This window comes from Candidatus Rokuibacteriota bacterium (genome assembly GCA_030647435.1).
In the GTDB taxonomy this organism is placed as follows: Bacteria; Methylomirabilota; Methylomirabilia; order Rokubacteriales; family CSP1-6; genus AR37.
The window spans coordinates 1-53,256 of record JAUSJX010000007.1 but is presented as its reverse complement, the minus strand read 5'-3'; the positions used below and the strand labels follow the sequence as shown (position 1 = coordinate 53,256).

Annotated in this window: 48 protein-coding genes, 4 tRNA genes and 1 pseudogene; all 53 read right to left on the bottom strand. The window is 69.6% G+C overall.

The genetic code is table 11. The features are described 5' to 3' along the window. On the bottom strand, positions 1–141 hold a 141-nt coding region (locus Q7W02_01240; GenBank protein MDO8474811.1), incomplete at its 3' end, for a GTP-binding protein. Positions 142–185: 44 nt separating this feature from the next. Then, positions 186–261, bottom strand: a tRNA-Thr gene (locus Q7W02_01235). Between the two features lie 43 nt (positions 262–304). After that, positions 305–379: transfer RNA gene (locus tag Q7W02_01230), tRNA-Gly, on the bottom strand. A gap of 36 nt (positions 380–415) precedes the next feature. Continuing rightward, positions 416–501: transfer RNA gene (locus Q7W02_01225), tRNA-Tyr, on the bottom strand. A gap of 34 nt (positions 502–535) precedes the next feature. Next, positions 536–610, bottom strand: a tRNA-Thr gene (locus Q7W02_01220). A 39-nt stretch (positions 611–649) separates the two neighbouring features. Next, on the bottom strand, positions 650–1,423 hold the full coding sequence (gene rlmB / locus Q7W02_01215; GenBank protein ID MDO8474810.1) for a 23S rRNA (guanosine(2251)-2'-O)-methyltransferase RlmB: 774 nt from the start codon (positions 1,421–1,423) through the stop codon (positions 650–652). Continuing rightward, a complete protein-coding gene (gene cysS / locus Q7W02_01210) occupies positions 1,420–2,856 on the bottom strand; it encodes a cysteine--tRNA ligase (protein MDO8474809.1) in 1,437 nt (478 codons plus the stop codon). The genes rlmB and cysS overlap by 4 nt, the downstream gene beginning before the upstream one ends. Next, positions 2,856–3,338: a 2-C-methyl-D-erythritol 2,4-cyclodiphosphate synthase gene (gene ispF / locus Q7W02_01205; protein ID MDO8474808.1), complete on the bottom strand. Its 483-nt coding sequence runs from the start codon at positions 3,336–3,338 to the stop codon at positions 2,856–2,858. The genes cysS and ispF overlap by 1 nt, the downstream gene beginning before the upstream one ends. Then, positions 3,335–4,027, bottom strand: a complete 693-nt coding sequence (ispD, locus tag Q7W02_01200) for a 2-C-methyl-D-erythritol 4-phosphate cytidylyltransferase (protein MDO8474807.1) — start codon at positions 4,025–4,027, stop codon at positions 3,335–3,337. The genes ispF and ispD overlap by 4 nt, the downstream gene beginning before the upstream one ends. After that, on the bottom strand, positions 4,024–5,025 hold the full coding sequence (locus tag Q7W02_01195) for a TRAM domain-containing protein (GenBank protein MDO8474806.1): 1,002 nt from the start codon (positions 5,023–5,025) through the stop codon (positions 4,024–4,026). Before Q7W02_01195 ends, ispD begins: the two co-directional genes overlap by 4 nt. A gap of 9 nt (positions 5,026–5,034) precedes the next feature. Beyond that, positions 5,035–6,399, bottom strand: a complete 1,365-nt coding sequence (gene radA / locus Q7W02_01190) for a DNA repair protein RadA (GenBank protein MDO8474805.1) — start codon at positions 6,397–6,399, stop codon at positions 5,035–5,037. Further along, positions 6,399–7,583 (bottom strand): MlaD family protein, encoded by a 1,185-nt coding sequence (locus Q7W02_01185; protein MDO8474804.1) that lies wholly within the window; start codon positions 7,581–7,583, stop codon positions 6,399–6,401. The genes radA and Q7W02_01185 overlap by 1 nt, the downstream gene beginning before the upstream one ends. 3 nt (positions 7,584–7,586) lie before the next feature. Further along, a complete protein-coding gene (locus Q7W02_01180; protein MDO8474803.1) occupies positions 7,587–8,333 on the bottom strand; it encodes an ATP-binding cassette domain-containing protein in 747 nt (248 codons plus the stop codon). Between the two features lie 8 nt (positions 8,334–8,341). Further along, complete coding sequence (locus Q7W02_01175; GenBank protein ID MDO8474802.1) at positions 8,342–9,121, bottom strand: ABC transporter permease; 780 nt, start codon at positions 9,119–9,121, stop codon at positions 8,342–8,344. After that, entirely contained in the window at positions 9,118–9,615 is a 498-nt protein-coding gene (locus Q7W02_01170; GenBank protein MDO8474801.1) for a hypothetical protein, read from the bottom strand. The genes Q7W02_01175 and Q7W02_01170 overlap by 4 nt, the downstream gene beginning before the upstream one ends. Further along, entirely contained in the window at positions 9,612–10,271 is a 660-nt protein-coding gene (hisIE, locus tag Q7W02_01165; protein ID MDO8474800.1) for a bifunctional phosphoribosyl-AMP cyclohydrolase/phosphoribosyl-ATP diphosphatase HisIE, read from the bottom strand. Before hisIE ends, Q7W02_01170 begins: the two co-directional genes overlap by 4 nt. Further along, positions 10,268–11,038 (bottom strand): imidazole glycerol phosphate synthase subunit HisF, encoded by a 771-nt coding sequence (gene hisF / locus Q7W02_01160; protein MDO8474799.1) that lies wholly within the window; start codon positions 11,036–11,038, stop codon positions 10,268–10,270. Before hisF ends, hisIE begins: the two co-directional genes overlap by 4 nt. A 4-nt stretch (positions 11,039–11,042) precedes the next feature. Further along, entirely contained in the window at positions 11,043–11,765 is a 723-nt protein-coding gene (gene hisA, locus Q7W02_01155; protein MDO8474798.1) for a 1-(5-phosphoribosyl)-5-[(5-phosphoribosylamino)methylideneamino]imidazole-4-carboxamide isomerase, read from the bottom strand. A 108-nt stretch (positions 11,766–11,873) separates the two neighbouring features. After that, positions 11,874–12,494: an imidazole glycerol phosphate synthase subunit HisH gene (hisH, locus tag Q7W02_01150; GenBank protein ID MDO8474797.1), complete on the bottom strand. Its 621-nt coding sequence runs from the start codon at positions 12,492–12,494 to the stop codon at positions 11,874–11,876. 1 nt (position 12,495) lies between these two features. Next, positions 12,496–13,116, bottom strand: a complete 621-nt coding sequence (gene hisB, locus Q7W02_01145) for an imidazoleglycerol-phosphate dehydratase HisB (protein ID MDO8474796.1) — start codon at positions 13,114–13,116, stop codon at positions 12,496–12,498. Next, positions 13,113–14,423 carry a histidinol dehydrogenase gene (gene hisD / locus Q7W02_01140; protein ID MDO8474795.1) on the bottom strand — a complete coding sequence of 437 codons (1,311 nt, stop codon included), beginning with the start codon at positions 14,421–14,423 and terminating at the stop codon, positions 13,113–13,115. Before hisD ends, hisB begins: the two co-directional genes overlap by 4 nt. Next, positions 14,420–15,055, bottom strand: a complete 636-nt coding sequence (hisG, locus tag Q7W02_01135; protein MDO8474794.1) for an ATP phosphoribosyltransferase — start codon at positions 15,053–15,055, stop codon at positions 14,420–14,422. Before hisG ends, hisD begins: the two co-directional genes overlap by 4 nt. Before the next feature lies 1 nt (position 15,056). After that, positions 15,057–16,313: a UDP-N-acetylglucosamine 1-carboxyvinyltransferase gene (gene murA / locus Q7W02_01130; GenBank protein ID MDO8474793.1), complete on the bottom strand. Its 1,257-nt coding sequence runs from the start codon at positions 16,311–16,313 to the stop codon at positions 15,057–15,059. Further along, on the bottom strand, positions 16,313–17,224 hold the full coding sequence (gene prmC / locus Q7W02_01125; GenBank protein ID MDO8474792.1) for a peptide chain release factor N(5)-glutamine methyltransferase: 912 nt from the start codon (positions 17,222–17,224) through the stop codon (positions 16,313–16,315). Before prmC ends, murA begins: the two co-directional genes overlap by 1 nt. Next, on the bottom strand, positions 17,221–18,288 hold the full coding sequence (gene prfA, locus Q7W02_01120; protein ID MDO8474791.1) for a peptide chain release factor 1: 1,068 nt from the start codon (positions 18,286–18,288) through the stop codon (positions 17,221–17,223). Before prfA ends, prmC begins: the two co-directional genes overlap by 4 nt. Before the next feature lie 113 nt (positions 18,289–18,401). Continuing rightward, complete coding sequence (rpmE, locus tag Q7W02_01115) at positions 18,402–18,617, bottom strand: 50S ribosomal protein L31 (protein MDO8474790.1); 216 nt, start codon at positions 18,615–18,617, stop codon at positions 18,402–18,404. 109 nt (positions 18,618–18,726) lie between these two features. Beyond that, on the bottom strand, positions 18,727–20,037 hold the full coding sequence (gene rho / locus Q7W02_01110; protein MDO8474789.1) for a transcription termination factor Rho: 1,311 nt from the start codon (positions 20,035–20,037) through the stop codon (positions 18,727–18,729). A gap of 146 nt (positions 20,038–20,183) precedes the next feature. Next, on the bottom strand, positions 20,184–21,266 hold the full coding sequence (locus Q7W02_01105; GenBank protein ID MDO8474788.1) for a peptidylprolyl isomerase: 1,083 nt from the start codon (positions 21,264–21,266) through the stop codon (positions 20,184–20,186). Further along, positions 21,263–24,508 (bottom strand): transcription-repair coupling factor, encoded by a 3,246-nt coding sequence (mfd, locus tag Q7W02_01100; protein MDO8474787.1) that lies wholly within the window; start codon positions 24,506–24,508, stop codon positions 21,263–21,265. Before mfd ends, Q7W02_01105 begins: the two co-directional genes overlap by 4 nt. 67 nt (positions 24,509–24,575) lie before the next feature. After that, positions 24,576–25,229, bottom strand: a complete 654-nt coding sequence (locus Q7W02_01095) for a redox-sensing transcriptional repressor Rex (GenBank protein MDO8474786.1) — start codon at positions 25,227–25,229, stop codon at positions 24,576–24,578. Positions 25,230–25,290: 61 nt separating this feature from the next. Continuing rightward, a complete protein-coding gene (locus tag Q7W02_01090; protein ID MDO8474785.1) occupies positions 25,291–25,578 on the bottom strand; it encodes an ATP synthase F0 subunit C in 288 nt (95 codons plus the stop codon). Between the two features lie 57 nt (positions 25,579–25,635). Continuing rightward, positions 25,636–26,391, bottom strand: a complete 756-nt coding sequence (gene atpB / locus Q7W02_01085) for a F0F1 ATP synthase subunit A (protein ID MDO8474784.1) — start codon at positions 26,389–26,391, stop codon at positions 25,636–25,638. 4 nt (positions 26,392–26,395) lie between these two features. After that, positions 26,396–26,791: an ATP synthase subunit I gene (locus Q7W02_01080; GenBank protein MDO8474783.1), complete on the bottom strand. Its 396-nt coding sequence runs from the start codon at positions 26,789–26,791 to the stop codon at positions 26,396–26,398. Next, the gene (locus Q7W02_01075) at positions 26,778–27,020 is read right to left on the bottom strand and encodes an AtpZ/AtpI family protein (protein ID MDO8474782.1); all 243 of its coding nucleotides are present in this window, start codon (positions 27,018–27,020) and stop codon (positions 26,778–26,780) included. Before Q7W02_01075 ends, Q7W02_01080 begins: the two co-directional genes overlap by 14 nt. 129 nt (positions 27,021–27,149) lie before the next feature. After that, on the bottom strand, positions 27,150–28,820 hold the full coding sequence (locus Q7W02_01070) for an iron ABC transporter permease (protein ID MDO8474781.1): 1,671 nt from the start codon (positions 28,818–28,820) through the stop codon (positions 27,150–27,152). Continuing rightward, entirely contained in the window at positions 28,813–29,880 is a 1,068-nt protein-coding gene (locus Q7W02_01065) for an ABC transporter ATP-binding protein (protein ID MDO8474780.1), read from the bottom strand. Before Q7W02_01065 ends, Q7W02_01070 begins: the two co-directional genes overlap by 8 nt. Positions 29,881–29,883: 3 nt before the next feature. After that, on the bottom strand, positions 29,884–31,014 hold the full coding sequence (locus Q7W02_01060) for an extracellular solute-binding protein (protein ID MDO8474779.1): 1,131 nt from the start codon (positions 31,012–31,014) through the stop codon (positions 29,884–29,886). 34 nt (positions 31,015–31,048) lie between these two features. Beyond that, complete coding sequence (locus tag Q7W02_01055; protein MDO8474778.1) at positions 31,049–34,309, bottom strand: adenylate/guanylate cyclase domain-containing protein; 3,261 nt, start codon at positions 34,307–34,309, stop codon at positions 31,049–31,051. A gap of 43 nt (positions 34,310–34,352) precedes the next feature. Continuing rightward, positions 34,353–34,835 (bottom strand): annotated as a pseudogene (locus Q7W02_01050) (alkyl hydroperoxide reductase). Positions 34,836–35,116: 281 nt separating this feature from the next. Continuing rightward, positions 35,117–36,613 carry a glycerol kinase GlpK gene (gene glpK / locus Q7W02_01045; protein MDO8474777.1) on the bottom strand — a complete coding sequence of 499 codons (1,497 nt, stop codon included), beginning with the start codon at positions 36,611–36,613 and terminating at the stop codon, positions 35,117–35,119. Next, positions 36,610–37,434: a glycerophosphodiester phosphodiesterase family protein gene (locus Q7W02_01040; protein ID MDO8474776.1), complete on the bottom strand. Its 825-nt coding sequence runs from the start codon at positions 37,432–37,434 to the stop codon at positions 36,610–36,612. Before Q7W02_01040 ends, glpK begins: the two co-directional genes overlap by 4 nt. A gap of 1 nt (position 37,435) precedes the next feature. Further along, on the bottom strand, positions 37,436–38,236 hold the full coding sequence (gene ugpE, locus Q7W02_01035; GenBank protein MDO8474775.1) for a sn-glycerol-3-phosphate ABC transporter permease UgpE: 801 nt from the start codon (positions 38,234–38,236) through the stop codon (positions 37,436–37,438). A gap of 92 nt (positions 38,237–38,328) precedes the next feature. Next, complete coding sequence (locus Q7W02_01030; GenBank protein MDO8474774.1) at positions 38,329–39,213, bottom strand: ABC transporter permease subunit; 885 nt, start codon at positions 39,211–39,213, stop codon at positions 38,329–38,331. Between the two features lie 17 nt (positions 39,214–39,230). After that, a complete protein-coding gene (gene ugpB, locus Q7W02_01025) occupies positions 39,231–40,562 on the bottom strand; it encodes a sn-glycerol-3-phosphate ABC transporter substrate-binding protein UgpB (protein ID MDO8474773.1) in 1,332 nt (443 codons plus the stop codon). A gap of 135 nt (positions 40,563–40,697) precedes the next feature. Next, positions 40,698–42,323 carry a glycerol-3-phosphate dehydrogenase/oxidase gene (locus Q7W02_01020; protein MDO8474772.1) on the bottom strand — a complete coding sequence of 542 codons (1,626 nt, stop codon included), beginning with the start codon at positions 42,321–42,323 and terminating at the stop codon, positions 40,698–40,700. Continuing rightward, positions 42,320–43,099 carry an HAD-IIA family hydrolase gene (locus Q7W02_01015; protein ID MDO8474771.1) on the bottom strand — a complete coding sequence of 260 codons (780 nt, stop codon included), beginning with the start codon at positions 43,097–43,099 and terminating at the stop codon, positions 42,320–42,322. Before Q7W02_01015 ends, Q7W02_01020 begins: the two co-directional genes overlap by 4 nt. A 419-nt stretch (positions 43,100–43,518) precedes the next feature. Further along, entirely contained in the window at positions 43,519–44,979 is a 1,461-nt protein-coding gene (locus Q7W02_01010; protein MDO8474770.1) for an NADH-quinone oxidoreductase subunit N, read from the bottom strand. Then, complete coding sequence (locus Q7W02_01005; GenBank protein MDO8474769.1) at positions 44,976–46,490, bottom strand: NADH-quinone oxidoreductase subunit M; 1,515 nt, start codon at positions 46,488–46,490, stop codon at positions 44,976–44,978. Before Q7W02_01005 ends, Q7W02_01010 begins: the two co-directional genes overlap by 4 nt. Beyond that, positions 46,487–48,367, bottom strand: coding sequence for an NADH-quinone oxidoreductase subunit L (nuoL, locus tag Q7W02_01000; GenBank protein ID MDO8474768.1), 1,881 nt, complete (start codon positions 48,365–48,367; stop codon positions 46,487–46,489). Before nuoL ends, Q7W02_01005 begins: the two co-directional genes overlap by 4 nt. Before the next feature lie 77 nt (positions 48,368–48,444). Next, positions 48,445–49,338 (bottom strand): ABC transporter permease, encoded by an 894-nt coding sequence (locus Q7W02_00995; GenBank protein ID MDO8474767.1) that lies wholly within the window; start codon positions 49,336–49,338, stop codon positions 48,445–48,447. Then, positions 49,338–50,294: an ABC transporter permease gene (locus Q7W02_00990; GenBank protein ID MDO8474766.1), complete on the bottom strand. Its 957-nt coding sequence runs from the start codon at positions 50,292–50,294 to the stop codon at positions 49,338–49,340. The genes Q7W02_00995 and Q7W02_00990 overlap by 1 nt, the downstream gene beginning before the upstream one ends. A 43-nt stretch (positions 50,295–50,337) precedes the next feature. Beyond that, positions 50,338–52,002 carry an ABC transporter substrate-binding protein gene (locus tag Q7W02_00985; GenBank protein MDO8474765.1) on the bottom strand — a complete coding sequence of 555 codons (1,665 nt, stop codon included), beginning with the start codon at positions 52,000–52,002 and terminating at the stop codon, positions 50,338–50,340. 494 nt (positions 52,003–52,496) lie between these two features. Further along, positions 52,497–53,123 carry a transposase gene (locus Q7W02_00980; protein ID MDO8474764.1) on the bottom strand — a complete coding sequence of 209 codons (627 nt, stop codon included), beginning with the start codon at positions 53,121–53,123 and terminating at the stop codon, positions 52,497–52,499. Positions 53,124–53,256 lie beyond the last annotated feature (133 nt).

The following is a 53,256-nucleotide window of genomic DNA, read 5'->3' as shown; positions in this document are numbered from 1 at the left end:
GTCCCGCACCGCCACCCCCGTGAACTTCGTGTGCAGCACCTTCGTGATCGCGGACGTCAGCGTCGTCTTGCCGTGATCGATGTGCCCAATCGTCCCAATGTTCACGTGCGGCTTCGACCGATCGAATTTCGCCTTGGCCATTCCTCGCTCGCCTCCTCAGTCCGCCTGCCGGTCTGTCAGATTGATGGAGCCCATGTCCGGGCTTGAACCGGAGACCTCGCCCTTACCAAGGGCGTGCTCTGCCAACTGAGCTACATGGGCCTGGATCATGTTCCTCGTCCGTCTCGCCGATGCCGGAGCCAAGTGGAGCGGGAAACGGGATTCGAACCCGCGACCCCCAGCTTGGAAGGCTGGCGCTCTACCGCTGAGCTATTCCCGCGCTCCCTCTCGGCGCGCCGCTCGCCGCCCGCTAAGATGGTGGGGAGAGGAGGGTTTGAACCTCCGAAGGCGTTCGCCAGCAGATTTACAGTCTGCCCCCTTTGACCACTTGGGTATCTCCCCGCTGGTTCCTCAGGCTGTAACCCCTTGAAATGTCTGGCGCTGGCGGGAGGATTTGAACCCCCGACCCACTGCTTACAAGGCAGTTGCTCTACCCCTGAGCTACGCCAGCAGTCACAAAACTTCACTTTAGTTTCGAGGTCCCCGTAAGTCAAGACAATTTTGCCTGTTTCGCTAGCCTCTGGCGCTCCACCTCGTAGCAGAGAACCGCCGCCGCCGCGGACACGTTGAGCGATCCGATCTTTCCCCGCATGGGAATGCTCGTGAGAAAGTCGCAGCTCTTGGCCACCAGAGGCCTCACGCCGGGCCCCTCGCCTCCCAGGACCAGGCAGATTGGACCGGAGAGATCAACCTCCCATGGGGCTTGACCTCCCTTGACCACGGCACCGACGATCCAGACACCGTCCTTCTTCAGTATCTCAATAGTCTGGACGAGATTCGTCTCGCGGGCGACTGGCAGATACTCGACGGCCCCCATGGCAGACTTCGCGGCCGCGGCGGTAACCCCGGCGGCGTGGTGCTTGGGCACGATGGCTCCGTGCGCTCCGGTCGCCTCGGCGGAGCGCAGAATGGCTCCCAGGTTGCGTGGATCCTGGATCTGGTCCAGGGCCAGGAAGAAGGCCGGCTCGCCCCGCTGCCCGGGTATGGCCAGCAGCTCATCGAGAGAAGCGTAATTCGCGCCCGCGACCCGCGCAACCACGCCTTGATGGTGTGGGGTGCCCGCGATGGCCGTCAGCTGGTCGCGGGTCCGGTAGGAGACCTTGACGCCAAGGCGCCTGGCCAAGCCCAGGAGGTCCTGGAGCGCGGGGCCGCGGCCCTCGGAAAGGATGGCGACCTCCTCCACCCGGCGGCTCTGGGCCCGCAGGAGCTCGAGCACGGGGTTGCGCCCGGAGAGAGGGGTATCCTCGGCGTCGGCCGCGCTCATGACCCGAGCGTCCACCTGGTGCCGCCGCCGTCGCGCGAGTCCTTGAGCGTGACGCCGAGCTCTGTCAGCTCGTCGCGCAGCCGGTCGGCCTCGGCGAAATCGCGCTGCTTGCGGGCCTGCTCGCGGAGGTACAGGAGGGATTCGATCCGGGCCTTGAGCTGCGGATCCACGGGCCGCTCCGGCCGCCCGCCCGGCTCGAGCAAACCGAGCGCTCGCGCGAGCGTCACCAGCTCGCCCACGCCCATGAGGAGGCCGCCCGCCGCGAGCCGGCCGTCGTCGGCCTGCGCGCGCGCGCCCTGGAGCAGCCGCGCAAGGTCGAACAGGACACCAAGCGCCTGCGGCGTGTTGAAGTCGTCGTCCATCGCCGCCTCGAAGCGCGCGCGGTGGGCGGCGATCTCGTCGAAGAGCCCGCCGTCGGGTCCGGGCGCGGGCGTGCCCTTGGCCGCGATGCGGTCCGCCTCCTCCACCAGCGCGCGGAGCCGGCCGAGGGCCTTCAACGACTCCCCGATGCGCTCGTCCCCGAACTCGAGCGGGTGCCGGTAGTGCGTCCCGAGGAAATAGAGCCTGAGCGCCTCGGGATCGTGCCGGCGCACCATGTCCCTGATCCAAAGCGTATTGCCCAGCGACTTCGACATTTTCTCCGAGTTCAGGTTGACGAAGCCGTTGTGGGCCCAGCAGCGCACGAAGGGCCGCCCGGTTGCTCCCTCGGACTGGGCGATCTCGTTTTCGTGATGCGGGAAAATGAGGTCTTCGCCGCCGCCGTGCAGGTCGAACGTCTCGCCGAGGTACTGCATCGACATGGCGGAGCACTCGCTGTGCCACCCGGGGCGACCGGGCCCCCACGGAGAGGGCCATGACGGCTCGCCGGGCTTGGACGCCTTCCACAGCGCGAAGTCGAGCGGGTCGCGCTTGCGCTCGTCCACGTCCACGCGGGCGCCTGATTCGAGCTCGTCGAGGTTCTTGCCCGAAAGCTTGCCGTAGGGCGGGAACCGGCGGACCTCGAAGTAGACGTCACCCTCCAGCACGTAGGCGACTCCGCGCGCCAGCAGTCGCCCGATCAGCGCGACCATCTGGGGAATGTGCTCCGTTGCCTTGGGCTCCACGTCGGCCGGCGCAACACCGATCGAGGCCATGTCCGACTGGTATGCCGCGATGTAGCGCTCCGAGATCACGGAGGCGGCCACGCCCTCCTCGTTGGCCTTGCGGATGATCCTGTCGTCCACGTCGGTGTAGTTCTTGATGAACGTGATGCGGTAGCCCCTGAAGCGCAGGTAGCGCCGGATCACGTCGAAGACGATGGCGCTCCGGGCGTGGCCGATGTGGCACAGGTCGTACACGGTCACGCCGCAGACGTACATCCGCACCTCGCCGGCGACGAGCGGGACGAAGTCTTCTTTGCGTCGCGTGAGGGTATTGAAGATACGCAGCGGCATCACGGAACCTCTACGCTGACGACCGCCATGGCCGCGATGCCCTCGCCGCGACCGAGATGCCCCAGGTGCTCGGGGCTCTTCGCCTTGACGCTTACGCGATCGGTCTCGACGCCCATGGTCTTCGCCAGGCGCGCGGCCATGGCAGGCAGGTGCGGGCCAAGCCGCGGCGCCTGGCAGATCACCGTGGCGTCCACGTTGACAAGCGTCGCGCGGCGCGCGCGCAGGGCGTCCAGGACGCCTTCGAGCAGGACCAGGCTCGAGACGCCCTTCCAGCGCGGGTCCGTGTCCGGGAACATTCGGCCGAGGTCGCCCAGGGCCAGCGCCCCGAGCAGCGCCTCGCAGACGGCATGGGTCAGGACGTCGGCGTCGGAATGGCCGCCGAGTCCCCGCTCGTGCGGCACGGCGATCCCGCCCAGCACGAGCGGGCGCCCGTCCACCAGCGGGTGGAGATCGAAGCCGAGGCCGCTCCGCGTGGAGCTCATGCCCTGCGCCCGCCCCCGACCCACGCCCGCGCCGCCTTGAGGTCGTCCGGCGTCGTGATCTTGAGGTTCTGCGGCAGCCCCTCGACCATGGAGACGCGCCCGCCCAGCCGCTCGATCAGCATGGCGTCGTCGGTGGCGCGGTAGCCGTCGCGGGCGGCCTTGTCGTGCGCCTCCGCGAGGAGCGCCCGCCGAAAAGCCTGCGGCGTCTGGGTCAGCCACAGTCCCTCGCGGGGGAGCGTCGTCTCGACGACGCGGTCCCGCACCCGCTTGACGGTCTCACGGACCGGCCAACCGCAGGTGGCGGCGCCGGGAACGCGCGCTGCGGCCAGTACCCGCTCGACGATCTCGGGAGTGATGAACGGCCTCACCGCATCATGGACCACCACCCAGGCCGCCTCCGGGGGAACGGCCTCGAGTCCCAGCCTCACCGAGTCCTGCCGCTCTTCCCCTCCCGCGACCACGGCCAGCACCCGCGGCACCCTGAAGCGGGCGAGGAGCGCGCGGGTCGCCTCGACACGGTCGGTCGGCGCGGCAACGACGAGCCCGTCGAGCGACCGGCAGCGGGCGAGCGCGCGCAAGGTGTGGACGAGGATGGGCGCGCCCCCGAGGGTCAGGTACTGCTTGGGCCGGGGGCCGCCCATGCGCGCGCCCGCGCCTCCCGCCGGCACTATCGCGACGGCGGTCTTCACTTGGACGCGCCCTCCTCTTCCCTCAGGCGGGCGAAGATCATGCGCCCGGCCGTGGTCTGGAGCACCGAGGTGACCGTGGCGCTGACCTGCTGGCCGATGAACCGCTTCCCGTGGTCCACCACCACCATCGTCCCGTCGTCGAGGTAGGCGACGCCCTGGCCGACCTCCTTGCCCTCCTTGACGACGTGGACGTGCACCACCTCGCCGGGCAGCACGACCGGCTTGAGCGCGTTCGCCAGCTCGTTGACGTTGAGCACCGACACGCCCGACAGCTCCGCGACCTTGTTGAGGTTGTAGTCGTTGGTGACGACCTTGCCACCCATCGCCTTGCCCAGCTCGATCAGCTTCCGGTCCACCTCGCGGATATGAGGGAAGTCCTGGTCCTCGACGCGGACGGTCGTCCCCGGGATGCGCTGCAGGCGCTGCAGCACGTCGAAACCGCGCTTGCCCCTGTTGCGCTTGAGCGGGTCGGGCGAGTCGGCGATCTGCTGCAGCTCGCGAAGGACGAACTGGGGGACGACCAGCGTGCCGTCGAGGAAGCCCACCTCGCAGAGATCCACGACGCGGCCGTCGATGATCACGGAGGTGTCGAGGATCTTGAATCGCTCGCGGCGCGCGGCGGTCTTGGGGAAGAGCTTGGCCGACATGTCCTCGAGCTCGTCCCGCTTGGCGAGCGCGACCGAGGCGCCCAGGTAGGAGAAGAGCAGGCCGAAGAGCCCGCGCCCGAGCGGCCCCGCGTCGGGGGAGACGGCGCCCATGGCCGTCCCCAGCCCGAGCCCGAGCCCGAGCCCCACGATGCCGCCCATGGCACCCCAGAAGATCCGGTCCACCGGGATGCGCCGCGCCTGCCACTCGAGCAGGACCGCCAGCACCCCGAAGAGGAAGCCGGCGCCGCCGAGCCACCAGTTGGTCGCGTGAATGCCGAGCGGCGGGCCGAAGGCCATTCCCGCTCCGGTGGCCGCCGCCAGCATGAATACCCGCACGATGACGATACCCATGGTCGCCTCTCAGTGTCCCAACAGCGCCTTGACCGCTTCGTCCACCGTTGCCACCCCCTGGACTTCCAGGGGCTGCGCGCCGCCCGCCGCGAGATTGTTCTGCGGCACCACCGCCGCCGTGAAGCCCAGGGCCGCCGCCTCCTTGAGCCGCACCGCGAACCCCGCCACCGCGCGCACCTCGCCGGCGAGGCCGACTTCGCCCATGATCACCGTGTCGCCCCGCACGGGGCGGTCGAGATAGCTTGAGGCCGCCGCCACGACCACGCCCAGATCCGCGGCGGGCTCGGTGACGCGGCCGCCGCCCGCCACGTTGACGAAGACGTCCTGGCTCTGCAGAGGAAACCCGACCCGCTTCTCGAGCACCGCCAGCAGCAGGCAGACCCGGTTGTAGTCGGCGCCGAGCACGGTGCGGCGCGGCGTCCCGAAGCTGGCCGGCGTCACCAGCGCCTGGAGCTCGAGGAGCAGCGGCCGGCTGCCCTCGAGGCTCGACACGATGACCGACCCGGCGGCGCCGCGGAGCCGTTCGGCGAGGAAGAATCCCGATGGGTTCGTGACCTCGGCGAGGCCCTGCTCTCCCATCTCGAAAACGCCGATCTCGTTGGTCGAGCCGAAGCGGTTCTTGACGGCGCGCAGGACGCGGTACGCGTGGTGCTGCTCTCCCTCGAAGTAGAGCACCGTATCGACCAGGTGCTCGAGGACGCGGGGCCCGGCGATCGCGCCGTCCTTGGTGACGTGCCCCACGAGGAACGTCGCCGTGCCGCGCCCCTTGGACCAGAGCATGAGGCGCGCCGCGCATTCCCGGACCTGGCTCACGCTGCCGGGCGCCGACTCGAGCCCGGGCAGGAAAACGGTCTGGATCGAGTCGACCACGATCGCGCGGGGCTTGAGCTCGGCCGCGTGCGCCTCGATCACCTGGAGATCCGTCTCGGCCAGGAAGTAGAGGCCGCGCGGCGAGATGCCGAGCCGGTCCGCGCGCAGCTTGACCTGGGGCGCCGACTCCTCTCCGGAGACGTAGAGCACGGGTCCGGCGCGCTCCGACAGCGAGCGGCTCGCCTGCAGCAGGAGCGTGGACTTGCCGATGCCGGGGTCGCCGCCGATCAGCACCAGCGAGCCGGGGACGACACCGCCGCCCAGCACGCGGTCGAGCTCGCCGATGCCGGTGGTGATGCGCTCGCCTGACGTCACCGCGATGTCGCCGATGAGCACGGGTCGGGCGCCGGCGGCGAGCTTGGGCCGCTCCGAGCGCGACGGCGCCGGCCGCTCCTCGACGAGCGCCACGTACGTGCCGGCCCGCGCGCAGTCCGGGCACGTGCCGGCCTTCGGCGCGGCGAAGCCGCAGGTCTGGCAGCGATAGACCGGGCGTTCCCTCGCCACTACTTTTCCTTCCCCGTCTGGCCCGTCTGGCCCGTTTGAATGGTCGAGCGCACGAGCGAGCGCAGCAGGAAGCTCCGCTGGGCGCCCTCGAGGAACGTGACGAGGTTCTCGTAGACCGTCGGGTCCTCGATCAGGGCGCCCACCGTACCCTCGCCCGACTTGAGCTTCTCGCTCACCGCGCGCAGGTTGGCGAGCGCCGCGCGGAAATCGGCCCCGGCCTCGCCCATGCTACCGTCGCCGCTGCCCTGGAGCAGCCCGCCGAGCAAGCCCTCGCCGCGCGCGAGCTTTTCGGAGACGTCGCGGAAGTTTTTGGCGAGGGCCTGGAGGTCGCGCGCGACCGGCCGGTATTCCGGGTCGAACAGCAGGGCGGGCAGAAGACCGTCCCCCGGGCCCGGGCTCGAAGCGGCGCGGCCGAGCGCGTCGAGCGCGGCCAGGAGGGCGCGGGCCGACTTGCCCGAGTCCTTGGAGAGCAGCACGCCCACGGCGCTCTCGCCGCTTTCGGCGCGGGCGATCAGCTGCTGGGTCGAGCCCAGGAGACCGTTGAGGCGCCGCAGCGCTTCGGGCTCCTCATAGACGAGGACGTGGAGCCACCCCTTGCCCTTCTCCACCTCGTCGGTGATGCGCCGAGCCGACTTGGCCGCCGCCCCGATATCGTCGAAGGCGCCGCCCTTGTCGAGCCTGTCCGCGGCGGCGTGAAGGGTCGACACCAGCTCGTTGATGGACTTGAGGGTGCCCGCGCCCTCGGCGAACATCCGGCTCATCTCCTGGGGATCTTGCGAGGCCAGCGCCTGGCCGGGCCCGAGCGGCGGGGCTTCGGGCAAGCCCATCGTGATCTCGACGATCTTGTCGCCCAGCAGCCCCTGGGTCGAGATGCGCGCTTGGGAGTTTCGGCGGATGCGGTCTTGGAAGCGGCGCGCGACGGTCATCGTCACCCGCACTTTGCCGCCGGGCTGCGGCGGCAGGATCACGCTCGTGACCCGGCCGATCTGCACGCCTGCCAGGCGCACCGTGGCGCCCTCGATCAAGCCGCCCACTTCGGTGAACTCCGCCACCAGGTCGTATTTGCTCTCGAAGTACCGCGCGCGCGCGCCGAGCAGGTAGACGATGGCCAGGAACACGCCGAGCGCCACCAGGATGAAGGCGCCGATGCGGAGTTGGAGCCCATAGCGCCGCTCGTCCGGCATCGGCTACTCCTCCCGGAGCTCGCCGGCGAGGAAACGCCGGACGTCGGGGTTGGACGAGGCGCGGATCTCGTCCGGCGTGCCGAGATCGGCGAAGCGCCCCTGGTAGAGGATCGCCATTTGGTCGGCAACCATGTCGGCGAAGCCGACATCGTGGGTCACCACGATGGCCGTGTCGCAGACGCCGGCCCTGAGCGTCGCGATCAGCTCGGCGACCAGCCGGGCGTTGGTCGGATCGAGACCGGCCGTCGGCTCGTCGAAGAAGACAACCTCCGGCTCCATCACGAGCGCGCGCGCGATCCCGACGCGCTTGCGCATGCCGCCCGACAGCCCGGCGGGCAGGAGCTCGTCCGTGCCCGGCATGCCCACCAGCGACAGGAAGCGGTGCACGCGGTCCGTGATCTCCCCCAGCGGCATCCGCGTGTGCTCGCGCAGCGGGTACGCGACGTTCTCGAACACGGACAGCGAGTCGAAGAGCGCCGCGCCCTGGAAGACGAAGCCGGTGCGCTTGCGGACGGCCAGCATGGCCTCCTCCCTCATGCGCTCGATCCGCGTGCCGAAGAGCGAGACCTGCCCGGCATCGGGCCGGACCAGCCCCGCCGAGATCCTCAGCAGCACGGTCTTGCCGGCGCCGCTGCCTCCCATGACGGCCAGCGTCGTGCCCTTCCGCAGGGAGAGGCTCACGCCGCAGAGGACCTCCTTCTGCTCGAAGGACTTTCGAACGTCACGCAGCTCGACGAGGGCCGGGGCCACGGTGTCCATCACCAGAAGAGCAGCAGCATGAGCTTGGTCAGGAAGAAGTCGGACACGATGACGGCCATGGCCACCTGGACTACGGTGTCGGTAGTTGAGCGGCCGAGCCCTTCCGTCCCGCCGCTCGTCTCGAGCCCGTTGTAGCAGCCGATGAGGGTGATGAGCCCGCCGAAGACCACGCTCTTGCCGATACCGGTCAGGAAATCCTTCATCACGACCCAGTAGGAGATCGTGTTCCAGTAGAGGTACGGGTCGACGTCGCGGTCGAAGACCACGATGAGCATACCGCCCAGGAGCCCGATGGCGTCGGCCATGATGGTCACGAGCGGGAACACGACGAGCGCCGCCAGGATGCGCGGGACGATCAGCTTCTTGATGTAGTTGACCCCGATGGCCCGCAGCGCGTCGATCTGCTCCGTCACCTTCATCGAGCCGAGCTCGGCCGTGATGCCGGAGGCGACCTTGCCGCCGACCAGGATGGCCGTCAGCACGGGCCCGAGCTCGCGGAGGATCGACAGCGCGACGACGGGCCCGACGTAGTTCTCGGCCCCGAAGCGCGCCATGTTCACGGCGGACTGGAGCGCCAGCACCATGCCCGTGAAGAGCGCGGCCGTGAGGGCGACCACGAGCGAGCGGACGCCGATGATGTCGATCTCCCGCGCCACGATGACGAGGTACGACGGGGGGAGCCGGAGGTTGCGCATCACCCGGAGCGTCAGCAGCCCTAAGCCCCCGTACCAGGCGACGGACTCACGCCCATGCCGACGCGCGTACGCGAGCACGCTCACCTGGCGCCCCCGCTGAAGCTCTCGACGAAGGCCCGGAAGTCGCCGCGCCCCGTCTCGAACGCCGCCGCCGGCGCGACGTAGAGAAAGTCGTAGACGCAGCGCTCGCCCTTGATCACCACCGCCTCGACCCCGACGGGCGCGCCGTCGATGCTGCCCCGCACCACGGCGCGCTGCGCCGGGCGCCCGGCCAGCGTGAGCGGCCCGCCGTCCTCGAGGACGCGGTCCTTGAGGCCGAAGGTCAGGTGACGCGTCAGCACGGTCAGCGGTCGGCCGGCCGTCTTGTCGTCGCAGGTCGCGTCGGCCAGCATGCCGCCCGCGGGGTCCTGCCGCTGGAGCTCGAGCTCGGCCGCGCCGCCCGGCTTGACCGCCCACCCCTGGCGCGGAAGGCTGACCTGGTAGCCCTTGGGCGAGTAGAAGATACCGTTCTCGATGCGGCTCGCGCTGCAGCCGGTGAGAAGGACCACGCCGAGAAGAACCCACGCCGGCTTTATCACTTACCCTTCTCCTCGTGGCGGCGGGCCAGCTCCTCGAAGACCCGGCGAAGCGGGATGCCCCGCGAGGCGAGCAGCACCATGGTGTGAAACCACAGGTCCGCCACCTCCGAGACGAGGCGCGCGTCGCCCTCGCCGCCGAGCGCCGCCGTCACCACCTCGGTCGCCTCCTCGCCGATTTTCCGGCAGATCTGCGCTTCCCCGCGCTCTAAGAGCCCCGCGACGTACGACCCCGACGGCCGCTCGACCTTGCGCGACTGGAGAACCCGCTCCAGCACCTCGAGCATGGCGGGGCCGGCGCCCGAGGCCCGCGGCCCAGCGGCCTGCTCCAATATCCCGCCTTCGAGACGCGTGAAGAAGCACGACCGCGCTCCCGTGTGGCAGGCGACGCCGTCCTGGTGCGCCTGGACCAGGAGCGTGTCGCGGTCGCAGTCGGCATAGAGCCCGTCCACGTGCTGCGTGTGGCCGGACGTCTCGCCCTTGCGCCAGAGTGCGCGGCGCGAGCGGGACCAGTAGTGAGCGAGCCCGGACTCGAGCGTCTTCGCCAGCGCCTCGCGGTCCATCCACGCCACCATGAGCACCTCGCCGGTCTCGGTCTCCTGGACCACGGCGGGGATGAGCCCGTCGCCGTCCCACGTGAGCTCGTCGAGCACGCTCACGCCTCTATCCTCACGGCCACGCCGCGCTCGCGCAGGTAGGCCTTGGCCTCGCTGATCGTGTGGCGGCCGAAGTGGAACATGGAGGCCACCAGCACGGCGTCGGCCTTGCCGTCGACAACGCCCTGGCGCAGGTGCTCGAGCGTGCCCGCCCCACCCGAGGCGATGACCGGCACGGAGGTTGCCTCGGAGACGGCGCGCGTCAGCTCGAGGTCGTAGCCGTCGCCCGTGCCGTCGCGGTCCATGCTGGTCAGGAGGATCTCGCCCGCGCCCAAGGCCTCGACCTCGCGCGCCCACTGGACGGCGTCCCGCCCGGTCGGCCGGCGGCCGCCGTGAGTGTAGACGCCCCAGCTTCGCTCCTCGCCGGGCTCGCGCTTGGCGTCGATCGCCACCACGATGCACTGGCTGCCGAAGCGCTGCGCGGCGTCCCGGATGAGCTCCGGCCGCTCGAGCGCGGCCGTGTTGAGCGAGACCTTGTCGGCGCCCGCGCGAAGCAGCGTGCGGATGTCCTCGATGCTGCGGATGCCGCCGCCGACCGTGAGCGGCATGTAGATGCCCTCGGCGGTCCGGCGCACGACGTCGAGCATGATGGCCCGCTCCTCGTGGGACGCGGTGATGTCGAGGAAGACCAGTTCGTCCGCGCCCTGGGCGTCGTAGGCCAGCGCCGCCTCGACCGGGTCACCCGCGTCGCGGAGGTCGACGAAACGGACGCCCTTGACCACGCGGCCGCCGTGGACGTCGAGGCACGGGATCATGCGCTTGCAGAGCATGGGGTTATCGGGCCTCCGCGAGCGCCGCGCGGAGGCTGACCGCGCCCGTGTACAGCGCCCGGCCCACGATCACGCCGTCGACTCCCGGGATGGCGGCCAGCTGCCGGATGTCCTCCAACGAGCCCACGCCGCCCGAGGCGAAGACGGGGATCCCGGCGGCCCGGGCAACGGCCTCGGTGCTCCAGACGTTGGGCCCGCCCTGGGTGCCGTCCCGCGCGATATCCGTGTAGATGATGGTGCCGGCGCCTGCCGCCGCCGCGTCGCGCGCGAGCGTCACCGCCTCCAGCTCCAGCACGCGGGTCCAGCCGTCCACCGCCACGCGGCCGTCGGCGGCGTCCAGGCCGACGATGATGCGGTCCTCGAAGCGCCGGCACACCTCGCCGAGAAAAGCGGGGTCGAGCGCCGCGCGGGTGCCGACGATGGCCCAGCGCGCGCCGGATTCGAGCACGGCCTGGACATGCTCAAGTGTCCGCAGGCCGCCCCCGACTTCGAGGGGGATCGAGACGGCGCGCGCGAGCGTGCGGATGATCGCCGTCTGGACGGGACCGCCGGCGAACGCGCCGTCGAGGTCCACGACGTGGAGGCGCGGCGCGCCCTCGGCCTCCCAGCGCTCCGCCATGGCGACGGGATCGTCCGAGAACACGGTCTCGGCTGAGGCTTTGCCCTGGAGCAGGCGGACGCACCGGCCGCCCTTGAGGTCCACGGCGGGGATGACCTGAAAGCTCATAATTCAACCCTCGCCTCGCCGCGCATCAATTGAGCCCTCGCCTCGCCGCTTCGCGACTCAGCTCGAACGGCCACGCCTGCGGGATCATCTCAGCCTCCAGCTCGAAATTCATCCGCCGCGCCGGTCCCGCACGAAGGCGGCGAAGTTCTCGAGGAGGCGCAGACCCCAGCGCTGGCTCTTCTCCGGATGGAACTGCGTCGCGAAAAGCGGGCCCTTGCCCACGGCGGCCGGGAAGGTGACGCCGTAGGTGCAGGTCGCCACCTGCAGCGACGCATCGGCCGTCGTCGGATAGTACGAGTGCACGAAGTAGAAGTGGGCGCCGCTCGGGATGCCGTCGAAGATCGGGAGGTCGCCGCCGTGCCGGACCGTATTCCATCCCATGTGCGGCACTTTGAGCCCGGAGGGAAAGCGGCGGACCACGCCGGGGATGACGTCGAGTCCCTTGCCCTGCCCGAATTCCTCGCTCTCGGTGAAGAGGAGCTGATACCCGAGGCAGATCCCGAGGAACGGCCGCCCGTCGTCGAGCGCGGCCCGGAGAGGGTCGAGGAGTCCCAACGACTGGAGGTTGCCCATGGCGTCGTGGAAGGCGCCGTCTCCGGGCAGCACGAGGGCGCGGGCGTCCCCGATCACGCGCGGGTCCTGGGTGACCACGGCGCGCATACCGAGGCGTCCCAGCGCCTTCTCGACGCTGCCCAGGTTGCCCCTGCCGTAGTCGATAACGGCGATCACGCTACAGCGTCCCCTTCGTCGAGAGGACTCCGGCAATGCGCGGGTTGAGCCTCGTCGCCTCAGCCAGCGCCCGGCCGACCGTCTTGAACACGGCCTCGGCGATGTGGTGGAGGTTCTGGCCGTAGTGCATGTTGACGTGCAGCGTGATCTCGGCGTTGAAAGCGAAGGCGCGGAAAAAGTCCTCGAGCAGGTCGAGGTCGAAGTTCGAGATCCGCGTCCGCCTCACGGGCACGTTGAACACGAGGAAAGGCCGGCCGGAGATGTCCACCGCCGCGTGCAGGAGCGCCTCGTCCATGGGCAGGAAGGACGCACCGTAGCGCACGATGCCCACCCGGTCGCCCAGCGCCTCCCGGAACGCCTTGCCGAGGCAGATGCCGATGTCCTCGACCGTGTGGTGGAGATCCACCTCGAGGTCGCCGCGCGCGTCCACCGTCAGGTCCATGAGCCCGTGCTTGGCCCAGGCTTCGAGCATGTGATTGAAGAACGGGATGCCGGTTTCGACCTTGGAAGCGCCCGTGCCGTCCAACCCGACCTGCAGCACGATCTGCGTCTCCTTGGTCTTCCGCTCGACCCGTCCCTGGCGGAGGCCCAGGGGCGCCCCGCTCGCCATCGCTGCCGTCATGTCGTGCCTCCCGTTCGCTCGATGCGCACCGCCGCCGCGGCCCCGTGACCGTCGAGCCCTTCCACCCGCGCGAGCTCCGCCAGGTGCGGCGCCGCGTCCTGGAGCCCCGCCTCCCCGTACTGGATGACGCTCATTCGCTTCACGAAATCGTCCGTGCCGAGCGCCGACGCGAAGCGCGCCGTGCCCCCCGTCGGCAGCACGTGGTTCGGCCCGGCGACGTAGTCGCCAACGACCTCGGGGGTCAAGCGGCCGAGGAAGACGGCGCCCGCGTTCCGCACAAGCAAGAGCAGTGCCTCGGGATCTTCGACCTGGAGCTCGAGGTGCTCGGGCGCGAGCAGATTCGCGACCTCCACCGCCTCCTCCAGGCTCCGCGTCAGCACGAGGGCGCCGTGGGCCTCTAGCGCCGCGCCCGCGATTAGGCGCCTCGGCAGCGCGCCGAGCTGCCGTTCCGCCTCGCGCGCGACGCGATCGATCAGCGCCCGCGAGGGAGTCAGGAGAACGGCGCGGGCCATCGGGTCGTGCTCGGCCTGGGCGAGGAGGTCCGCCGCCACGAAGACCGCATCGGCGCTCTCGTCGGCCACGACCACGATCTCGCTCGGTCCCGCCACCATGTCAATGCCCACGTCGCCGAAGACCCGGCTCTTGGCGAGCGCGACGTAGAGGTTGCCCGGCCCGACGATCTTGTCGACGCGACGGATCGTCTCGGTCCCGTAGGCCAGCGCGGCCACGGCCTGCGCGCCGCCGACCCGGTACGCCTCTGTCACGCCCGCCACCCGAGCGGCGGCGAGCACGGCGGCGTTCAGCGACTTGTCGGCAGACGGCGGGGAAACCAGCACGATCTCCCTCACGCCGGCGACCCGCGCGGGGATGACGGTCATCAGCACCGTGGACGGATACGGCGCTCGCCCGCCGGGGACATACACCGCCACGCGGTCGATCGGCCGCACTTCCTGGCCCAGCCGCGAGCCCAGGGCATCGGTCATCCGCCAGGAGCGCGGCGCGGACTCGCGATGGAAGCGCTCGATCCGCCCCGCGGCGTAGCGAAGCGCCCGCATGGTCGTGTCGCCCACGGTCCGTTCCGCCGCATCCAGCTCCGACGGCGTCACCGCCAGCTCCCTCGCCGTGAGGGCGACGTGGTCGAAGCGCTCCGTGAACTCCAGCAGCGCCGCGTCGCCCTTGTCGCGCACAGCGGCCACGATCTCCTCGACGCGCCGGTGGATCTCGGGATCGACGGCCGCCGGCGACCGGTCGAGGGCCTTGGCCACTCCCGCGGCGCCCAGCGTGGCGGTCTCCATCCGCCTGATCATTTGGCGGCTTCCTGGCGCATGGCGGCGATCAGGGCGTTGACGCGGGCGTGGGCCGTCTTGAGCGACGCGCGGTTCACGATGAGCCGCGCCGTCGAGGACATGATCTCCGCGACCTCGACCAGGCCGTTGGCCCGGAGCGTCTCGCCCGACTGGACCAGGTCCACGATGCGCTCGGCGAGACCCACGAGCGGCGCCAGCTCGATCGAGCCGTCGAGCCGGATCATCTCGACCTGGATGCCGCGCTCGGAAAAGTACCGCTCGGTCAGCGCCGGGTACTTGGTCGCCACGCGGACCCAGGACCACTTGGTCGGGTCATCGCGCTCCCAGAGCTCCCGCGGCTCCGCCACGACCAGCCGGCAGAAGCCGAACCCGAGATCGACCGGCTCGTACACGTCGGGCTGCTGCTCGGCGAGGATATCCTTGCCCACGATGCCGAGATCGGCGGCGCCGTACTCGACGTAGGTCGGGATGTCCGCGGGCTTCAGGAAGATGAAGCGCAGGTCGCGGTCCGCGTCGGTGAGCAGGAGGCGGCGCGTGTCGGCCTCGAGCCCCCGGATGCCCATGGCGGAGAGCAGCTGGAGCGCGGGATCGAGCAGCCGGCCCTTGGGCAGCGCCACAGTCAGCGGGGGCATGTTACCCGACCCTCAGGATGCGGGCGCCGAGCGACTGGAGCTTCTTCTCGAGGGCCTCGTAGCCGCGATCCAGGTGGTAGACGCGCGAGACCTCGGTGGTGCCGCGCGCCACGAGCCCGGCCAGCACGAGCGAGGCCGAGGCGCGCAGATCGGTCGCCATGACGGGCGCGCCTTGGTACGCGGCGACGCCGCGCACGACCGCGATGGACCCCTCCGTCTCGATCAGCGCGCCCATGCGGCAGAGCTCGGCCACGTGCATGAACCGGTTCTCGAAGATGGTCTCCGTGATCTTGCTGAGCCCGTCGGCCAGCCCAAGGAGCGTCATCATCTGGGCCTGCATGTCGGTCGGAAAGCCCGGGAACGGGCTCGTGATGATGTCGGCCGCCCTTGGGCGCGCCGACCCGACACAACGGATCCTGTCGCCGTCGACGGTCAAGGCCGCGCCGCACTCTTCGAGCTTCGCCAGGGTCGCCGTCATGTGGCGCGGCGCCACCCCGGTGACCGTCACGTCTCCGCCGCTGATCGCCCCGGCGACGAGCAGGGTGCCCGCCTCGATCCTGTCGGGAATGATTCGGTGCCGGGCTCCGCCGAGCTCGGCCACGCCCTCGATCTCGATGCGCTCGGTGCCCGCGCCCTCGATGCGCGCGCCCATGGCGATGAGCAGCCGGGCCAGGTCGGCCACCTCGGGCTCGCGCGCGGCGTTCTCCAGCACGGTCACGCCCTCGGCGAGCGCGGCGGCCATCATGAGGTTCTCGGTGCCGGTGACCGTGACGAGGTCGGTCGTGATCCGCGCGCCCTTGAGCCGGCTCGCCCGGGCTTCGATGTACCCGCTCTCGATGACGATGTCGGCGCCGAGCCGGGCCAGGCCCTTCAGGTGCTGGTCGATGGGGCGCACGCCGATGGCGCAGCCGCCGGGCAACGCGACGCGCGCCACCCCGGTGCGCGCCAGGAGCGGCCCCAGCACGACCACCGAAGCGCGCATGGTGGACACGAGCTCGTACGGCGCCTCGTGGCTCGCCACGCGCTTGACCTGGAGCCGCGTGGCGCCGCCGGGCCCCACGGACGTCTCGGCGCCCAGCTTCTCGAGGAGCTTGCGCATGGTCACCACGTCGGCCAAGGCCGGGACGTTCTCGAGCATCACCGGCTGGGCCGTCAGCACGCTCGCGGCCATGGCGGGCAGGGCCGCATTCTTGGCGGCGCTGACCTGGACCTCGCCCCGCAGCGGGGTGCCGCCTTCGATAACCAGACGGGCCGGCATCAGCAGCCCATCCTCTGGGCCGCCGCAGCCGGGGGCGGCGCCGACGCCGCGCCTTCGGCCCACCGGCCCTCGATGTAACGCTCGACGTCGCGCAGGTCGCGATGCGCGCCGATACGCGAGAAGCCCTCGGCGGCCATCAGCGAGGCCAGCGGCCCGGCCTGCTCCTCGCCGATCTCCATCAGGAGCCACGCGTCCGGGCGGAGGAAGCGCGGCGCCTCGGTGATGATCCGCCGCAGCACGCGCATGCCGTCGGGCCCGCCGTCGAGCGCCAGCCGCGGCTCGAAGCGCTCGACCTCCGCCGGAAGACCCGCGATGATCCCGCTGGGAAGATAGGGCGGGTTGGCGACGACCATGTCGAGGCTCCCGCCCAGCGAGGCCAGCGGGCCGAAGAGATCCCCGGCCAGGAGCCTCACGCGCGACGCGAGCCCGAGCGTGCGCACGTTGTCCGAGGCCACGGCCAGCGCGCCTAAAGATTGGTCCACGGCCAGCACCTCGAGATCGGGGCGGGCGGCCGCGAGCCCGCAGGCGATGGCCCCGCTGCCCGTGCCGATGTCGGCCACGACCGCCCCAGGGCGGTCGGCGAGAAGCTCGAGCGCGCGCTCCACAAGGCCTTCGGTTTCGGGACGCGGGATCAGGACGTCGGGCGTCACCGCGATCCTGAGACCGCGGAACTCCTCGTAGCCCAGGATGTGCTGGACGGGCTCGTGCGCCGCGCGCCGGTCCACGAGGGCTCTGAAGCTGGCGGCCGCGCGCGGGTCGACCGAACGGCGCGGCTCGACGTAGACGGTGAGCCGGTCGGTCCCGAGCGCTTGGGCCATGAGGCGAAGGGCGTCCTGGCGGGCGCATTCGAGCCCGGCGAGCGCCAGGCGCCGGGTGCCCTCTGCGAGGAGCGATGCGGCGGTGATCGTCACGACGCGGCTCCGAGCTTCCGCCGCTGATCCTCGGCGCTCAGCGCGTCCAGGATCTCGTCGAGGTCGCCCTCGAGGACGGCCGGCAAACGATGGATCGTGAGGTTGATGCGGTGGTCCGAGATGCGGCCCTGGGGGAAGTTGTAGGTGCGGATCCGCTCGCTGCGCTCGCCCGTGCCGACCTGGCTGCGGCGGTCGGCGGCGATGGCGGCGGCCTGCTCCTCCTGCGCGCGCTCGAGCAGCCGCGCCTTGAGCACCCGGAGCGCCTTCGCGCGGTTCTTGATCTGGGAGCGCTCGTCCTGGCAGGTGACGACGAGCCCCGTCGGGATGTGGGTCAGCCGCACGGCGGAGTCGGTCGTGTTGACGCCCTGCCCGCCGGGTCCCGACGACCGATACACGTCCACCCGGATGTCCTTCTCCTCGACCTTGATGTCAACGTCCTCGGCCTCGGGAAGGACGGCGACCGTCACCGTGGAGGTGTGGATGCGGCCGCTCGACTCGGTCTGCGGCACCCGCTGGACGCGGTGCACGCCGCGCTCGAACTTGAGCCGGCTCCAGGCGCCGCGGCCCTGGATGGACAGCACGATCTCCTTGAAGCCGCCCACGCCGGTCGCGTGGCTGTCGATCACCTCGACCTTCCACCTCTGGCGCTCCGAGTACTTCGTGTACATCCGCGCGAGGTCGGCGGCGAAGAGCCCCGCCTCGTCCCCGCCGGCGCCGGCGCGGATCTCCACGAAGACGTTCTTGTCGTCGTTGGGATCCTTCGGAAGGATCAGCGCGCGCAGCTCGTCCTCGAGCTTGCCCTGGCGGGCGGCGAGCTCGTCCACCTCGGCCTGCGCCATCTCGCGCATCTCGCGGTCGGCGTCCGCGGCGGCCATGTGACGGGCCTCCTCGAGACGTCCCAGGAGCTGCTTGTACTCCTCGAACTTCTGGACGACCTCGGAAAGCTCCGAGGCGGCCTTGGCAGTCTTGGCGTAGGCGGCCGGCTGGCCGATGACGGCGGGGTCGGCCATCGAGCGGGTCAGCTCGCGGTACCGCTCCTCGATCTGGCGGAGCTTGTCAAACATGGCGCGCCCTCATCGGGAGCTGGGCAGACAATGACGCCGCCGCGCACGGGGACGGGAACAGGAAGCCCTTCGGGACGCTGACTGCGTGGCGCGGCGCGCGGCCGGCCTGTGCCCTACCCCTCCGCGATCGGCTTCCTCTTGTACTTCCGCTGGAAGCGCTCGACGCGGCCGGCCGTGTCCAGGAACTTCTGCTTGCCGGTAAAGAACGGGTGGCACTTGGAGCACACCTCCACCCGGATCTGCGGCTGGGTGGAGCGGGTGTGGATGACCTCCCCGCAGTTACAGGTAATCGTGGTGTCGACGTATTCGGGATGAATGCCAGCCTTCACGGTTCACCTCCTGTATAAATGCGAATGAAACTCAGAGGATACCAGCGAAGGCGACAAAACGCAAGAAATCCGATACTTCCACCTGATAGACCCCCCAGGGGCGGGGGACCTACCCCATCTGGCTCATCGCGCTCAGGAAGTCCTTGTTGGTCTTGGTCAGCTTGACTTTGTCGAGGAGCAGCTCCATGGCCTCGACCGGGTTCAGCTGAGTCAACGCCTTGCGGAGCAGCCAGACCTTCTGGAGCTCGTCCTTCTCGAGGAGGAGCTCCTCCTTGCGGGTGCCGGTCTGCTCGATGTTGATGGTCGGGAAGACCCGCTTGTCCATGAGGCGCCGGTCCAAGTGCACCTCCATGTTGCCGGTGCCCTTGAACTCCTCGAAGATCACGTCGTCCATCCGCGAGCCCGTGTCGACGAGGGCCGTCGCCATGATGGTGAGCGAGCCACCCTCCTCGATGTTCCGCGCGGCGGCGAAGAAGCGCCGCGGCCGCTGCAGCGCGTTGGCGTCGAGGCCGCCCGAGAGCACCTTGCCCGACGACGGGATGACCGCGTTGTGGGCGCGGGCGAAGCGGGTGATGGAGTCCAGGAGGATGACGACATCTCTCTTGTGTTCGACCAGGCGTTTGGCCTTCTCGATGACCATGTCGGCCACCTGCACGTGCCGCTGCGGCGGCTCGTCGAAGGTCGAGGAGATGACCTCGCCCTTGACCGAACGCTGCATGTCGGTGACCTCCTCGGGCCGCTCGTCGATCAGCAGCACGATCAGGTACACCTCGGGGTGGTTCTTGGCGATGGCGTTGGCGAGATTCTGCAGGAGCATCGTCTTGCCCGTGCGCGGTGCCGCGACAATGAGACCGCGCTGCCCCTTGCCGATGGGGCAGAGCAGATCCATGACCCGCGTCGTCAGGTTCTCCGATTCGTGCTCGAGCCTCAGCCGCTCCATCGGGTAGAGCGGCGTGAGATTGTCGAAGATGGTCTTGTCGCGCGACTGCTCGGGCGTCTCGAAGTTGATCGCCTCGACCTTCAGCAGCGCGAAGTAGCGCTCGGTGTCCTTCGGCGGCCGCACCTGGCCCGAGATCGTGTCACCCGTGCGCAGGTCGAAGCGGCGGATCTGCGACGGCGAGACGTAGATGTCGTCGGGCCCCGGCAGGTAGTTGTAGTCCGGCGCGCGGAGGAAGCCGAAGCCGTCGGGCAGGACCTCGAGGACGCCCTCGGCGAAGATGAGCCCGTCCCGCTCCGCCTGGCCCTGCAGGATCTTGAAGATCAGCTCCTGCTTCCGGAGGCCGCTGAAGCCCTGGACACCTAGGTCTTTGGCGACCGTGTTCAGCTCGGTGATGGTTTTATCCTTCAGCTCGGACAGGTTCATCCTGTTGCCTCCTACCCCACCGGGCTCGGACGAAGCCTCATCGGTGGCGTCGGACATCTTCGGCGAGGGCCGTTTGGGACTACGCTGCGAGATGGCGATCTCCGGGGGGTTGAATGTGTACGGGGTGCTGGACTCGACTACTTGAATCAATCTCCCACAGCCCCGCGGGAGATGTCAAACGAATTCTCGGGGGCTTCAGGCTGTCAGAGGCGCATCTCGATAATGGCCTTGCCTCGGATCTCGACCAGCCACTCGTTCAGCCGAACGTCGTACTTCTGCTTGTACAAGATGTCGCGGATCTGGTTGCGCGCCTGGGTCAGCTGCTCGCCCGCCAGCGTCTCCTTGGACTCGAGCTCGAACAGGTGGTAGCCGACCTCGGAGCGGAACGGTGACGAGTGCTCCCCGGGTGAGAGCCGCAGGATGGCCTTCTCGATGTCGGGCGCCAGCTCGGCCCGCTTGAGCACACCGAGCCGGCCGCCATTTTTGGCGGTCGCGGTATCGTCGGAGAACTCCCGCGCCAGCTCGCCGAACTCCTCCCCGCCCATGACACGCGTGTAGACGTCCTCCGTGCGCCGCCTCGCCGCCTGCCAGCCGTCCTCCCCCGCCCCCGCAGGCGGCACGAAGAGGATGTGCCGCGCCTCGAAAGACAGGCCCGTCTCGAGCTTCTCGCGGTTGGCGTTGAGGTACTGGTCGATGTCCTCCTCGGTCACCGAGATGCGGAGGTTGACCTTGCGGCGCTTGATGCGCTCCACCAGCAGCTGCTCCCGGAGCCGCTTCTTGACTCCGTCCAGGGTCAGCCCCTGGGCCTTGACCAACTGTTCGAATTCGACCTCGTTCTTGGCGCCCAGCCGCTTCTGGATCTCGTCGAGCTGCTCCTTCATCTCCGCGTCGTCGACCACGATCTTCTCGCGCTCGGCCTGCTGGAGCTGGAGGCGCTTCTCGATGATGCCGGCCAGCGTCTTCTCGCGAAGCGCCGCGCGCTCCTCGGGCGTCGACGGCGCCTGCTTGGTCTCGTAGACGGAATAGGCCTCTGCCTCCTCCAGCTCGTACAGCGTGACGGCGTCGCTGTTGACGACGCAGATGACGCGGTCCACGACCAAGTCGTCGTCCGTGGGCGGCGCGGGCCGCGAGAGGATCGGGGCGCGGACCTCGTGGGGAGGCGGCGGGGGCGGCGGGGGCTCGGGCGCCTTGGCCTTGCCCACGAGCGGCACCCACGAGGGGGCGGAGCAGCCGGACAGCGCGAAAACGACCGCGGCCGCCAGGACGAGGCGCGCCGCACCGCTCACGCGAGAGACTCCAGGAGGGCCCGGAGCGCGTCGCGCACCGCCGGCCAGGGACCCGCAGGGATCGCTGCCTCCAACATGAACTCCTTCCGCATGCGCACTCCGCCGGCGGTCCGGCCGATGACGGCCAGGATCCGCTCGGGCGTTACGGGCGTCGACGGGGCGAAGGTCACGAGCGCTCGGCCCCCGCCGGCCTCGACGCGCTCGGCGTGAAGTCGTCGGGCCAGCGCCCGAAGCCCGACCACGTCGAGCAGCGCCTCCACCGGCGGCGGCGGCGGGCCGAAGCGGTCCGCGAGCTCGGCCCGCATCTCCACGATCGCCCCGTCCCCGTCCCCGCCTCCGCCCAGGTCCGTCAACCGCTGGTAGATCGCGAGCCGCTGATTGACCTCGGGAACGTAGGCGTCAGGCAGGAGCGCCTCGACGCCCACCGTGATGACCGGATCCACCGTGGTCCCGGCCGGTTCGCCCTTCAATTCTCTCACGGCCTCGGCCAGGAGCTTGGTGTAAAGATCGAACCCCACGGCCGCGATGTGGCCGTGCTGCTCGGCACCGAGTAGGTTGCCGGAGCCGCGGATCTCCAGGTCGCGCATGGCGAGCCGGAAGCCGGCGCCGAGCTCCGTCATGTCCTCGATGACGCGCAGGCGCCGCTGCGCCGTCTCGTCGAGACGGCCGTCGGCGGGCACCAAGAGGTACGCGTAGGCCTGCTGGCGCTCCCGTCCAACGCGTCCGCGCAGCTGGTAGAGCTGGGCCAGGCCGAAGCGGTCGGCGCGGTTGATGATGATGGTGTTCGACGCCGGGATGTCGAGCCCCGACTCGACGATGGCCGTCGAGACCAGCACGTCGGCCTGCCCGTCGACGAACTTGATCATCACCGACTCGAGCTCCCGCTCGCGCATCTGCCCGTGCCCCATGACCACACGCGCCTCGGGGCAGAGCGCCTGGATGAAGGCGGTCATGGACGGCAGCGACTGGACGCGGTTGTGGACGAAGAAGACCTGTCCGCCGCGGCCAAGCTCCCGCTCGATCGCCTCCTTGATCACGGCACGGCTGAAGCCGGTGACCACGGTCTCCACCGGCAGTCGGTCGAGCGGCGGCGTCTCGATCACCGAGAGGTCCCGCACGCCCGCCAGCGACATGTACAGCGTGCGCGGGATCGGCGTGGCCGTGAGCGTCAGCGCGTCCACCGACGCGCGCAGCTGCTTGACACGCTCCTTGTGGGTGACGCCGAAGCGGTGCTCCTCGTCCACCACGAGGAGACCCAAGTTGCGAAATTGCACGTCCTTAGAGAGCAGCCGGTGGGTGCCGATGACAACGTCCACGGCGCCGGTCCGCAGGCCCTCGACGACCGCCTTCTGCTCTTTCGGGCTGCGGAAGCGCGAGAGAACCTCCACGCGCGCCGGGAACGCGCTGAAGCGGTCGCTGAAGGTATGGAAGTGCTGCTGGGCGAGCACGGTGGTCGGCACGAGGACAGCCACCTGACGGCCGTCGGCCACCGCCTTGAAGGCCGCGCGCAGCGCGACTTCGGTCTTGCCGTAGCCCACGTCACCCGCCACGAGCCGGTCCATGGGGCGCTGGCGCTCGAGGTCGGCCTTGACGTCCTCGATGGCGCGCAGCTGGTCGGGCGTCTCCTCGAAGCGGAAGGCGGCCTCGAACTCGCGCTGCCAGGGCGTGTCGGGGGAAAAGGGCGCCCGCTCGGCGACGGAGCGGGCAGCGTAGAGCCGGAGGAGCTGCTCGGCCATCTGGCGAACGGCCGCGCGCACCGACTCCTTGATGCGCTGCCAGGCGCCGCCGCCCATGCGGTCGAGCCGAGCCGCGCCCGAGGGCGCACCCATGTACTTGGAGATGAGGTCGAGCCGCTCGACGGGCAGGTAGAGCCGGCCGCCCTCGGCGTACTCGAGGAGGAGGAAGTCGGCTTCGCGGCCGTCCACGGCCATGGTCTGAAGCCCGTGGTAGCGGCCGACGCCGTGGGACTCGTGGACCACGAGGTCGTTGGGGTTGAGGTCGGTGAAGGCCGCGATGGCCTGGCCCCGCTGGAAGACCGGGCGGCGAAGCCGGCGGCGCCGCGCGCCGAAGATGTCTTCCTCGGCGAGAAGGACGAGACCCAGCGCCGGCAGCTGGAAGCCGGCGGCGCAATCACCCGCGATGACACCGAGCCCCTCGCCGCTCCAGAGGGACGCCCCGGGCCAGGGCTCGAGGTCGTGCTCGGCCAGGATGCCCCGGAGACGGACGGCCTGCTGCTCGTCGTCCACGACGAGGCGCACGGCAAAGCCCTCGGCCCGCCAGCCTCGGATCTCGCCGGCCAGCTCCTTGAAGCGGCCCTGGAAGCCGCCCACCGAGCGCGCGCCCATGGCCACGCGCGGCGCGCTCCCGGCTCCGCGCTGGAGCAGCGGCAGCTCGAGCCGCTGGAAGCCGGACAGCGCCTCCGCGAGCGGCACGGCCGAGGGCGCGTCCTCAGGGGGCGCTTCGAGGAGCGCCGGGTCGTCGAGAATCACCAGCGCGTCGCGCGGAAGCCAGGCCGAGAGCAGGACGGCCGAGCCCGGATCGGCCCCGAGCGGCAGGACAACGATCTCGCGGAGCGACTCGACCGAGCGCTGGGTCGTGGGGTCGAAGAGACGCAGCGACTCGACCTCGTCGCCCAGGAACTCGGCCCGCACCGGCCGCTCGCGCGCGGGCGAGAACACGTCCACGATCCCGCCCCTGAGACTCCACTGCCCGACCTCGACCACGGTGTCCACGCGCTCGTAGCCCGCGGCCTCGAGCCGGCCGAGGAGCGTTCCGCGCTCGATCGTGCCGCCGACCTCCAGGGAGAAGGTGCGCGCGCGGAACTCACCGGGCGGGAGCAGCGGGGCGGCGAGCGCGGAGGGCGTCGCGACCACGACGACGGGGCGCCCGCTCGCCATATAGTGGCAGGCCCGCGCGCGCTCGGCCGCGTGGTCCCGATGCCGGCCGCGCCACGAGGCGCGCTCGGCGGGCGGGAACTCCAGCACGGGCGCGGTGCCCGCGCCCTCGAGGCTCTCCAGGAAGAATCGCGCGTCCTCGGCCATCCGGTGCCGCTCCGGCATTCCGGGTGCCAGCAGCAGCGCGGGCCGTCCCGTCTCGCTCACGAGAGCGGCGGCCACGAGGGCGCGGGCGGAGCCCCAGAGCCCATCGGCCTGGAGACAAGGAACTCCCCGGGCGAGGGCCGCCCCGAGCTCTCCAAGCGCGGCCCACCGGGACAGGAGCGACTCCGAAGCCGTGACGTTCATGAACGCTTGCTGCGTGACACCGGGATCTACGCTACCACGATGCAGCGGGAGCGGCTTGGGTTGGACGTCAGGCCCTCGGGCCCTGCGCCAGATAGAAGCTCAGGGTTTCGAGCTCGATGGAGAGGTCCACGCTCTTGAAGCGGACGTCCTTCGGCGCGCGGATCCGGCCGGGGGCGAAATTGAGGATCGCCTTGATGCCTGCCTCGACGAGGGTCTCCGTCACGGGCTGCGCCGACTCGGCGGGCACGGCCACGATCGCGAGCTGCAGGTTGCGGGCCTTGGCCTCGCGGGGCAGATCGCGGAGCGGTAGGATGGGCACGCCGTCGGCCGTCTGCCCGATCTTGCCTGGGTCGTCGTCGAAGATGGCTGCGATCCGGAAGCCCTGGCGCGCGAAGCCCTTGTAGTGGAAGAGCGCGGAGCCGAGGTTGCCGAAGCCGACGAGCGCCACCTGCCACTCGCGATCGAGGCCGAGGATGCGCTGCAGCTCCGCCTTGAGCCCCGAGACGTAGTAGCCGATGCCGCGCACGCCGAATTCGCCGAAGTAGGCGAGGTCCTTCCTGACCTGCGCGGAGTTCAGGCTGAAGCGCTCGGCCAGATCCTGGGAGGAGATCGTCTTGACGCCGTCCTCCTCGAGCTGCTGGAGGCAGCGCGTGTAGACGGACAGCCTCCGCACCGTCATCTCCGGGATGCGGGGGATCTTGAAGGGCGAGCGTCGGGCCATTGCGGCGCGGCTCCGGGCGTCCCGGGAGCGGGGCCCGGGACGCTCGAGTCTCAGGCTGTCGCTACGACTTCACGAACAGCAGGATGACCGCGATGACGAAGACGAACAGCACCAACGACTCGATGAAGGCCAGGCCGAGCAGCATCGCGGTCTGGATGCGGGCGATGGCGCCGGGCTGGCGCGCCATGGCATCCACGGCCGAGCCGGCCGCGCGGCCCTGGCCCAGTCCGCAGAGGCCCGCAGCCAGACCGAAACCGATCCCCGCGGCCAGGAAGGCGAAGGCCTTCGGGAAATCGCCCGCCCCGGCCTCGGCCGCCCAGGCCATCGCGGGGGCCGTCACAACCGCCATCAGAGTCATAGTGAGAATGCGTCGCACGGCGCTCCTCCTTGTCGTGGTGATTACAGCCTAGTGGTGTTCGGTTTCCTCGACGGCCGCGGCGATGTAGAGCATGGCCAGCTTGCAGAAGATGAAGGTCTGGATCAGCGCCACGAGGATCTTGAGCGGGAACAGAAAGCCGATCACGAAGACGACCAGGATGGCCGCCGCCGGCGCCCCTATCAGGATCCCGCCCAGCGAGCCGGAGAGCGCCCAACCCAGCATCCCGTCCAGCCCCATCATGAAGAAGAAGATCGCGAGCAGGATGTGGCCCGCCATCATGTTCCCGAAGAGCCGGAGCGAGAGCGACAGCGGCCGGGCGCAGTGGCTGATGATCTCGATGACGAACATCAGCGGCTTGAGCGCCGTGGGCACGGGACCCGCGAAGTGCTTGAGGTAGGGCACCAGGCCCTGCTTCCTGACGCCGATCCAGTGGTACGTGAAGAACACGATGAGCGCGCAGGCCGCCGTGGTGTTGAGGTTGGCGGTCGGCGCGATCAGGCCGGGCACGAGCCCCATCAGGTTCGACGTCAGGATGAACAGCCCGAGCGTCGCGATGAGCGGAAGATAGCGGCGGCCGCCGTGCCCGATGGTCTCGTCGAGCTCGTTCACGAACTGCTCGAGCACGAGCTCCATGAAATTCTGCGATCCGCGCGGCACCATCTGGAGCCGGCGCGTGGATACGACGGCCACGACGAGCAGGATCCCCATGACGATCCACATGTAGAGGACCTGGTCCGGGATCGAGGGGATGCGGAAGATCGGCGGGTGCTCGATGAGCTCCATGGGCCTAGGCGTCCTTGGACGCGGCTGGGGGCTCTTCCGGGCGGGAATGCAGCAGCCCCTGAACGAAAAGGACGGGCGGCAGGGCGGCCAGCCCCAGTCCCACGGCCGCAGGATGGACCCAGCCCTGGGCGACCAGCAGGCCGAGCCCTCCGAACGTGACGAACTGGCGCAGCCCGATGCGTCCGACGCGCGCGAGACCGCCGCGCCCCTCGGCCACGAGCGCGACGGCGCGTCCCACGTCCCTCGCGAGCCAGCGGAAGTTGATCAGCGCGATGCCGCCGCCGCCCGCCACTCCGGCCGCAGCCGGGACCCCTGCCCACCACCAGGCCGCGCCGCTCAGCACGGCGACGGTGCAGGCGCCCGCCCACATCACGCGCGAGGTCAGGTCAGCTGCTGCCATCAGATTGATCCATCCCGTTCAAAGCCTTGATGGTCCGGTAGAAGTTCACGCCGGCGGCCGCGATGCCGAGCCCGAGCCCGCTCAGCAGGAGCCACGGCTGCGTCCCCAGCCACCGATCCGCGAAATACCCGATGCCGAGCCCGACGGCGACACACGCGAAGAGCATGGTGCCGAGACTGACGAGCTGAGCGGTCTGTCCCGGTGACGGCTTTCCACTGCCTCCCGCCATGTGAATAGGAACACTATCACAGCGTTTTGGGGAAGACAAGGCGGCGCAAAGCGCTTATTTCATGGGTGAAACAGCCCATCAGGCTCCGTCGGTTCCGCACAAAGCCATCCATCCGACAGCACGTGAAGCCTAGCCGAACACCCCGCCCATGCGCCCGGCCGCGAGACGGTTGATGATGACGACGCTAAGCGCGGCGACGGCGATCAGGATGACGCCGAGCGCGGCCGCCTCGCTCGACGAGCCCGCGATGTAGAAGGCGAAGATGCCGTTGGTGATCATCTCCCAGCCGCCGAGGGCCAGGAAGAGCACGGCCGAGGCCTCCTGGAGCGAGGTCATGAAGGAGAAGAGGCTGCCCACGACGACGCCCTTCCAGATGAGCGGCAGCGTCACGTCGCGAAAGACGCGCAGGCCCGAGGCGCCCACGCTCGCGGCCGCCTCCTCCATCGAGCGGTGGACGAGCTGCAGCGAGGAGTAGGCACCGCGTACCGTGTACGGCAGGCGCCGCACCGCCAGCACCAGCGGCATGACGATCCAGTAGGAGGTCAGGCCACGGTCGAAGCCCGGCAGGTCGAAGTGGAAGGCGCGGATGTAGGCGATGCCGATCGCCGTGCCCGGCACCGCCAGGATCAAGGTGTTCAGCGAGTCGAGCGCCCCGCGCCCCGGCATCGTCGAGCGGCCGAGGATCCAGGCGATGGGCACGCCGACGGCGATGCAGAGCACCACCGCGAGCCCCGAGTAGAGGAAGCTGTTGACGATGTACTTCGGGGTCTCGACGATGACGCGCTCGAAGTGCTGGAGCGTGTAGGAGAGCGGCAGCGGCGTCAGCGACCACCCCCTGCTGAAGGCCGCGAGCGCGACGCCGACATACGGGATAAAGGACAGGAGCATCAGGATCGAGAGGAACCCGACGGCCGCGGCCTGGCGCGGCGGGGAAAGACGGCGGCGCGCAATGGTCGAGTAGGACAGGGACGAGTAGTCCTTGAGCCCGACCCAGCGGCGGGCGACCAAGAGAAAGACGACGGCCAAGAACACCATCAGCGCCGAGATGACGATGCCCATCCGGAAGATCCGCCGGTCCACGAACTGGACGATGTTGAGATAGGCCTGGGGCGCGAGGAGATCCTGGACCCCCAGGATGAGCGGCGTGGCGAAATCGGAAAAGGTCCAGATGAAGACGAGGAGCGCGCCCGCGACGTAGCCCGGCGTGGTCAGCGGCAGGGTGATCGTCCGGAATTTCGTCCAGCCGCGCGCCCCGACGCTCTCGGCCGCCTCCTCGAGCGCGGGGTCGATCTTGCCGAGGGCGTCCACCACGTTGAGCGTGATCATCGGGAAGAGGTGGAGGGTCTCCACCAGCACGACGCCGTGGATGCCGTACAGGAAGTTGATGGGCGTGAGCATGTCGAAGAGGTCCATCAGCAGCACGTTGACCGAGCCCGCCCGCCCCAGGATGAACGTGAAGCCGAGCGTCCCCACGAGCGGCGGCGAGATGATGGGGATCAGGGTCAGGTAGCTGAAGAGGCCCCGGCCCCGAAAGTCGTAGCGCACCAGGAGGAACGCGACCGCGATCCCGATCACGGAAGACGCCGCGACGGTCGCGACACCGAGGACGAGCGACTTCCAGAGCGCGCGCAGGTAGAAGCTGTCGGTGAAGAAGCCGGCAAAGTTGGCGAGGGTCAGCCGCCCCGCCTCGTCGGTGACCGCGTCGTAAAAAATGCGCGCCAGCGGGTAGACGAGGAACAGCGCGAGGAACAGCCAGATGAGCCCGACTCCGAGGGCTCCCTTCGCGCGGGACCTAGGCATCGTCGGCGACGGCCAGGGTCACGGAGGCGGGAAAGCTGACAACGATCTCTCGACCGATCGGCAGCGGCTCGTGGTGCCACGGGTCGCGGATGTCGGCCTTGAGGACCTGGCCGCCCTGGGCCTCGACGTCATACCGGAGGGCGTTGCCGAGGTAGGCGACGAAGCTCACCCGGCCGCGCACCACGTTGCCGCCGTTCGCCGCGGCCGCGCCGATGGCGACATTCTCGGGGCGGATCGCGAGCACGCACCGGTCGCCGACGGGTCCGCTCGGGACGGCGCGGAGCCGGCCGAGCGCGGTGTCCACGACCAGCTCGCCGCCGGCGCGCTCGCTGACCCGCCCGGGCACGAGGTTGTTGGTGCCGACGAAATCCGCGACGAAGCGCGTACGCGGACGCTCGTAGAGCTCCTTCGGCGCGCCGACCTGGAGCACGCGGCCGTCCTTCATCACCGCCACGCGGTCGGAGAGCGACAGCGCCTCCTCCTGGTCGTGGGTGACGTAGATGGTCGTGATGCCGAGCTCCTGCTGGAGCTTGCGGATCTCGGCGCGCACCTGGACGCGGATCTTCGCGTCGAGGTTCGAGAGCGGCTCGTCGAGCAGCAGGATGTCCGGGTTGAGCACGAGCGCCCGGGCCAGGGCCACGCGCTGCTGCTGACCGCCCGAGAGCTGCCCCGGATAGCGCGACTCCAAGCCCGTGAGGTTGACCTTGCGCAGCCCTTCGTGGAGCCGCGCCGCCACCTCGGCCGACCCGAGCTTCCGCAGCTTGAGGCCGTAGGCGACGTTGGCCGCGACCGTCATGTGGGGCCAGAGCGCGTAGTTCTGGAACACCATGCCGATGTTCCGCTCGTAGGGGGGCAGGCCGCTCACCACGCGATCGCCGAAGCGGATCTCGCCCGCGTCGGGCTGGTAGAAGCCGGCCAGGAGCCTCAACAGCGTCGTCTTGCCGCAGCCCGAGGGGCCCAGGAGCGTGAACAGCTCGCCGTCACGCACGGTGAGGTCGGCCCGATCCACCGCCGTGACGGCGCCGAACCGCTTGACGACCTCGCGGATCGTGATCTCCACGGCCTACTTCTTCTTCAGGTCCTCCCACTTGGTCTCGATGTCGCTGCGGAAGCGCACCTTGAGCGCGTCGGAGCGCTTGGCGGCGACGGCCTCGTCGTAGACATTGGCGACCTCGCGGTCGAAGTACGAGCGCACGCCGCCCGTGAACTCCACGGCCAGCTCCGCCGTCGAGCCGGGCGCGCCCTGGACCTTGAACTTGGGCGTGATCGGGAAGAGCCCGCGCTCCATGAAGACCCTCTGGCCGCGCTCGGTCAGGAGGAACTCGATGAAGGCCCGCGCCGCCTTGGGGTTGCGCGCGCCGGCCAGGATGGCCATCGGCTCGGGTGTCACGAAGGCGTACTTGGGCGCGACGAACTTGATGTCGAAGCCAGCCAGCTTCTCCTCGAAGGCCATGTAGGAGGGCACCGCGAAGCCCGCGGCGAACTCGCCCTTGGCGACGACGGTCGGCACGTCACGGCTGCGCGCCGTGAAGTGTCCCGTGTTGGCGGCCAGGCGCGCCAGCCACTCCCAGCCCTTGTCCTCGCCGTAGAGCGAGAGCATCACCTCGTACGTCGCGTTGGACGAGGACGAGCGCGTCGGCGCGCATTGGGCGACCTCGCCCTTGAGCTTCGGGTTCAGCAGGTCGTCCCACTCCTTCGGCTCCGGCGCCCCCAGCCGCTGGATGCGCTTGGGGTTGTACACGAGCCCGTACGGCTCGAGCGCGGTGCCGACCCAGTAGCCGTCCTTGTCCTTGAGCGGGATCGGCTTGGGCTTGCCGATGGAGGCGGGGATGGAGTCCCACGCCGCCTTGGAGATCTCGACCTTCTGGAGGAGCTTCTGCTCCGCGAGCTTCTCGAACAGCGCCGACTCGCCGCCCCAGAAGATGTCCACCTCCGGCTTGCCCTTCCACTCCGTGATGCGTCCGTAGGCGACGGGCGTCCCGGCCGGGATGGCGCTGACCTTGACCGTGACGTTCCACTTCTCCTTCGCGTAGTCGGCGAAGGCCTTGAGCGCCGCGTCGTGGATGAACTTCGACACGGGGGTGATGAGGTTGAGCTCGCCCTCTATCGGGGCCTGGGCGTGACTCTGCCCCGCAAGACCGCAAGGGCCCAGCAGAGCCGCCAGCGCTGTCAGGGCTGCAATGAATCGAACCATGGACGCCTCCTTATCCGGGATTTCGGACCGGATCCTAATCGAGAAACGGCAAAATCACCAGCGAGTCCGGGCTGACGCCGGTGCGCTCGCAGACGGCCTGTGCCTTTTGCATGAAGCGCTCGGCCTGGACCTCATCGCCCATCTCGAGATACAGCGTGGCGAGACCATCGTAGCAAGGGAAGAGCAGCTGCGGCTCGCCCGCCGCCTCGGCGAGGGTCTGCGCTTCGCGATAGCACTCGAGCGCTCGTGCGGGATTGCCGCCGTGACACTGATAGATCTGCCCCAGCACGATCAGCGGAATCGCGAGATGGTCGACCTGGCCCAGCCGCCGGTCGAGGTCGATCGCTGCCTGCGCGGCCACCACGCCCTCCGACTCGCAGCGATTGGTCAGCGCACAGAACGCGACGGCGAGGTTCGCATAGAGTCGCGACTGGAACCCGAGGTCGCCGATCTTCATCGCGGTCTCGAGGCCGCGCTGGCACGTCTCGATCCCCCGGCCGGGATCGAGCGTGCTGTAGAGCACGCCGAGGTTCGTGTAGCCGCGACACGCCGCGCGCAGCAGGCCGTGACGCTCCGCGACCTCGACACTCCGCTCGGTGTGCCGCACCGCCTCCTCGAGGTGCCCGGTGCGCGCGAGTGCCACGCCGAGCGTGGTGCACGCCTGGGCGATCGCGGTCGCTCCTTCGCGCACCTCCTCCGCGTCCGCACCGGCCGCCGCAGTCACCCGCTCGGCCTGTGCCAGCGCCCGCTCCGCCCACTCGATCGCGCGCTCGTTGTCGCCGTTGCGAAACGCCAAGCGCCCGATCTCCTGGCAGACGTGCGCACGCTCAATGTGCTCCGGGCCATCGAGGAGCTCCAGTGCGGCGTCGAGACAGGCCTGGGCGGCGTCGCGCTCTCCGGCGTCCCAGCGCAGCGCGGCGACTTTCCGCAGCAGCCGCGCCTGCGCCGGGTGGTCCGCCGCCGTCGCCCAGCCCGCCCGCGCCCCCTCGTAGTGCGCCAGCGCGTCGGCCCGGCGGCCCATGGGCCCAAGCAGATCGCCGAGGCGCTCGCGCACGACGAGAACGTCGCGTTCGCAATCCCTGCACTCGGCGAGCGTCGTGAGCGCGCGCGCATAGTGCCGCACCGCGTCGTCGTTCGCGTAGATCGCGCGCGCCCAGTCCCCCGCGGCCGTGAGGTAGCGCACCCCGCGCGCGCGGTCGGCGCTCAGGCTGAAATGGTGGCCGAGCGCCTCGATGTCCTCCAGGCGCTCCGGGGCGTCGCCGCAGGCGCGTTCGAGGCCTGTGCCCGCACGCCCGTGCAGCTCGACACGCCGACTCACGAGGAGGTTCTGATAGAGCACCTCCTGGACGAGCGCGTGCTCGAACCCATGTCGCCGGCCCGCTGCGTCACGTCCGATTTCTCGGAGCAGCCCCGCGTCCAGCAATCGGTCGAGGCGCGCCTCGACACCAAGCGGATCAGTCGCCACCGTGCGGAGCAGCGATTCGTCAAAGACCGGCCCGAGCACCGACGCCTCCTGGATGAGGCGCCGCTCGTCGGACGGCAGGCGATCGAGTCGGGAGAGGAGGAGCGCCTGGAGCGTGACCGGGACCTCGACCGCAGTACCGGCCGCCCGGCACGTCCAGCGGTCCCCGTCCCGCGCGAGCACACCGTCGGCGATCAGGGCGCGGACGACCTCCTCGACGTAGAGCGGGTTGCCTCCCGCGCGCGTCACGATGCGCGCGCGGAGCCCCGCCGGCATCACACTCGACGAGGCGCCGAAGAGGCCGGCGAGAAGCGCCTCGGTCTCCGTGTCGGAGAGCGACGCCAGACGGATGATCGTGTGCGCGGCACGGCTCAGCGCCAGCGGCCGGTCACCCGACTGGGGCCGCAGTGACGCCACGAGCATGAGGGGCCGATCGTCGAGCCGGTCCACGACCTGGCGCAGCAGCTCCACCGAGGCCGCGTCCGCCCACTGGAGATCCTCGACGACGAGCACGAGCGGGCTCTGCGCCAGGCGCCGCTCGAACACGGTCCGCGCGGCGAAGACGATCTGTCGGTGGAGCTGCTCGGGCTCGACCTCGGGCACGCGCTCGCCCGACTCGAGGCCGAGCACGTAGCCGACGAGCGGCGCCACGCCTTCCGCCTCCGCGCCGCTCGCTCCGATGGCCTGCAGCCCCTCGACGAGCTTCCGCCGCGCGACCTCGAGCGTGTCCGACGTGGAGATCCCGTAGGCGTCACGCAGGAAGGTCGCGAACACGCCGTAGGGCTGCTCGCCGAGCGAGGAGCAGGCGGCGCGGCGAACCGTCACGCCGGCGAGGCGTCCATCCGTTTCGAGGCGCCCAAAGAATTCGGCGAGGAGCCGCGACTTGCCCGCGCCGGCCTCGCCGACGAGGCTCACGACCTGGGCCCGCCCGCGTGTCATCCGCTCGAACGCCGCGAGCAGCAGGCCGACCTCATCGTCCCGGCCGATCAGCGGCGCCACGAGCCCGAGCGCCTCCAGACCGCGGGTGGGCCGCGGACCCGCGAGCACGCCGAGCACGCGATAGGCGCGGACCGCGTCCGACTTGCCCTTGAGCGCGAGATCGCCGAGCGGCTCGAAGGCGAAGCGCTGCTGCGCCATCCGGTATGTGCTCTCACTCGCGAGAATCGTGCCGGGCGGTGCGGCGGCGAGCAGGCGTGCCGCCGTGTTGACCGTGTCGCCGGTCACCGCGTACGCGCCGCCGGCGGGGGTCCCGAGGCTCCCGGCGACCACGGGTCCCGTGTTAATGCCGATGTGCAGCGTCACCGGCTCACCGAGGCGCGGCTCCCACTGGCGGCTGAGCGCCCGGATCCGCTCGAGGAGCGCGAGGCCGGCGCGCAGCGCCCGCTCCGGATCGTCCTCGTGCGCCACCGGGGCGCCGAAGACCGCCATGACTGCGTCGCCCACGAACTTCTCGACGAAGCCGTCGAACCGCTGGATCTCCTCAGCCATCATCCGGAACAGGTCATTCTGGAACGCACGCACGTCCTCCGGGTCGAGTCGCTCACTGAGCGCGGTAAACCCGGTGAGATCGGCGAAGAGCACGGTGACACGGCGGCGATCGGCGTCGCGGTCCGCCGCCGGAGCCGGCGTGGGCGCCGGCTGCTGCGCCGCCGTGCGTGGCGGTGGCGCGACGGCGGTGGGAGCCGAGAGCGCCGCGCCGCACTTCGGGCAGAAGGCGAAGTCGGACGCGCAGGCGAAGCCGCACGCCGGGCATGCAGCGGGCAGCTTGCACCCGCACTTGGGACAGAACGCGAAGTCCGATTGCGCCTCGAAGCCGCAGCCCGGACACGTCATGGCCGCGACCGTCCGGAGCAGGGGGGCCGATCGCCCCCGGGCATCACAGCGCCCGCGCCGCCGCCATCAGCTCTTCGTCGGTGGGAAAAAGGGGGAGGCCGGCGAGGCCGGCGTTGGCGCCTTCGATGCTCGCCCACCGCACGACCCCGTCGCGGTCGAGCAGGAAATGGCCGGTAAATTGTTCCTGGTGGCGCTGCATATCAGTGTCGTCGGTCTCGACCTTCTCGAAGCCGTCCAGCCCGTCGATCGCGGCGTAGGCCTGGCCGGCCTGCACGGGTACGCTCAGCTTGCGGGCCAGCTCGTTCGCCTTCGCCTCGATCGTCTCCCAGATCTCCGGCGTCATCGAAGTATTCGGAACGCCGAAGGCCCTGTGCGTGAGGAGGTCGGGGTCGGCGGCCGTCGCGAGCGGCACCGGCCGGTAGCGGAAGTAGAGGCGGGCGCGCTCGGCCGGCGACGCGACGACCGCCAGCGTCTCGACACCGAGCTCCTTGAGCTTCGCCGCGGTCCGTCCCAGCTCGACGAGCTGGCGCCGGCAGAACGCTCAGTACAAACCGCGCAGGAGCACCAGAAGAACCGGGCTCCGGCCGCGGTAATCGGCCAGCGACACATCCCCCGCCCGATGGACGGCCGGGAGCGCAAAGTCTGGCGCTGGTTCGCCCGGTTGTACGCTTGCTCGAGTCACGGTGCGCATGCCTCCTTATAATGGTTCAGCACTTCGGACTCCGTCGCGGGAGCCGCTCGATGCGTTCGAGAATCTGCCGGAAGAGGGTTCGTGTCAAGTGGCTCTCGGCCAGCTCGAGGATATAGTTACGGCTCCGCCCAGCCCCGGGCGCGCTCGACTGCCCGGCGCCAGCCGGCATAGCCCGCCTCGCGAGACGAAGTGACCGCCGACGGCGTGAAGCGGCGCTCGAGGCGCCAGCGGCTCGCCAGGTCGCCCGTCTTCCACAGCCCGGCGCCCACCCCGGCGAGGAACGCGGCACCCATCCCCGTCGTCTCGGTGACGGCGGGGCGGAGCACCTCGACGTTTAGCACGTCGGCCTGGAACTGGCAGAGAAAGTTGTTGGCCGCGGCGCCGCCGTCCACGCGCAGCGCCTGGAGCGGCGCGCCCGCCTCGAGCGTCATGGCGTCGAGCACGTCGCGGTTCTGGTAGGCGATCGCCTCGAGCGCGGCGCGCGCGATATGCGCCTTGGTGGTCCCGCGGGTGAGCCCGACAAGCACGCCGCGCGCGTACGGGTCCCAGTAGGGCGCGCCCAGGCCCGTGAAGGCCGGAACGAGGTAGACGCCGCCCGTGTCGGGCACCGACGCGGCCAGGCCCTCGGTCTCGGCCGCGCTCCCGATGATGCCCAGGCCGTCGCGGAGCCACTGGACCACGGCGCCGCCGATGAACACGCTGCCCTCGAGCGCGTAGGTCACCGCGCCGTCGAGCTGCCAGGCGACGGTGGTCAGGAGGCCGCGCTCGGACGCGACCGGTTTGTCGCCCGTGTTCAACAGAAGAAAGCAGCCGGTGCCGTAGGTGTTCTTGGCCATGCCGGGCTCGAAACAGCACTGGCCGAAGAGCGCCGATTGCTGGTCCCCGGCGATCCCCGTCACCGGGATCCCGGCGGGCAGGATGCCCGCGGCCGTCTCGCCGAAAATGCCGGCGGACGGCTTGACCTCCGGCAGGAGCGCCGCCGGCACGCCGAGCGCCTCGCACAGCGCCTCGTCCCAGCGGAGCGCGCGGATGTCGTAGCAGAGCGTCCGCGAGGCGTTGGACGGGTCCGTGGCGTGCACGGCGCCGCCGGTGAGCCGCCAGAGGAGCCACGAGTCCACGGTGCCGAAGCAGAGCTCGCCGCGCTCGGCGCGCTGCCGCGCCCCCGGCACCTCGTCGAGCAGCCAGCGGATCTTGGTGCCGGAGAAGTACGGGTCGAGCATGAGGCCGGTCTTGCGCCTGAACTCGGCCTCGTGCCCTTCGGACTTGAGGCGCTCGCAGAAGGGCGCCGTCCGGCGGCACTGCCACACGATAGCGCGGTGCACGGGGCGGCCCGAGGCGCGCTCCCACAGCACTGAAGTCTCGCGCTGGTTGGTGATACCGATGGCCGCGATGTCCGCGACCGCGACGCGCGCCGCGGCGAGGGCCTGGCCGATGGCCTGAGTCGTGGTCTGCCAGATCTCCTCGGCGTCGTGCTCGACCCAGCCCGGCTTGGGGTAGTACTGCGGCAGGAGGACGTAACCGCTCCCCCGGACCGCACCGTCGGGGTCCACGACGAGCGCGCGGGAGCCCGTCGTGCCCTGGTCCAGCGCCAGGACGAACCGGCGCGCCGTCATCGCCCGAGAAGGGTCTTGGCGACGTCAGGCTGGTCGGTGATGAGGATGGCGACGCCGGCGTCGATCTGACGCTTCATGCTCGCCGGGTCGTTCACCGTCCAGGCGCCGAGCCCGATGCCGGCCGCGCGGGCCTGCGCCACCGCCGCCGCGTCCACCGCGGTGTGCTCGACTCCGATGAAGCGAACGCCCGCTGAGCCCAGCGTCTGGAGCTCCTCCGCCAGCGACGTCCGTCCAAGCATGCGCGCAGAGTAGAGCGCGCACGTCGCGACGTCGGGGCGCAGCTCGCGGACACGCCGCCACGTGGACGCCTCGAAGGCCATGACGACTGTCGCCCCGGCCATGCCGTGGCGGTCGAGGATGGCCAGCACCTTCTCCTCGATGCCCGGGTAGCGCGCGCGCGACGGGTCGACCTTGATCTCGAGGAGCATGCGCCGTTTGCCCTTCGCCGCCACGGCCGCGACCTCGTCGAGCGTCGGCACGGTCTCCTCCGTCAGCGCGCCCGTCCTGTCCTTGAGGCGCAGCGCCTTGAGCTCGGCCACCGTGCGGTCCTTGACTGGACCTGCTCCCGTGGTGGTGCGCTCCAGCGTCGGGTCGTGAATGACCACGACCTCGCCGTCCCTCGAGAGGTGCACGTCGAACTCGATGAAATCCGCGCCCAGGGCCACCGCGTTCCGGAACGCGAGCAGGCTGTTCTCGGGCCAGAGCAGCGACCCGCCCCGGTGCGCGGCGAGGAGCGTCGCGGGCTTGTCCTGCGCGCCGGCGGATCCCGCGATCACGGCAACAGCGCCCAGCGCCCAGCCCATCACGAGCAAAGTACGCATGCTATTTCTCGCTCTCGACGAGGCCCTTCACGAACCAGCGCTGCATGAAGATGATGACGGCCACCGGCGGCAGGAGCGCCATCATAGCACCGGCCATGATGAGGTTCCACGTCGGCAGCTCCGTGCCGCTCCGCGGGATCAGCCCCTCGAGCCCGATGACCACGGTGCGCATCGCCTCGCTGTTGGTGATCAGGAGAGGCCAGAGGTACTGGTTCCAGCCGAAGATGAAGAGGACGACGAACAGCGCGGCGATGTTCGCCCACGACAGCGGCAGGAGGAACTGGAAGAGGAAGCGCATGGGCCCCGCGCCGTCGAGCTGCGCGGCTTCGGCGAGCTCGTTCGGGATCGTCATGTAGAACTGCCGGAAGAGGAAGGTCGCGGTCGCCGAGGCCATCAGCGGGATGGTCAGCCCTTGGTAGGTGTTGATCCAGCCGAGGGTGCCGACGACCTCGTAGGTGGACATGATGCGGACGGGCACGGGGAGCATGAGCGTGAGGAAGATCATCCAGAAGCAGAGCATGCGCCCGCGGAAGTCGAAGTAGACGATGGCGAAGGCCGACAGGATGGAGATGACGATCTTGCCCACCGCGACCGTCACCCCCATGACGAAGCTGTTGAAGAGCATCCGGCCCATGTGGGCCTTGCGCCAGGCCTCCGCGTAGTTCTCGAGGAGGTGCAAAGACGGGTAGAGCCGTGGCGGCCGCTGGACGACCTCCTGGATATCCTGGGTCGAGATCACGAACGCGTAGTAGAGCGGGAAGACGACCACGGCGATGCAGGCGACGAGCAGCGCGTGGACGATCGCCCTCTGCCACGGGAACGGCTTCTTCCGCTGCGCGACCACGGCGCCGGCCCGCACCCGCGCCTGCTCGAGCTGCCCGGCGCCGACGGCGCTCACCGGTATGTCACTTTCTTCTCTGCGTACTTGAACTGGAGCATGGTCAAGCCGATCACCAAGGCCATCAGGATGACTGACTGCGCCCCCGACGAGCCCGCGTTGAGCCCGATGAAGCCGTCCTTGTAGGCTTTGTAGACCATGATCATCGTCGCGTCGCCGGGCCCGCCCTTCGTCACGGCGTCGATGACGCCGAAGGACTCGAAGAAGGCGAAGACCATGTTGAGGACCACGAGGTAGAAGGTGATGGGCGAGACCAGCGGGAAGGCGATCTTCGTGAAGCGGCGCAGCGGCCCCGCCCCGTCAACGTCGGCCGCCTCGAGCACGGCGCCGGGGATGGCGAGGAGCCCCGCGATGAAGAAGGCGATGTTGTAGCCGAGGTGCGTCCACGCGGTCGCGGTCACCACCAGGGCCATGGCGACCCAACCCTTCAGCAGCCAGTTGAACTCGTAGTCCGTGATGAAGGACAGGAAATACGGCAGGACGCCGTAGGTGGGGTGAAAGATGAAGAGGAAGATGATGCCCGCCACCGCCGGCGCGATGCCGTAGGGCCAGAGCAGCAGGGTCCGGTACGCCGAGAGGCCCCGGATCTTCTGCGTGGCCAGCGCCGCCATCAACAGCGACCCCGCCACCGCAAGCACGGTCACGCTCCCGGCGAAGAGGATGGAGTTGACGACGCTCCGGTAGTACTCGGGGTCGCCCAGGAGCTTGGCGAAGTTCTCGAGCCCGATGAAGCGCGTGCTGTCGCCGAAGGGATTTACCCGGTAGACCGACAGCTGCAGCGACTTGAACGCCGGCCAGAAGAAGAACACGACGGTGACCGCCATCTGCGGGAACACCAGCAGGTATGGCAGCCACCGGCTCCTGAAGACCGTCCGCTGCATGCGTCGGGCGCGGGCGGCTACTGCTTGTTGGCCGCCGCGAACTCCTTCAAGATCTCGTTCGACTTGGCGACGGCGGCGTCGAGTCCCTGCTTGGACGTCTTCTTGCCGGCAAAGATGTTCTCCATCTCCGCCTCGATGACGTCACGGATCTGGACGAAGTTGCCGAGCCGCAGCCCCTGGCTGTTCGCGGTCGCCTTCCCCTTGGTCAGCTGCGCGAAGGCCGTGAACTGGTCCGGGAACTTCTTGAAGTGGTAGCCCGCCTCGAGATTCTTCACGGCGGTGTTGGAGATCGCGAGATAGCCGGTGGTGACGTGCCACCACATCTGCTGGTTGCTCTCGGAGAGGAACTTGAGGAACTTGGCCGTGCCGCGGTTCTCGGCGGCCGGCTTGCCCTTCATCACCCAGAGCGTGGCGCCGCCGATGATGGAGGTTGCCTTGTTGTAGGGCGGGCCCCAGTGCGGCAGCTGTCCCGTCCCCCACTGGAACTTGACGCCGCGCGTGAAACCGCCGATGAGCGCCGAGGACTGGATGTACATGGCACACTCGCCGTTGACGAACTTGGGGTCGGCCGTCCCCGCCCTCCCGCCGTAGGAGTAGACGTTGTCCTTCTGCCAGGCGGCGAGCCGGCCCAGGTGCATCACGCCGAACTCCTTGTTGATCAGGAGCTGGACGTCGACCGCTTCGAACCCGTTGCGCTTGGTCGCGAAGGGCTGATCGTGCCAGGCGTGCATGTTCTCGACCATCGTCCACGACGGCCAGCCCGTCGAGAAGCCGCACTTGGCCGCGCCCGCGGCGATGATCTTCTTCGAGTATTCCTCGACCTGCTTCCAGGTCTGCGGTGGCTTCGACGGGTCGAGCCCCGCTTTCTGGAAGGCCTCCTTGTTGTAGTAGAAGATCGGCGTCGAGGAGTTGAACGGCATGGAATAGAGGTTGCCGTCCTTCGAGTAGTACCCGACGACCGGCGCGATGAAGTCCTTCCACTCGACCGCGATCTCCTGCTCCTTCATCAGCTGGTACACGGGGAGGACCGCGCCGGACAGCAGCATGGTCTGCGTGCCGACCTCGAAGACCTGGACGACGTGCGGCGCCTGCTTCTGCCGGTAGGCGGCGATGGCCGCGGTCAGCGTCTCGGAATAGGAGCCCTTGCGGAGCGGCTTGACCTCGTACTCCGACTGGCTCTCGTTGAACTGCTTCACGAGCTCGTTGGTGGCGTCGCCCAACTGGCCGGTCATCGCGTGCCAGAAGTGGATCTCGGTCTTGGCCGAGACCGGCGCGGGCGCGAGGGCAATCACCGCCCACAGGGCGCAGGCCCACGTGGCCGAGCGCAAGAGGGTCGTGGTACGTGGCATGGCTGTCCTCCTCGTCAGGGGTGAATCCATGGGGATGCCGACGCCCGTGATGCTACCGGTGGCGTGTATCGATCGCGTTGCGGGCTCGTGAAGTTTGCGCATCGTTGCGCCAAGCGGGAGGGACTATAGCACGAATCAGGGGCCTCGGAACCTCAGGCTCCGGTCCACGCAGCCGCGGTAGGCGTCGAGCTCGGCGTCGAGCCGGCGGGGGGACCAGCCGAGGAGCGCGCCCATGCGCGAGCCGATCGTCTCGTAGCAGTCGAGGCCGAGGCAGGCGCTCTGGCCGATGGCGGTGCGCCGGAGGAGGAAGTCCTGGAGCGAGACGGCCATCTCCTCGGCCACCGCATGGTGCAGCTGGGCCACGATCTCGGGGTTGTAGGGGCACAGCCGCGCGGTGCCATCGGGAAGCTTCTTCGCCAGCTCGAGCACGCGCGGGTAGCCGCGGCCGTAGGTCTCGACGAGGATCTGGAGGGTTTCGCGCGACAGCCCCGTCGCGGCGATCTCCTCGGACACGTCCAGCCACGCCCGCGCCTCGACCTTGCCGGCTTCGTCGTCGAGCCCGTCGAGCGTGAGCCCGGCCGTCCGCGAGGGCGCCCGGCGGCCGAGCGACCTCATCACGCGATCCCCGACCTCCTCGGCCAGGCTCCTGAAGCAGGTCAGCTTGGTGCCCGTGATGGAGAGGAAGCGGCCTTCCGGTCCCTCGACCACGACCTTGTGGTCGCGGGAGACCTTGGAGGCGGAGGCGCCCTCCTCGAAGGCCAGCGGCCTCACCCCGGCCCACGTATAGACGACCTGGTCGAAGGCCACGCGCGGGTCGGGCAGCGCCGGGCGAACGGCATCCAGCAGGTACTCGACCTCCTCGCGCGTGGCCCAGAGACGGTCCGGGTCGCCGTCAAAATCGGTGTCCGTGGTGCCGACCATGGAGAACTCGCGCCACGGAATCACGAAGATCATGCGGTCGTCGCCCGTCGAGAGGTAGACGGCCCGGTCCGTCATGCGCGGCAGCATGCAGTGGATGCCCTTGGTCGTCCGGAGGATGGATCGACCCGCCTCGCTCACGCCCGCCAGCTCCCGCAGGCGGTCGACCCAGGGCCCGGCGCAGTTGACGATGACTGGGGCGCGCACGGCGTGCACCCGGCCGGTCAGGAGATCGCGCACCCGCACGCCGTCGATGCCCCCGGAGCCGCGCGTGACCTCTTCCACCTCGCAGTAGTTGTGCACGCGGGCGCCGTGGCGGGCGGCGGACAGCGCGTTCTCGAGGCAGAGCCGCTCGGGGAAGAGCAGGAGGTCGTCGAAGTAGTAGCCGGCCCCGCGGAGGTCCCGCGCCTGGATGGACGGCTCGAGGGCGAGCGCGTCCACCGCCCGGACCACGCGGAAGCGCTCCCGCTTCCTGCCCGGCGTCAGGAGGTCGTAGAGCCACATGCCGATGCGAACGGTGATGAGCCCGCGCTTGGAGCCGCGGTAGACCGGGACCAGGAAGGGCAGCGGGCGCACGAGGTGCGGCGCCAGACGCTCGAGCGTCTTCTTCTCGCGGAGAGATTCGCGGACGAGCCTGAAGTCGAACAGCTCGAGGTAGCGCAGGCCGCCGTGGATGAGCTTAGAGGACTTGGAGGAGGTGCCGGAGGCGAAGTCGCCCTTTTCGAGGAGGGCGACCGAAGCGCCGCGAAGGACCAGGTCGCGCGCCACGCCCGCGCCCGCCATCCCGCCGCCTATCACGACGGCGTCGAAGGTCGCGGTATCGATCCCGTTCAGCCGGCTCACGCGATCAGCTCCCGGACCGATCGTAGCACGTGGTCGGGAGCGAGCGCGGCGATTCGCGGGTCGTCGGGGCGCGTGACGCCGGAGAGCACGAGGATGGTCGCGAGTCCCATCCGCTTGCCCATGACCATGTCGGTCTCGATGCGGTCGCCGACGATGACGGAGTCCGATGCGGGGCAGCCGAGGGCCTGGAGCGCGACCTCGAGGATGATGGGCGAGGGCTTGCCCACGATGGCCTCGACTTTGCGGTCGGTGACAGCTTCGACGGCCGCGATCATGCCGGCGCAGTCGGGGATCTCGCCGCCCTCGACCGGGCAGGTGCGGTCCGGGTTGGTCGCGATGAGCCGCGCGCCCTGCTTCACGGCCTGGAGCGCCGTGTTGAGCTTGGCGTACGTGAAGGTCCGGTCGAAGGCGATCACCACCCACCGCACGCGTGGGTCGTCGCGCACCTCGAAGCCGTGCGCGCGCATCTCCGCCAGCATCGGCGGCTCACCGATGACGAAAACCGGCGCGCCGGGGTCGAGGGCGCGGAGGTGGCGCGCGAGGACGAGCGACGAGTTGATCACGTCGTCGGCCGAGGCCGGCACCCCCAGGCGGCTGAGCTTGGCGGCGTAGTCCTCGCGGGTCTGGAGCGGCTTGTTCGAGAGAAAACCCACGCGCCTGCCGTCGGCGCGCAGCGCGGCGATGGCCTCTGCCGCGCCGGGGATCAGCGCCTCGCCGAGGTAGATGGTGCCGTCGAGGTCGAAGAGCCAGCCGCGGTACGGAAACCTGATCGCCAATTAGGATTCCGTCCCGGAAGTTCGCGTGCAGATTAGTGGACGGGGACGGGGGTGCCCTCCCCGGACCACGCTGACTCGCAACCCGCTATCCCTTCTCGTCAGGGGCCACGAGACTTCAGTCCGCCGCTTCGACGACCCGCAGAAGATACGGGTCCGGGGAGGGCACCCCCGTCCCCGTCCTCCGCTGTGCGTCGATCGACTTCTCGCGTCCTGAGTCAGCGGGGCGTCCACTCGCGCGAAGCCGGGTGGGGCCGGGGGCCCTCCCCGTGGACCCGTATCTTCTGCGCGTTGCCGAAGCCGACAACCGGGATCTCGTGGCTCCTTAGGAGACGCTCCAGCGGGGCGCGAGTCAGCGTGGTCCACGGGGAGGGCCCCCGGCCCCGCCCGGCGCCTCATCAGCGGATTTCTGGGTCGGGACACTAGCGGAGGAGCGGCAGGACCGCTGACTGTGCCAGATCGAAAATCGGCGCGGGCATGATCCCGAGCTGAATCACGCCCCAGAGGGCGACGACCAGGGCGAGCGCGCCCGCGAAAGAGGGCGCGAGCACGGTCGGCGTCCCTTCCGGCTCGCGCATGTACATGCTGACGATGACGCGCAGATAGTAGTAGGCCGCCACGGCCGAGTTGAGCACGCCGATGACCGCCAGCCAGATGTAGCCCGACCGGATCGCGGCGCCGAACAGGTAGAACTTGCCGACGAAGCCCGCCGTCGGCGGAATGCCGACCAGCGAGAGAAGGAACACGGACAGCGCGAGCGCCGCCAGCGGGTGACGCGCCGCGAGACCGGCCGTGTCCCCGATGCGCACGGCCTCCTCGCCGCCGCGCTCGAGCAGCAGGATCACGCCGAAGGCGCCGGCCGTCGTGAACGTGTACACGAGGAGATAGAAGAGCACGCCGCCGTTGCCGAAAGAGCCGCCCGCGACGATGCCGACCAGCATGTAGCCGACGTGGGCGATGGAGGAGTACGCGAGCATGCGCTTGAGGTTCTGCTGGGCGATGGCGACCACGTTGCCGAGGGTCATGCTCAGCACGGCCAGCCCCCAGAAGAGCCACGCCCACTCGCCCTGGAGCGGCCGGAGCGCCACGAGCAGCACCCGCACCAGCGCCGCAAAGGCCGCGGCCTTCGATCCGGTGGCGATGAATGCCGTCACCGACGTCGGGGCGCCCTCGTAGACGTCCGCCGTCCACATGTGGAACGGCACCGCGGAGATCTTGAAGCCGAAGCCCACCAGGAGGAGCCCGAAACCGATCAGGAGCAGCGGGTCACGCGCCGCCCCCGCGGCAACGGCCGCGCCGATCTTGTTGAAGTTGGTCGAGCCCGTCGCGCCGTAGATCAGCGCGATGCCGTAGAGGAAAAAACCCGAGGCGAAGGCGCCCAGCAGGAAGTACTTCATCGAGGCCTCGCCCGCCTCGATCCGCGTGCGGAAGATGCCCGCCAGAACGTACAGGGCCAGCGACATGGTCTCGAGCCCGAGGAAGACGACGATCAGGTCGTTGGCGCCGGCCATCACGACCATGCCCGTGGCGGCGAACAGCACGAGGATGTAGAACTCGCCCGTCTCCATCCCCAGGCGCTGCAGGTAGTCGATCGACAGGAGCAGCACCAGCCCCGTCGCGTACCCGATGACGAGCGTCAGGAACAGGGTGAAGTTGTCAAGCACGACCATGCCCTGAAAGCCGGACTCTTCCGAGCCCCAGAGCAGCACCGTGGCGACGAGCGCGGCGGCGACCCCCGCCAGCCCCACGAAGGCCATGTGCTCGCGGCGCTGCCGCGGCGGCAGGAGATCGAGCAGCATCAGGACGAAGCCCGTCACCGCCAGCACCGCGGCCGGCGCGATGACGCGCAGGCTCACCACGGGGAGCAGGATCGAGTCTGTCATCGTGATGCCATCGCGGCCGTCGCGGCCGCTTTCGTCTGGACCTGGGTGATGAGCGCCTGGACGCTCGCCTCGGTCTTGCCCGTGAACGCGACCGGGTACACGCCGATCCAGACGATGAAGACAAGCACCGGCACCAGGATGACCCACTCGCGGAGGGACAGGTCCGGGAGCCGGCGGTTCTCTTCATGCGTCACTTCGCCGAAGATCACCCGCTGGTACATCCACAGGAGATAGACGGCGGCGAAGATGATCCCCGTCGTGGCGAGCACGGCTGCCGGCCGGTGAACCTGGAAGGCGCCGACCAGGATGAGGAACTCGCCCACGAACCCGTTGAGCCCCGGCAGGCCGATGGAGGAAAGGGTCACGATGAGGAAGATCACCGAGAGCGCCGGCACGACGCTCCACAGCCCGCCGTAGTCGGCGATGAGCCGGGTGTGCCGCCGCTCGTAGAGCATGCCCACGATCAGGAAGAGCGCGCCCGTCGAGAGGCCGTGGTTGACCATCTGGATGATGGCGCCGACCATGCCCTGCGGGTTCAGCGTGAACAGTCCGAGCACCACGAAGCCCAGGTGGCTGACGCTCGAGTAGGCGACCAGTTTCTTCATGTCGGCCTGCACCGTCGAGACCCAGGCGCCGTAGATGATGCCGATCACGGCCAGCGCGAACATCCACGGCGCGAAGGTCATGGTCGCCTGGGGGAAGAGCGGCAGGCAGAAGCGGAGGAATCCGTACGTGCCCATCTTCAGCAGCACGCCCGCCAGGATCACGCTGCCCGGCGTGGGCGCCTCGGTGTGAGCGTCGGGCAGCCAGGTGTGGAACGGCCACATCGGCACCTTGATGGCGAAGGCCAGCGCGAAGGCGAGAAACATGAGGTTCTGCGCCCGGCCGGCGGGCAGCACGTAGCGCACGAGCACCGGCAGGTCGAAGGTGTAGGCGCCCGTCGCCGCCCCGTGGAGGAAGTAGAGCGCGAGGATGGCGACCAGCATCAGCAGCGAGCCGAAGAGCGTGTACAGCACGAACTTGACCGCGGCATATACCCTATTGGGCCCGCCCCAGATCCCGATGATGAGGTACATCGGGATCAGCATCGCCTCCCAGAAGACGTAGAAGAGGAAGAGGTCGAGCGCCACGAACACGCCCAGCATCCCCGTCTCGAGCAGCAGCATCGTGATCGCGAACTCCTTCCAGCGTCGCTCGATCGAGTGCCACGAGGAGAGCAGGACGAGCGGCATCAGGAAGGTCGTCAGCAGCACCAGCAGCAGGCTGATCCCGTCCACGCCCAGGTGGTACGAGACGCCGAGGGTGGGCATCCACGCGCGTTGCTCGACGAACTGGTAGGCGGACAGCGACGCGTCGAAGCGCGTGAACAGCGGCACCGAGACCGCGAAGGTCACGATGCTCGTTGCGAGGGCGGTCACCTTGACCATGCCCTCCCAGCGGCGCGGCAGGACGAAGATGAGGGCGGCGCCCACCACGGGCAGGAAGGTCACCGCCGACAGGACCGCTCTCACGGGCGCGCCGCGAGCAGGAAGGCGACCAGGGCGACCGCGCCCAGGAGCATCCCGAGCGCGTAGTTCATCACGAAGCCCGTCTGGATCCGGCGCAGCCCCAGCGACCATGCGACGACGGCCGATGCGACCCCGTTGACGAGGCCGTCGATCACCTTGACGTCAACGACGCGCGCGCACCAGAGGCAGAGACGGTAGATGGGCCGGACGAAGAGCGCGTCGTAGATCTCGTCGACGTAGTACTTGTTCAGCACGATCCGGTGCATCACGTTGCGCGGCACGCCGATGCGAGAGGCATCCACCGGGCCGCGGCCGTAGACGAGCCACGCGACGAAGACGCCGCCCACGGCCACCATGACCGGCACGGCCGCCAGCGCGAGCGCCGTCACGCCGCCGTGCTCCGCCAGGTGAAGCGGCAGCACCGGCGCCAGGAAGCGGGCGAAGGCCGTGCCCTGGGAGGACGGCACGCCGACGATGCCCGCGAGCGCTGTGAGGACGGCCAGCGCGGCCAGCGGCAGCGTCATGACAGCCGGCGACTCGTGGATGTGGTGCGCCGCCTCCTTGGACATGCGCGGCGAACCGAAGAAGGCCAGCAGGACCACGCGCGCCGTGTAGAACGCGGTCAGCAGCACGCCCAGCAGGAGGACGGCCCAGAGCGCCACGTGTCCTTCGTGGAATGCCGAGGCCAGGATCTCGTCCTTGGAGAAGAAGCCGGCGAAGGGCGGGATGCCCGCGAGGCCGATCGCCCCGACGAGGAACGTGACGGTGGTTACGAGCATGCGCGGCGCGATCCCGCCCATCTTGCGCAGATCCTGCTCGCCGTGGAGACCGTGGATGACGCTGCCCGCCCCCAGGAAGAGGAGCGCCTTGAAGAAGGCGTGGGTCACGAGGTGGAAGATGCCGGCGGCATACGCGCCGACGCCCACGGCCGCGAACATATAGCCCAGCTGGCTGATGGTCGAATACGCGAGCACGCGCTTGATGTCCGTCTGCGCGAGCGCGATGCTCGCCGCGAAGAGCGCGGTCAAGCCGCCGACCCAGGCGACGATCTCGAGCGAGAGCGGCGCCATCTCGAAGAGCTTGTGGCAGCGCGCGACCATGTACACGCCCGCCGTCACCATCGTGGCCGCGTGGATCAGGGCCGACACCGGCGTCGGGCCCTCCATCGCGTCGGGCAGCCAGGTGAACAGCGGCAGCTGCGCCGACTTGCCGCACGCGCCCATGAAGAGCAGCAAGGCGATCGCGAGGTACGTGCCGCCGCCGACGGCGTCGGTGGCCTTGGCAAAGACCTCGCCGTACGTGAGCGTGCCGAACGTAGTCCAGATGAGCATGATGCCGAGGCCGAAGCCGAAGTCGCCGACGCGGTTGACGATGAAAGCCTTCTTGCCCGCGTCCGAGGCCGACTGCTTCTGGTACCAGAACCCGATCAGGAGGTACGAGCAGAGCCCGACCGCCTCCCAGAACACGTAGAGGAGGAGGAAGTCGCCCGCCAGCACCAGCATGACCATGGAGAAGACGAAGAGGTTGAGGTAGGTAAAGAAGCGGGCGAAGCCGGCATCCCCGTGCATGTAGCCGGCGGAGTAGAGGTGGATCAGGAAGCCCACGCCGGTGACGACGAGCAGCATGACGGCCGAGAGCTGGTCCACCTGCACCGCGACCGCCGTCTTGAAGCCGCCCGCGCTGATCCATGGAAAGAGCTGGCCCACGTACGTCTCGCCGTGGAGCACGCGCGCGAAGACGAAGCACGAGGCGAGAAAGGACAGGCCCAGCGCGGGGACGGCGATCCAGTGCGCGAAGCGTCCGGTGAGGCGGCCGAAGAGCGCGTTGGCCAGCGCGCCCGCGAGCGGGAAGAGCGGGATCAGCCAGACGAGTCGTGACATTGTGCTTTTAGGTACAAACCCGCCACACTCTATCGGAAGGGGTGGGGGGTGTCAAGAACGCGGGGGCGCGGCGCGCGTCAGGAGCCGCGGAGCCGCGGGTCCAGCGTGTCGCGGAGCGCGTCGCCCAGCAGGTTCGTGCCGAAGACGGCCACGCTGATGGCGAGTCCGGGGTAGATCACGAGCCACGGCGCCTTCTGAGCGTACTCGGCGGCGGCAATCGACAGCATCCGCCCCCAGGACGGGTAGGGCTCCGGAATGCCGAGTCCGAGGAACGAGAGCGCCGCCTCGGCCAGGATGGCGCCGCCGACCTGGGCGGTGACCAGCACGACGAAGGGCCCGAAGGTGTTCGGCAGGATGTGAAGGAAGGCGACCCGCGAATGGCTGACGCCCAAGGCGCGGGCCGCCTCGATGAAGGCAAATTCGCGGATGGCAAGCACGCTGGCGCGAACGACGCGGGCAGCGCGCGGCGCGATCACCACCGAGATGGCGATGATGGTATTGATGAGCGAGGGGCCGAGGGCCGCCGCCATGACCAGGGCCAGGACCAGGATCGGAAGCGCCTGCATGATGTCCATCAGCCGCTGGGCGATCAGGTCCGTCTTGCCTCCGACGTAGCCCGATACGAGCCCGATCAGCCCCCCCGTCACCGCTCCCATGAGCGTGGAGGAGACGCCCACGAGGAGCGAGATGCGGGCGCCGTACACGACCCGGCTCCAAAGATCGCGGCCGAGGTTGTCCGTCCCCAGCCAGAACTCGGCGCCGGGCGCCACCAGCACGCGCATCGAGGTGCGGATCGGGTTGTGGGTGGCGAGAATCCCGGCGAGGGCGGCGGCGAGGATCAGGAGCAGCATCAAGAGCCCGCCGGCAGCGCCGAGGGGATTCTTTCGCACGAACAGCCAGAGGGCGCCACCCCATCCGCGCTCCTCCGGGAGGGCGGCCGGCACCGCGACGTCCAGCGCGCGGATTGCCATCAGGCCCTTCCGTACTTGATCCGCGGGTCGAGCCACGTGTAAAGAAGATCGACGGCGAGGTTGGCCAGCACCACCACCACCGCGATCAGCATGACCAGGTTCTGGACGATCGGGTAGTCGCGGACCTGGATGGCGTCGACCAGGTAGCGCGCCACGCCGGGCAGGTTGAAGACGGTCTCGGTGACGATCAGGCCCCCGATGAGGAACGCGAACTCGATGCCGATGAGCGTGATGACGGGCAGCGAGGCGTTCTTGAATGCGTGCCGCCATACCACCTGGGTCTCCCGCTGGCCCTTGGCCCACGCCGTCCGGATATAGTCCTCCCGCAGCACCTCGAGCATGGCCGAGCGCGTGATGCGCATGATGAGGGCGGAGCTGCGGTAGCCCACCGCCAGCCCCGGCAGGAGAAACTGGAACAGATTGGCGCCCAGGTTCTCGAATGGCGAGACGTAGGTCATCGACGGGATCAAGCCGAGCGAACGGACGAGCACCAGGATCACGATCATCCCGAGCCAGAAGGACGGCATGGACAGGCCGGCGAGGGACAGGACGCGCAGCGCGTAGTCGAGGGGACGACCCCGCCGCGTGGCGCTGATCACGCCCGCCGGCACGCCGAGAAGCACCGAGAAGCCGAGGGCCAGCACCGCCAGCTCCAGCGTGACGGGCAGTCGCGGCTTGATCACCTCCCACGCGGGAAGGTCGTAGCGATACGACTTGCCGAGATCACCGCGGACGAATTCGCCGAGCCAGTGCGCGTACTGCACGGCGACGGGCTTGTCGATTCCCAGCTCCGCCTCCAGGCGCTTGCGGTCCGCCTCGTCAACGTAGCCGGCCGACTCGAAAACGATGTCGGTGATATTGCCGGGCGCCAGACGCATGAGGACGAAGATGAGGATGGACATCCCCAGGAGGGTGACGCCCGCGATGACGAGACGCTTGAAGACGTAGACACGCATGGCGCTTCGGGGTCGGAGGCGAGGGCGCCCGGCCCCGTCTGCTTTACTTGTCCAGCCAGACGTCCTGGCGCCGGCTCACGTTGTAGATGGAGTTCTCGTGCACGACCCAGCCCTTGACGTGCGGCCACAGCACATAGTGTTGCTTGGCCCAGCCGAGGATCGGCCGCGCCCCGTCCGCCTGGAGCTTTCGATCGATCTCGTTAACCAGCGCGAGCCGCTTCTTCGGATCGAGGGTCTGCGACTGCTCGACCATGAGCCGGTCGATCTCCTCCGAGCAGTAGCCGGAGAAGTTCCGCTGCGATCCGCACCGGTAGTTCTCGAAGAGCTGGGCGTCGGGGTCGTCGATGCCGATGCCGGTGAGGTTCAGCGCGACCTGGTACTCGAGCCGGGTCATCTTCGGGTGCCAGACCCCGGTCTCGATCTGCTCGAGGGTGGTCTCGACCCCGATCTGCTGGAGTTGGTCGACCATCCAGCTCGCGGTGTCCACGTACAGCGCGAGCGCGCGGGTGGACAGCGTGAACTTGAGCGGATTGCCAGGGCCGAAGCCGGCCTCGGCGAGGAGCTTCCTGGCCTCGGCCTTTTGCTTGGCCGGATCACCCATCCCGGCGAGCCGGGCGACCTCGACGGCGGGCAGCCCCCAAACGCCGGCCGGCCGCGGCAGCAAAGCTCCGCCGAACGTGGCCGCGCCCTGCCGCGGCCCCACCAGGTACCCCTTGCGGTCGAGCGCCAGATTGATCGCCTGCCGCACCCGTCGGTCGTTGAATGGCGGCTTCTTGAAGTTGATGAGGACATTGTCGTTGACGTTGTTGTCCATCTCGACCACGACCAGCTTCGGCGCGCCCTTCTTGGCGTCCTCGGCATTCGTCCGGTTCCAGCCGGTGCCCGCCAGGTCGAGCTGGCCCGACTGGACCGCCGCAATCTGGGTCGAGCGGTCCCGGATGACCACGAACTTGATCCCGTCGAGGTACGGCCGGCCCTTGACGAAGTAGTCGGGGTTCTTCACGTACTCGATGTACTCGCCGGGCTTGTTCTCCTTGAGCTTGAACGGCCCGGTGCCGACGCAGCGGTTCTTGAACTCGGCGAGCGGCACGTGCGCCGGGTAGACGGGCGAGTAGCCCGAAGCCAGCATGGGGAGGAGCGACGGCTGCGGACGCTTGAGCCGGAAGACCACCGTGTACGAGTCCGGCGCCTCGATCGCGTCGATGTTCTCGAACCAGAGCTTGCGCGGGTTGACTTTGAGCTTGGCCTTGGCGTCGGGCGCCCCGCGCACCATGTCGAAGGTGTACTTCACGTCCTGCGACGTAAATGGCTTGCCGTCATGCCACCTGACGTCCCGGCGGAGGAAGAAGACCAGGTTCCGGTGGCCGTCCTGCCACGACCACTTCTCCGCCAGCTCGGGAATCAGCGTGTCGACGCTCTCCTGCTTCTTGGCTGGATCGTAGTAGACGAGGTTGTTGAAGCAGGGGCTGGCCTGCTGCGTCGTGGCAACGGTGGACTCTTCGTGGGGGGAGAGGCTCGGCGTCGCGGACAGCGGGTGGGTGACGAGCACCCCGCCGTATTTTGGAGTCTGCGACGCCTGGGGAGTCTGCGACGGCTGGGAGGTCGGCGAGGCCCGAGGCGCCTGCGCCCTGGCTGGGGCCATCGTGCCGAGCAATGTGAGGACGGATACCAGGGAGAGCAGCAGGGCAAGCGGCCGCGAAACTGTCATGGCGACCTCCGCGAAAACGGATCGGTTCGACGCCGGACCGTGAGCGAGAAGTGAGTCTAGCCGACGCCGGCCCTGCTGGCAAGTGCACGGAAGCGGGCGGAGGGGTGCGGCTGCGGGGCCGGGGGGGCGCCGCCGGGTGGCCGGGGCAGCAGCGAGAGACGGACTGCGCTGCGGGCTCCGTGAGGGCGCGGCGGGCGCGGGTGGGGCGGGGCCGGGCGGCGCGGGGGCGCCGGAGCGGGCACGGTGGGCGAGGATGGCCTGCCCGGCGAGGGGATCCTGCACGGTGGGATGACGCGCAGGCGGCCACCACAGCGGGGACAGGCGAGGACATCGAGAGCGAACCCGCGGCGCATCAGCGCGGCCCAGGTCCACGGGTCCGGGGTACCGGCGGCGCGGGGACTGGCCTCGAGCGAGCACACGGTGACGTCAGGGGACGCGCGGCCGTCGCGGACGCCCTGTGAGCGCCAGCGCGCCTGCGGGGCGAGGACGCCGTGCTAGCGCACCAAGGTGATCGCCGGGCGAGGCGTGATCGCGGCGAGCGTCTCCAGCAGTTCGATGGGCTCGAAGAGGCGAGGCGAGGTGCCATCGCGCCAGACCGTCTGCAGCGTGACGAGGACACGCCCGTCGGGCCGGAGCGGGACGCGGGCCTGGGCGAGCGGGGGGCGGAGGAGGTAGCGGCAGAGCTGTGCGAGGCGGGCGCGATCGGTGGGGGGGACCCAGACGCGGGTGTGGAGATCGACGCCGTCGAGCTGGGCCTGGCGGGGCCCGCGGGAGCTGACGGGGTCCAACGCCGGCTCGTCGCCGACGCGCCGGACGCGAGCGCCGGCGCGGGGACCGAGGGCGACGCGGCCCTGGACGGCGGCGCGGACGAGACCGGCCAGCCCGGGCGAGGGCTCGCTGAGGGGATCGGGCGGCGCGCGGTCATCTGCAGGCTCGAGCTGGCGGCGGGCGAGCCGCCGTCCCCCGCGGGCACGGACGGTGGCGAGGACGTGCGCCACGTCCTCGTCGCTCGGGAGGGGTGCAGGGTGAAAGGTGAGGTGTCCGGGTCGAGTCTCGCTGAAGGCGCCGTCGAGCACGAGCGTGTGGAAGTGGATATTCAATTGCAGCCCGCTGCGAAGCACCAGACAAACTAAGACAAAGCGCACTACCAAGGCCAAGCAGAACGCGACGAAGCCCCTTCGGCCTCGGACGGGTGAGCTCGCGAGCGGGCCGATGGCGACGATCCGGTTGCCAGTTCATCCGCTCTATGGCGAG

What these genes read in the sequence shown, in the direction of transcription:
- Q7W02_00985 (MDO8474765.1), bottom strand. Translation starts at nt 52,002, where the DNA reads ATGACAGTTTCGCGGCCGCTTGCCCTGCTGCTCTCCCTGGTATCCGTC.
- Q7W02_01070 (MDO8474781.1), bottom strand. Translation starts at nt 28,820, where the DNA reads ATGCCTAGGTCCCGCGCGAAGGGAGCCCTCGGAGTCGGGCTCATCTGG.
- Q7W02_01095 (MDO8474786.1), bottom strand. Translation starts at nt 25,229, where the DNA reads ATGGCCCGACGCTCGCCCTTCAAGATCCCCCGCATCCCGGAGATGACG.
- Q7W02_01185 (MDO8474804.1), bottom strand. Translation starts at nt 7,583, where the DNA reads ATGCCGGACGAGCGGCGCTATGGGCTCCAACTCCGCATCGGCGCCTTC.
- nuoL (MDO8474768.1), bottom strand. Translation starts at nt 48,367, where the DNA reads ATGTCACGACTCGTCTGGCTGATCCCGCTCTTCCCGCTCGCGGGCGCG.
- Q7W02_01060 (MDO8474779.1), bottom strand. Translation starts at nt 31,014, where the DNA reads ATGGTTCGATTCATTGCAGCCCTGACAGCGCTGGCGGCTCTGCTGGGC.
- hisA (MDO8474798.1), bottom strand. Translation starts at nt 11,765, where the DNA reads ATGAGCTTTCAGGTCATCCCCGCCGTGGACCTCAAGGGCGGCCGGTGC.
- rlmB (MDO8474810.1), bottom strand. Translation starts at nt 1,423, where the DNA reads ATGAGCGCGGCCGACGCCGAGGATACCCCTCTCTCCGGGCGCAACCCC.
- atpB (MDO8474784.1), bottom strand. Translation starts at nt 26,391, where the DNA reads ATGGAGCTCATCGAGCACCCGCCGATCTTCCGCATCCCCTCGATCCCG.
- hisB (MDO8474796.1), bottom strand. Translation starts at nt 13,116, where the DNA reads ATGACGGCAGCGATGGCGAGCGGGGCGCCCCTGGGCCTCCGCCAGGGA.
- Q7W02_01040 (MDO8474776.1), bottom strand. Translation starts at nt 37,434, where the DNA reads ATGCGTACTTTGCTCGTGATGGGCTGGGCGCTGGGCGCTGTTGCCGTG.
- ispF (MDO8474808.1), bottom strand. Translation starts at nt 3,338, where the DNA reads ATGAGCTCCACGCGGAGCGGCCTCGGCTTCGATCTCCACCCGCTGGTG.
- prfA (MDO8474791.1), bottom strand. Translation starts at nt 18,288, where the DNA reads ATGTTTGACAAGCTCCGCCAGATCGAGGAGCGGTACCGCGAGCTGACC.
- hisD (MDO8474795.1), bottom strand. Translation starts at nt 14,423, where the DNA reads ATGATCAGGCGGATGGAGACCGCCACGCTGGGCGCCGCGGGAGTGGCC.
- cysS (MDO8474809.1), bottom strand. Translation starts at nt 2,856, where the DNA reads ATGCCGCTGCGTATCTTCAATACCCTCACGCGACGCAAAGAAGACTTC.
- hisG (MDO8474794.1), bottom strand. Translation starts at nt 15,055, where the DNA reads ATGCCCCCGCTGACTGTGGCGCTGCCCAAGGGCCGGCTGCTCGATCCC.
- Q7W02_01195 (MDO8474806.1), bottom strand. Translation starts at nt 5,025, where the DNA reads ATGGGTATCGTCATCGTGCGGGTATTCATGCTGGCGGCGGCCACCGGA.
- Q7W02_01080 (MDO8474783.1), bottom strand. Translation starts at nt 26,791, where the DNA reads ATGGCAGCAGCTGACCTGACCTCGCGCGTGATGTGGGCGGGCGCCTGC.
- Q7W02_01075 (MDO8474782.1), bottom strand. Translation starts at nt 27,020, where the DNA reads ATGGCGGGAGGCAGTGGAAAGCCGTCACCGGGACAGACCGCTCAGCTC.
- Q7W02_01010 (MDO8474770.1), bottom strand. Translation starts at nt 44,979, where the DNA reads ATGACAGACTCGATCCTGCTCCCCGTGGTGAGCCTGCGCGTCATCGCG.
- Q7W02_01030 (MDO8474774.1), bottom strand. Translation starts at nt 39,213, where the DNA reads ATGCAGCGGACGGTCTTCAGGAGCCGGTGGCTGCCATACCTGCTGGTG.
- murA (MDO8474793.1), bottom strand. Translation starts at nt 16,313, where the DNA reads ATGCCGGCCCGTCTGGTTATCGAAGGCGGCACCCCGCTGCGGGGCGAG.
- Q7W02_01090 (MDO8474785.1), bottom strand. Translation starts at nt 25,578, where the DNA reads ATGGCGGTTGTGACGGCCCCCGCGATGGCCTGGGCGGCCGAGGCCGGG.
- ugpB (MDO8474773.1), bottom strand. Translation starts at nt 40,562, where the DNA reads ATGCCACGTACCACGACCCTCTTGCGCTCGGCCACGTGGGCCTGCGCC.
- hisF (MDO8474799.1), bottom strand. Translation starts at nt 11,038, where the DNA reads ATGCTCTGCAAGCGCATGATCCCGTGCCTCGACGTCCACGGCGGCCGC.
- Q7W02_01055 (MDO8474778.1), bottom strand. Translation starts at nt 34,309, where the DNA reads ATGACGTGTCCGGGCTGCGGCTTCGAGGCGCAATCGGACTTCGCGTTC.
- glpK (MDO8474777.1), bottom strand. Translation starts at nt 36,613, where the DNA reads ATGACGGCGCGCCGGTTCGTCCTGGCGCTGGACCAGGGCACGACGGGC.
- Q7W02_00990 (MDO8474766.1), bottom strand. Translation starts at nt 50,294, where the DNA reads ATGCGTGTCTACGTCTTCAAGCGTCTCGTCATCGCGGGCGTCACCCTC.
- mfd (MDO8474787.1), bottom strand. Translation starts at nt 24,508, where the DNA reads ATGAACGTCACGGCTTCGGAGTCGCTCCTGTCCCGGTGGGCCGCGCTT.
- rho (MDO8474789.1), bottom strand. Translation starts at nt 20,037, where the DNA reads ATGTCCGACGCCACCGATGAGGCTTCGTCCGAGCCCGGTGGGGTAGGA.
- Q7W02_00995 (MDO8474767.1), bottom strand. Translation starts at nt 49,338, where the DNA reads ATGGCAATCCGCGCGCTGGACGTCGCGGTGCCGGCCGCCCTCCCGGAG.